General features: G+C 47.1%; 44 protein-coding genes, 1 rRNA gene, 1 pseudogene and 2 riboswitches. Of the genes and pseudogenes, 12 read left to right on the forward strand and 34 right to left on the reverse strand.

Annotated elements, in window-relative coordinates; genetic code table 11:
- The 11 genes from AC58PV_RS30295 to AC58PV_RS30345 form a co-directional block, all read right to left on the reverse strand.
- Window positions 1-70, reverse strand: a 16S ribosomal RNA gene (locus AC58PV_RS30295); the annotation flags it as partial.
- Between the two features lie 432 nt (window positions 71-502).
- Window positions 503-1,393, reverse strand: a complete 891-nt coding sequence (locus tag AC58PV_RS30300; RefSeq protein WP_497436590.1) for a family 43 glycosylhydrolase — start codon at window positions 1,391-1,393, stop codon at window positions 503-505.
- 76 nt (window positions 1,394-1,469) lie between these two features.
- Window positions 1,470-3,116, reverse strand: coding sequence for a type 2 periplasmic-binding domain-containing protein (locus AC58PV_RS30305; protein ID WP_497436592.1), 1,647 nt, complete (start codon window positions 3,114-3,116; stop codon window positions 1,470-1,472).
- A 24-nt stretch (window positions 3,117-3,140) separates the two neighbouring features.
- A complete protein-coding gene (locus AC58PV_RS30310) occupies window positions 3,141-4,016 on the reverse strand; it encodes a carbohydrate ABC transporter permease (protein WP_497436593.1) in 876 nt (291 codons plus the stop codon).
- 12 nt (window positions 4,017-4,028) lie between these two features.
- On the reverse strand, window positions 4,029-4,883 hold the full coding sequence (locus AC58PV_RS30315; RefSeq protein WP_497436704.1) for an ABC transporter permease: 855 nt from the start codon (window positions 4,881-4,883) through the stop codon (window positions 4,029-4,031).
- Window positions 4,884-5,159: 276 nt separating this feature from the next.
- Window positions 5,160-7,394: a helix-turn-helix domain-containing protein gene (locus AC58PV_RS30320; protein WP_497436595.1), complete on the reverse strand. Its 2,235-nt coding sequence runs from the start codon at window positions 7,392-7,394 to the stop codon at window positions 5,160-5,162.
- A 91-nt stretch (window positions 7,395-7,485) separates the two neighbouring features.
- Window positions 7,486-7,668, reverse strand: coding sequence for a hypothetical protein (locus AC58PV_RS30325; RefSeq protein ID WP_497436596.1), 183 nt, complete (start codon window positions 7,666-7,668; stop codon window positions 7,486-7,488).
- 699 nt (window positions 7,669-8,367) lie between these two features.
- Complete coding sequence (gene atzF / locus AC58PV_RS30330; RefSeq protein WP_497436597.1) at window positions 8,368-10,134, reverse strand: allophanate hydrolase; 1,767 nt, start codon at window positions 10,132-10,134, stop codon at window positions 8,368-8,370.
- Window positions 10,135-10,158: 24 nt separating this feature from the next.
- Window positions 10,159-13,782 (reverse strand): urea carboxylase, encoded by a 3,624-nt coding sequence (gene uca, locus AC58PV_RS30335; protein WP_497436598.1) that lies wholly within the window; start codon window positions 13,780-13,782, stop codon window positions 10,159-10,161.
- A gap of 29 nt (window positions 13,783-13,811) precedes the next feature.
- A complete protein-coding gene (locus AC58PV_RS30340; RefSeq protein ID WP_497436600.1) occupies window positions 13,812-14,462 on the reverse strand; it encodes an urea amidolyase associated protein UAAP2 in 651 nt (216 codons plus the stop codon).
- Window positions 14,463-14,493: 31 nt separating this feature from the next.
- Window positions 14,494-15,213, reverse strand: a complete 720-nt coding sequence (locus tag AC58PV_RS30345) for an urea amidolyase associated protein UAAP1 (RefSeq protein WP_497436601.1) — start codon at window positions 15,211-15,213, stop codon at window positions 14,494-14,496.
- A gap of 68 nt (window positions 15,214-15,281) precedes the next feature.
- A riboswitch (guanidine-I (ykkC/yxkD leader) is annotated at window positions 15,282-15,381 on the reverse strand.
- Window positions 15,382-15,571: 190 nt separating this feature from the next.
- Window positions 15,572-15,676: riboswitch (guanidine-I (ykkC/yxkD leader) on the forward strand.
- A gap of 90 nt (window positions 15,677-15,766) precedes the next feature.
- Here AC58PV_RS30345 and AC58PV_RS30350 point away from each other — a divergent pair.
- Window positions 15,767-17,110, forward strand: a complete 1,344-nt coding sequence (locus AC58PV_RS30350) for an APC family permease (RefSeq protein WP_497436602.1) — start codon at window positions 15,767-15,769, stop codon at window positions 17,108-17,110.
- 376 nt (window positions 17,111-17,486) lie between these two features.
- Here AC58PV_RS30350 and AC58PV_RS30355 read toward each other — a convergent pair whose 3' ends face one another.
- From AC58PV_RS30355 to AC58PV_RS30370, 4 genes are all read right to left on the reverse strand, one after another.
- A complete protein-coding gene (locus tag AC58PV_RS30355) occupies window positions 17,487-18,473 on the reverse strand; it encodes a Gfo/Idh/MocA family protein (protein ID WP_497436604.1) in 987 nt (328 codons plus the stop codon).
- A 104-nt stretch (window positions 18,474-18,577) separates the two neighbouring features.
- Window positions 18,578-19,687 carry a Ger(x)C family spore germination protein gene (locus tag AC58PV_RS30360; RefSeq protein ID WP_497436605.1) on the reverse strand — a complete coding sequence of 370 codons (1,110 nt, stop codon included), beginning with the start codon at window positions 19,685-19,687 and terminating at the stop codon, window positions 18,578-18,580.
- Window positions 19,680-20,759, reverse strand: coding sequence for a GerAB/ArcD/ProY family transporter (locus AC58PV_RS30365; protein ID WP_497436607.1), 1,080 nt, complete (start codon window positions 20,757-20,759; stop codon window positions 19,680-19,682). Before AC58PV_RS30365 ends, AC58PV_RS30360 begins: the two co-directional genes overlap by 8 nt.
- 13 nt (window positions 20,760-20,772) lie before the next feature.
- Entirely contained in the window at window positions 20,773-22,278 is a 1,506-nt protein-coding gene (locus AC58PV_RS30370) for a spore germination protein (protein WP_497436608.1), read from the reverse strand.
- A gap of 225 nt (window positions 22,279-22,503) precedes the next feature.
- Between AC58PV_RS30370 and AC58PV_RS30375 the strand changes: the two genes are divergently transcribed.
- From AC58PV_RS30375 to AC58PV_RS30405, 7 genes are all read left to right on the forward strand, one after another.
- Window positions 22,504-22,713, forward strand: a complete 210-nt coding sequence (locus tag AC58PV_RS30375) for a hypothetical protein (RefSeq protein ID WP_497436609.1) — start codon at window positions 22,504-22,506, stop codon at window positions 22,711-22,713.
- Between the two features lie 27 nt (window positions 22,714-22,740).
- Window positions 22,741-23,163, forward strand: a complete 423-nt coding sequence (locus AC58PV_RS30380; RefSeq protein WP_497436610.1) for an SRPBCC family protein — start codon at window positions 22,741-22,743, stop codon at window positions 23,161-23,163.
- Between the two features lies 1 nt (window position 23,164).
- Window positions 23,165-23,539, forward strand: coding sequence for an ArsR/SmtB family transcription factor (locus AC58PV_RS30385; protein ID WP_497436611.1), 375 nt, complete (start codon window positions 23,165-23,167; stop codon window positions 23,537-23,539).
- 961 nt (window positions 23,540-24,500) lie between these two features.
- Window positions 24,501-25,268: a DODA-type extradiol aromatic ring-opening family dioxygenase gene (locus tag AC58PV_RS30390; RefSeq protein ID WP_497436613.1), complete on the forward strand. Its 768-nt coding sequence runs from the start codon at window positions 24,501-24,503 to the stop codon at window positions 25,266-25,268.
- Between the two features lie 97 nt (window positions 25,269-25,365).
- On the forward strand, window positions 25,366-25,728 hold the full coding sequence (locus AC58PV_RS30395) for a DoxX family protein (RefSeq protein ID WP_497436705.1): 363 nt from the start codon (window positions 25,366-25,368) through the stop codon (window positions 25,726-25,728).
- A gap of 208 nt (window positions 25,729-25,936) precedes the next feature.
- Complete coding sequence (locus AC58PV_RS30400) at window positions 25,937-26,815, forward strand: phosphodiester glycosidase family protein (protein ID WP_497436614.1); 879 nt, start codon at window positions 25,937-25,939, stop codon at window positions 26,813-26,815.
- Between the two features lie 18 nt (window positions 26,816-26,833).
- Complete coding sequence (locus tag AC58PV_RS30405) at window positions 26,834-27,850, forward strand: glycosyltransferase (protein WP_497436615.1); 1,017 nt, start codon at window positions 26,834-26,836, stop codon at window positions 27,848-27,850.
- Between the two features lie 226 nt (window positions 27,851-28,076).
- On the opposite strand, the gene AC58PV_RS30410 is transcribed toward AC58PV_RS30405, so the two are convergent.
- The 7 genes and pseudogenes from AC58PV_RS30410 to AC58PV_RS30440 form a co-directional block, all read right to left on the reverse strand.
- On the reverse strand, window positions 28,077-28,991 hold the full coding sequence (locus tag AC58PV_RS30410; RefSeq protein ID WP_497436706.1) for a GyrI-like domain-containing protein: 915 nt from the start codon (window positions 28,989-28,991) through the stop codon (window positions 28,077-28,079).
- A 71-nt stretch (window positions 28,992-29,062) separates the two neighbouring features.
- Window positions 29,063-29,773: a metallophosphoesterase family protein gene (locus AC58PV_RS30415; protein ID WP_497436616.1), complete on the reverse strand. Its 711-nt coding sequence runs from the start codon at window positions 29,771-29,773 to the stop codon at window positions 29,063-29,065.
- 148 nt (window positions 29,774-29,921) lie between these two features.
- On the reverse strand, window positions 29,922-33,050 hold the full coding sequence (locus AC58PV_RS30420; RefSeq protein ID WP_497436708.1) for a right-handed parallel beta-helix repeat-containing protein: 3,129 nt from the start codon (window positions 33,048-33,050) through the stop codon (window positions 29,922-29,924).
- Between the two features lie 14 nt (window positions 33,051-33,064).
- Window positions 33,065-35,071: pseudogene (locus tag AC58PV_RS30425) on the reverse strand (bacterial Ig-like domain-containing protein); the annotation flags it as partial.
- 321 nt (window positions 35,072-35,392) lie between these two features.
- A complete protein-coding gene (locus tag AC58PV_RS30430; RefSeq protein WP_497436617.1) occupies window positions 35,393-36,268 on the reverse strand; it encodes a carbohydrate ABC transporter permease in 876 nt (291 codons plus the stop codon).
- 38 nt (window positions 36,269-36,306) lie between these two features.
- Window positions 36,307-37,257: an ABC transporter permease gene (locus tag AC58PV_RS30435; protein WP_497436619.1), complete on the reverse strand. Its 951-nt coding sequence runs from the start codon at window positions 37,255-37,257 to the stop codon at window positions 36,307-36,309.
- Window positions 37,258-37,344: 87 nt separating this feature from the next.
- Complete coding sequence (locus AC58PV_RS30440; protein ID WP_497436620.1) at window positions 37,345-38,886, reverse strand: extracellular solute-binding protein; 1,542 nt, start codon at window positions 38,884-38,886, stop codon at window positions 37,345-37,347.
- A 293-nt stretch (window positions 38,887-39,179) separates the two neighbouring features.
- On the opposite strand from AC58PV_RS30440, the gene AC58PV_RS30445 reads away from it, so the two are divergent.
- Complete coding sequence (locus AC58PV_RS30445; protein ID WP_081787580.1) at window positions 39,180-39,266, forward strand: putative holin-like toxin; 87 nt, start codon at window positions 39,180-39,182, stop codon at window positions 39,264-39,266.
- A gap of 413 nt (window positions 39,267-39,679) precedes the next feature.
- On the opposite strand, the gene AC58PV_RS30450 is transcribed toward AC58PV_RS30445, so the two are convergent.
- Window positions 39,680-41,200: an extracellular solute-binding protein gene (locus AC58PV_RS30450; RefSeq protein WP_497436621.1), complete on the reverse strand. Its 1,521-nt coding sequence runs from the start codon at window positions 41,198-41,200 to the stop codon at window positions 39,680-39,682.
- Between the two features lie 154 nt (window positions 41,201-41,354).
- Here AC58PV_RS30450 and AC58PV_RS30455 point away from each other — a divergent pair, with 154 nt between their 5' ends.
- The gene (locus tag AC58PV_RS30455) at window positions 41,355-43,676 is read left to right on the forward strand and encodes a helix-turn-helix domain-containing protein (RefSeq protein WP_497436623.1); all 2,322 of its coding nucleotides are present in this window, start codon (window positions 41,355-41,357) and stop codon (window positions 43,674-43,676) included.
- 206 nt (window positions 43,677-43,882) lie between these two features.
- Here the strand turns inward: AC58PV_RS30455 and AC58PV_RS30460 are convergent, their stop codons facing one another.
- The 5 genes from AC58PV_RS30460 to AC58PV_RS30480 all read right to left on the reverse strand — a co-directional run bounded on the left by AC58PV_RS30460 (window position 43,883) and on the right by AC58PV_RS30480 (window position 47,988).
- Window positions 43,883-44,179, reverse strand: a complete 297-nt coding sequence (locus AC58PV_RS30460) for a hypothetical protein (RefSeq protein ID WP_497436625.1) — start codon at window positions 44,177-44,179, stop codon at window positions 43,883-43,885.
- 365 nt (window positions 44,180-44,544) lie between these two features.
- Window positions 44,545-45,357, reverse strand: a complete 813-nt coding sequence (locus AC58PV_RS30465) for an NAD(P)H-binding protein (protein WP_497436626.1) — start codon at window positions 45,355-45,357, stop codon at window positions 44,545-44,547.
- 73 nt (window positions 45,358-45,430) lie between these two features.
- Window positions 45,431-45,871 carry a MarR family winged helix-turn-helix transcriptional regulator gene (locus AC58PV_RS30470; protein WP_497436628.1) on the reverse strand — a complete coding sequence of 147 codons (441 nt, stop codon included), beginning with the start codon at window positions 45,869-45,871 and terminating at the stop codon, window positions 45,431-45,433.
- A gap of 171 nt (window positions 45,872-46,042) precedes the next feature.
- Window positions 46,043-46,879 carry a sugar phosphate isomerase/epimerase family protein gene (locus AC58PV_RS30475; protein ID WP_497436629.1) on the reverse strand — a complete coding sequence of 279 codons (837 nt, stop codon included), beginning with the start codon at window positions 46,877-46,879 and terminating at the stop codon, window positions 46,043-46,045.
- 35 nt (window positions 46,880-46,914) lie between these two features.
- Window positions 46,915-47,988, reverse strand: coding sequence for a Gfo/Idh/MocA family protein (locus AC58PV_RS30480; protein WP_497436630.1), 1,074 nt, complete (start codon window positions 47,986-47,988; stop codon window positions 46,915-46,917).
- 121 nt (window positions 47,989-48,109) lie between these two features.
- Between AC58PV_RS30480 and AC58PV_RS30485 the strand changes: the two genes are divergently transcribed.
- Together AC58PV_RS30485 and AC58PV_RS30490 are read left to right on the forward strand one after the other, a co-directional pair.
- Window positions 48,110-49,000, forward strand: coding sequence for a helix-turn-helix domain-containing protein (locus AC58PV_RS30485; protein WP_497436631.1), 891 nt, complete (start codon window positions 48,110-48,112; stop codon window positions 48,998-49,000).
- Between the two features lie 151 nt (window positions 49,001-49,151).
- The gene (locus AC58PV_RS30490) at window positions 49,152-49,451 is read left to right on the forward strand and encodes a hypothetical protein (protein WP_497436632.1); all 300 of its coding nucleotides are present in this window, start codon (window positions 49,152-49,154) and stop codon (window positions 49,449-49,451) included.
- Window positions 49,452-49,614: 163 nt separating this feature from the next.
- Here AC58PV_RS30490 and AC58PV_RS30495 read toward each other — a convergent pair whose 3' ends face one another.
- From AC58PV_RS30495 to AC58PV_RS30520, 6 genes are all read right to left on the reverse strand, one after another.
- The gene (locus tag AC58PV_RS30495) at window positions 49,615-50,598 is read right to left on the reverse strand and encodes an aldo/keto reductase (protein WP_497436709.1); all 984 of its coding nucleotides are present in this window, start codon (window positions 50,596-50,598) and stop codon (window positions 49,615-49,617) included.
- A 207-nt stretch (window positions 50,599-50,805) separates the two neighbouring features.
- Window positions 50,806-52,134, reverse strand: coding sequence for an ABC transporter substrate-binding protein (locus AC58PV_RS30500; protein ID WP_497436634.1), 1,329 nt, complete (start codon window positions 52,132-52,134; stop codon window positions 50,806-50,808).
- Window positions 52,135-52,306: 172 nt separating this feature from the next.
- Window positions 52,307-53,914, reverse strand: coding sequence for a response regulator transcription factor (locus tag AC58PV_RS30505; protein WP_497436635.1), 1,608 nt, complete (start codon window positions 53,912-53,914; stop codon window positions 52,307-52,309).
- A complete protein-coding gene (locus AC58PV_RS30510; RefSeq protein WP_497436636.1) occupies window positions 53,892-55,661 on the reverse strand; it encodes a sensor histidine kinase in 1,770 nt (589 codons plus the stop codon). The genes AC58PV_RS30505 and AC58PV_RS30510 overlap by 23 nt, the downstream gene beginning before the upstream one ends.
- A gap of 81 nt (window positions 55,662-55,742) precedes the next feature.
- Window positions 55,743-56,588: a carbohydrate ABC transporter permease gene (locus AC58PV_RS30515; protein WP_497436637.1), complete on the reverse strand. Its 846-nt coding sequence runs from the start codon at window positions 56,586-56,588 to the stop codon at window positions 55,743-55,745.
- Complete coding sequence (locus AC58PV_RS30520) at window positions 56,585-57,553, reverse strand: carbohydrate ABC transporter permease (protein ID WP_497436639.1); 969 nt, start codon at window positions 57,551-57,553, stop codon at window positions 56,585-56,587. Before AC58PV_RS30520 ends, AC58PV_RS30515 begins: the two co-directional genes overlap by 4 nt.
- Window positions 57,554-57,671 lie beyond the last annotated feature (118 nt).

Consider the following 57,671-nt stretch of genomic DNA (forward strand, 5'->3'; position numbering starts at 1 on the left):
CCCGCTCGACTTGCATGTATTAGGCACGCCGCCAGCGTTCGTCCTGAGCCAGGATCAAACTCTCCATAATAGAAAATCTGAGTTGTGCTCATTTTGAAGCTAGCGAGATTAATAATCTCATTTATAGTCGATTGCTCGACTGTGCTTACTCACTCGTTGTTCAGTTTTCAAAGATCAATTTCTTTCGTCCGCTACCGTGTTACCGAAGCAGCGAGAAGTAATATACCACAGATCATTTCACCATTGCAAGTTCTTTTTTTCGAATGGCGTCGATGTCTGTCGAGACAACCATTTTCTTATCCTGTTATTACAAAGCAAGTTCACTGCTTATTCGCTTGTGTTTGCTTGCTTCAGAAGAACGAGGACTAATGTACCATGTCTAGAAATCAATTACAACCCCTTTGGAAAAGTTCCACTATTCCCATTGTTTTGAATTGTTTTACACGGAAGTTCCCTACATGCAAAGAACCTACAGCACTAGGCTGCAGGTTTAGCTTCATTCCTATTCCATAATAAAAGGCAGGCCATCCCGCCAACCGATCTCTACCTTGGAGAGGTACCACGTTTTGCCCATGTCATTATTCCCTTGATAAAATAAATAAGTCCGCTCATCCTGATCCACAAACAAGAAGGGATGTCCAGATTCACTGGAATTCCAACTGCCAGGTTCCCCATTAGGCAATAGCGGTTCCACAAATAATCGCTCCCACTGAACACCATCCGTACTAATCGCGCACCCGATTTGCTGAGGCGCATTGTTATAGGCTCCTGCATAGAACATGTACAGTTTGCCCTCACGTTTGCACATAGCGGCAGCTTCAATACAAGCGCCTTCCCACGCTAGTTCTGGCTTCAGAATGGTTTCTGTGCAAGCTTGCGTCCATGTGGACTGTCCATAATCCGAGTGAAGCGGCGCTGTTGCCACACCTTGCATTTGGATTTCACCCTTCGGATCCCGTGTCGCAAAGTAGAGGAATAGCTTCTCGTCGTGAACAACAACATCCGCGTCAATGGCTCTGCCATTGTTCCACGCACCTGTCGGCGCAAAGATCGGGTTCGTCTCATTTTTGGTGAAAGTCACCCCATCCTCCGATACAGCATGACAGATCGCATCCTTCGGAAAATTACCATACGTTTGATAAAATAAGTGCACGCGGCCTTCTAGCACGATAGCGCCAGGCGCACAGATGCCTTTGGCTTCACAAGGCTGCTCAAGCGGAACTTCCCCAATCTTCGTCCAATTGTCTAAATCTGTGCTCTCGGCTACACCGATCCCCCAACGGCCATCAATAAATGGTCCTCTTGAATAATATAAGAAGTACTTCCCTTTATAGAAAACAACTGCTGGATCCTTCGCATAAGGTACGCCCGCTGTCATATCGGCAAATTTCATGATGATCTCTCCCATTCTCTTGTAAAAAGCAAACCGCTTCTCACGCATGCATGAAAAGCGGCGCTGATCTCGTCAATTAGTTTTGCTTGAATTTCCACATATCCTTCGCCAAAAATGCGGTATCCTTGTTCTCGTTATACCATTTCAAGTAGAACTCCTCTAATTTGGCTCCGCCTGATTTCGTCCACAAATCCTTGGCGTCAGCAAATGCTTGATCCACCGTGTACGCAGAACCGGAGACAATCGCTTTGTTGTAGAAGTCCGTTATTTTGGTCACGTTCGTATTCACGATCTTGAGATCTTCCGGCAATGCTGGCATATGTTCACCAGCCGTAATTGGCGCATATTTCACATCATCGCTCAGGTTGGCGATATTATTTTGTTTAATGAGCTCGATGAATTCCTTCTGTAACGGCTGGCTAGCATCCATCTGACTTGTTACGCTTGCACATGGCTCAATCTCGATCTGCTGCAGCAGAAGCTGGAAGTCAAGATTCCAAGATACTTCTTTACTAAATTGCGCCAAATCCTTAGGCCCATAGCAGCCATTGGCTTTTTTGACAGAATCCACTTCTGGTGTTCCGTAACGAAGCACTTCAGCAGTCGCTTTATCCGACATGAAATCGATATATTTCATTGCCGCCTGCGGATCCTTCGTTTTCGAATTAATAACCGTTGTCATCTGAACCGGATTATTGACACCCACGGCAAAACGACCATAGGTAGAAGCAGGAAGCTTAATGGCGGAAACTTCGGCGGTCGGTACATTCTTCTTCAATGGCTCGTAATAAGTCGCATAGTTCGCAGGGTCAACCGTACGTCCGACAAAAATACCTGTCTTCCCGTTAATCCAATCTTGAACCGCTTTCTGGCCATTCTTATCTGTCAAGAAATCCTTATCTGTAAGGCCAGCGTCAAACAATTGCTTCTTGAAGGTAACAGCCGCCTTGGCTCTGTCCCAATCGTGTACAAGCTTCCCATCCTGGAGGACCCAGCTTACGTCTTGGAACATCGTGGAGATCGCACCGCCAGTTTCACCGCTAAGCGCGATACCATAGGTGTCCTTCTTACCATTCCCATCGGGATCGTCATTCGCAAACGCCTGAGCGACCTTGAATAGGTCTTCCACGGTTTCAGGCGCTTTCAAGCCTAGCTTCTTCAACCAATCTTCACGAATAAAGAGCGCTTGGAAACCAACAAGCTTCTGCACACGGCCAAATTCGTATTGCTTGCCATCTGATTTGGAGCCTGCCTTTTTCAGCTCAGGGTATTTCTGCAAGAGTGCCTTATACGTTGTGCTGTACTTCTGGATCAAATCATCAACGGGCATGATCTGTTTCTGTTGGTAAAGTTGATCTCTGAAATTGGTATCGAACTCATGAATAACGTCAGGTGCGCTGCCAGATGCGAATAAAATATTCAACTTCTGCACGGACTCTCCACGAGGAATAGGCACAAACTTGGCTTCGGTTGGTCCTGTTTCACTTACCCATTTGGTCCATCTGTTATTATCAATGGTACCCATGCCTTGTGGAATATTGCCGCGATCATAGAGCGTGGCGGTGATGTTACCCTTTTTGGCAGGCGCAGTGGTTCCTGTCGTTGTTCCCGTTGGTGCAGTAGTCGACTCCGAGCCACTATCTTTCGAGCAGGCAACCAATAAACATCCACAAGCCATTGTTAACGTTACGAGTGTTACCATTTTCCGATTCCAAGTTTTCATATTCCATAACCCCTCTTCTGAGTTTTATCCTTTAATAGCCCCAATCATGACACCCTTAACAAAATGCCTTTGCAATAGTGGATAAATGATCATAATCGGAAGCACCATGACAATAATGGCAGCCGAGTTGACTTCTTCTGGTGTTAATAAAATCTGATCTGCTGCATCCGAGCTATTCATTTGCGCTAGCATCGTTTGACTTTGAATCATTTGTTGAACCAAAACCGATAAGTTATATTTCGTTGTTTCATTGATGTAAATGAGCACATTGAAGAAGGCATTCCAGTAGCCCACACCATAAAATAGGGCAAGTGTCGTAAGAACAGGCAGGGATAACGGAAGTACAATTCGCGTCAAGTATTTCCAATCTCCACAACCGTCAATCCGAGCAGCATCATCCAGCTCACTAGGAATGTTCTCCATAAAAGATCGGAGCACGAGAAGATTGAAGGTACTGACTAGCCCCGGCAACCATAGCGCCCAGTAGGTATTCATGAGTCCATAGGCTTTGATAGTCAAGTAAGTCGGAATTAGTCCACCGCCGAATAACATCGTAAAGACGATTGCAAATAGGTACCATTTCCTGCCAAAAAAGTAAGACCGCGTTAATGGATATGCCGCTAGTATGGTGAAAGCCATACTTAAGACAACACCAACCCCTGTAATCTCTACACTATTGAAAAATGATTTGATAATTGGCGAGCCCGCCATCAGCTGTCTATAGGATTCGATCGAGAAGCCAACGGGGTAAAAGGTTACCCAACCTGAGGCCACCGCATGCGTATCACTAATCGACAACGATATGATGTGGAGCAAAGGGAATAAGCACGCCAATGCCGCTATTGTTAATAAGCCATAAAAAATGACGACTAACGTTCGTTCACCTGTTGATGTTTGCATGTCGTCCTCCCCCTACCACAAGCCATTGCCGAATTTACGAGCAATTCGATTCGTCATAAATACGAGGATCAAGCTTACCAAGGACTCGAATAGTCCGATTGCTGCTGTCAAACTAAATTGTGAACCCATTAAACCAATTTTGTACACATAGGTAGATATAACCTCAGATACATTGGATACGGTTGCGTTTTGCAACATAAAGATTTGATCAAACCCTACTTCCATCACACGTCCCATGGCCAAAATAAACATTAATACCACTGTGGAACTGATCCCAGGAAGCGTTACATGCCAGATCTGTTTCCATTTACTCGCGCCATCTAATCCAGCAGCCTCATATAGACTGCCATCAATACTGCCTAAAGCAGCCAAGTACACGATGGCACTAAATCCAGCTTCTTTCCAAATTCCTGAGCCTACAAAAATAGAAAGCCATGATCCTTCATGATACAAGAACGCGTAGGAGTGACCAAATACATACTGCCAAACGCTGTTCAGCATGCCGCTTTGCTGTGAGAAGATGGTAACGATGATCCCGCCTACAATGATCCACGAGAAGAAATGGGGTAGGAAGACCAACGTTTGTACGACACTTTTAAACCATTTGGAACGAACCTCATTTAACATAATCGCTAGTAATATCGGAAAAGGAAACCCGATAAAGATCGACATCATACTTAGCAGTAGTGTATTTCGGATAATCTGAATCGTAGCAGGTGTACTAAATAGAACCTTGAAATTCTCGAATCCAACCCAAGGACTGTGGAGAATGCCATCTCCGAAATTGTAATGTTTGAACGCCATGATACTCCCGAACATCGGAACATATTTAAATAAGATAAAGAAAAGGATAATCGGCGTAAACATGAGGTAGAGTGGAATGTTGCGTTTCCAAGTTGCGCTGCCGATATGGTTCACCCCCTTGATGCGTCTGTGTCAGAATCTCCTGCAGGTTCGATCTGAACACAACCTCACTATACTTGGAGGGGCGCCTCGCCACAATTTTCAATATTCGCTGGATAAACAATTATGTAAATTGACATGCAAAAGCCGCCCACAGTAGATATAAAGGGACGGCTTGTCTCGCGAGAAGGTGAATAAACAATTTCCGCAAGTTAACATTTTGGTAAATACGCTGGATTCTTAGGTAGAATGCTGCTTTCGGTACTCGCCTGGCGTGCTGCCTTCGGCTTTTTTGAAGGTACGAATAAAGGAAATGACCTGCAAATAACCGACTTGCTCACCGATCGACTGCACAGGTTCCGTTGTCTGAAGCAGCAACCGCTTAGCTTCTGTCATTCGGATAGCTATCAGATATTCAACGAAGCGTTCACCGGTTTCAGCTTTAAATAACTTGCTCAATACACGCGAAGGAAGGTCGAATTTCTCACTCAAGTAGTTGAGGGACAGGTCTGGATTACTGTAATTCTGAAGTAGATACAACTTCATCTCGTCAATGCGATTATGGTGCTCGTTGGCTAGCTGCCATTCTTGAATGGACTCGACCAATGCATGAAGCAAGGCTTGTAAGCCTATTTGAATATCTCCGATAAGATCTGTCGCTACAAGAGCTGTCCTCGCTTCATTGTTGAGCTGAACTACCCAATTGCTGGCGAGTTCTGGCGGCAGATCTTCCATTTCTTTTTCCAGAGCAAAAAATAAATAGTGGATGATATCCAGCACCTTCTCCCGAGGAAGAACCTCTGTTCTCATCTCTGCAAATAAATCATCAAAAATCCGCTGCCATTCCACGTCCGCTGCTCGCACAGCCTTGACTAACGAACGAACAGCTTGCAGTTGGCGATAGGTATCGATCTGAAGGTGCGATTTCGTTTCCGCCGCATAATAAACGTGGTTATAGCCGCGGAGCGTCCTAAATTGCCCCGCTTTCAGCGCATCTTGATAGGAATGGCTAATTTCCTCTGCATCATTGCCTTTGGTTCCCACATAAATGGATATCGTAAATTTCAAATTCGTGGAAACCCAATTCAGGATATGCTCCGCAAGGGGCTCAATCGACGAATAATCCTGATCCGGCTGCATGTAGAGAATAGCGCACAATTGATCCGCTTCCTTCCACTCGAACCAGACCGTCAGCTGTTGACTCTGGGCGATCTCTTGCAGCACTCCATGAATAACAAACTTGAAGAGGGATTGATCCCTACTCGAGTATTTCGCTTGGAATTCTTGGTAGTTATCGATTTCAATGATCATCACAATCGTGGAGTTAAAACTCGGAGGAAGCTCCAGTTGCGCTGCTTCGGTCTCCCACTCGCCTTGATTCAGAGAGAAGTTACCTTCTAATAGTTCATAAAACCAATACTTTTTGCGGATGGATAAATCTTCTTGATGCCGTAGTTCATATTGATTGGATTTCTCAACTAAATTATCCAGCGCCGAGGTAATAAACTGAAATTCGTCATGATCAGACTTCTTCCCCATGGACAGACTTCTTTTCAACGCATAACGATCCATTCGAATCATGATCTCTTCAATCGGTTTATAGTTCCGGTGGGTAATATACATTAAGAACATAATGCTAAGTAAGATCGCACCGAACATCGGCAATGTCCAAGCGCCAAAAAATACAGCAAGTAAACTCCCCTGCTCCAGCTTAGGCACCTTCACAGTGAGTTTCCAACCCGTATACGCAGAAGTAATGGTGCTGATCCCCCATGCATTCGGTTCAACATCTACCCCCAAGCCAAATTCTTTGAATGGTTGATCTTCGGCACTCATCATCTCAATGGAATCCGCTGCATTCGCTTTGATGGATTGCAACATGCCAATCAGCGACCCCAGCTTAATATTGATGACCACAACACCATTGGGAACTGCGGATGTAATCGGCACTCTTTTGACAAGCGAAAGCACCTTATCCGAACGACTCTCCCCAATGAATTGATTATACGAACGAGGAGCTGTCCACTGAACGCCCGCTTCCCCCCTGAAAGCCCCCTCCACAAAGGAAGCATCAGCGAATTGATCCAGTTTAAAAATGGAATTATCCGTAATGACTTCATTGCCAGTCTTCTTATAAATGTACACATCACCGGCAAATGGGAACAGCGTCTTGATATTGTTAAGCCTCTGCGAAATTTCATAAGCCGCATACGGCGGGACTGGCTCATTATTGCTAAAGTAACCTTTGATCAATTCGTCGGTTAGCATTTGTTGAATAACGAAATTCTCAATCGTCTGAAACGAGGAATCCACGACATTCATGACATGGGACGCGAATACTTCATTCGTATTCTGAATGCGTTCTCTCGTTTCTACATTCCATTTGTAATTGAACACCATCATTAACACCAACACGATAAAAAAGAAAAAAGGTACATATGAAAATAGTAATCGGTAAAACCATTTCTTCTGCATGGTCTCCCCCTAATCGTCATTGCGTAGTTTATTTTAGTTTACTACATTCGGGAGGACATTTGTACGAGGGGGGGGGCGCAGAAGGCGCTCGCTATTCAGTTAGCAGCGGCTCGCCCGCAATGCTCCCCCGCTCATCCAACTTAAGCTGACAACAAACGTTTCCCTTTCCATCGCCATCCCGCTCATCCGACTTAAGCAGATAACAAACGTTTCCCTTTCCATCGCCATCTCCGCTCACCCAACTTAAGCAGACAACAAACTTCTCCCTTTCCATTGCCCCCCCGCTCATCTGCTCCAAAATGAGTTGTGAGAATATAGAAGAGTATTAGAATAGTGGAGTAATGTGAAGTAGGAGTTGGGGGCTGGGGGCTGGGGGCTGGGGGCTGGAGGTGGCGCTGAAGTTGAAGTCGGAGATGGCGTTAGGAGTTGGACAGAGAATGAGAAGCAGTGTGATGGAGTAGGAATAGGAGGATGAGAATGGATGTAGTCTGATGGAGTAGATGCAGGTGGGGAGTGAGTAGCTAGGGGGTAAAGGTGACATTGAGTGATTGTTGGAGTAAGGTTGTTGATTCTCTGGAGAACTCTCAAATCTTCAGGTCCTCAAGTCCTAACCCTGTCAAAAATGCAAAAAAGCACTTTTTCGAATGACTTTCCCCTCCGTTGTTGGAAATTGATGCATAAAGGCATCAATTTGGAGCGATTTTAGGGAATTCTCCTAAAATACGTTAAAAAGGTTGCCTATTTGCACGTATTTATCAATTTTGACTATAAATTAGTGGAAAAGGTTGTATTTTTGCATTTTTGAGAGGGGGAGAAGGAAGTGATGGGTGAAGAAATGATTTAAACGCGTTCTCCAGCACCCAATAGTCCGAAATAAAATGGGACTAAAACGAATTCCCACGGAAATAGAGGTAAGCTCCGCTTACCCCATAACCCATCATATATATGAATGTGCAACAATGAGGGACGCCGCTTACAGCGGCGCCACGTTGCGCCAGCCGCGCAACGCCGTCACATCTTCCGCGCCCTCTGCCGCGTAAGCTTCACACACAAAGCCCGGGACTTCCGTACCGTCCCGGAGCTCCACCTTGCCGATCCCGAGCGGAGCCGGGATCGCCGCAGCAAAGCCGCCGAATGCCTCGAGCGGCATTTCCCAAATCTCCAGCAGGATGGCCGCGCCACCCTGCTGTTGTTTGATCATCCCCGGCTTCGCAGGGGATGTCGGCAGCTTCACAAGGCTGTACTTCGCCGCGGATTCATCCTCCCGGATGAACCGCGCTCCGCAGCCTTGCATCTGTTTCTCCAGCGGGTAGCCACGCATGTGGAGCCCGCAGACCGCCACCAGCGTTGTTTGCGCTGGAATAGATGGTGGTGTTGTGGGCATGAATTCGCCCGCCACTAACAACTCCGCCGCCCCACAAATCAACCCTTCCTCTTCCGCCAACGCGAAGAGGGTAATCCCAAAAGGCGTCTCCGGCGCCGCATCGCCCGCAGGCACAGCAACCGCGCACAAATCCAGCAGGTTGCAATGGTTCGTGTAACGACCCATGTCGCGATTCGTGCTGACGGGGTCCGCAAGAACTTGCTCGCGGGTCCAGGTGCCTCCGCAGGTAGGCATCACCAGCACCGCATCCTGCAACAGTTGCCTAGCTTCCAACTTATACTTCTGAAGCTTGTGCATCGCCACAAATACCGATGCTGCATCGTACTCGCTTGCTGCGCCCGAGCGCAATATCTTCTCCGTCACTGGATAAGCTACACCAGGATTTCCTTCAATGAAGCTACCTAACGCTGCCCAGCGTTCAGCCACCCAAGGACCTTCATATAAAATCGCCGCAGCTTGCGCGAAAAGTTCAACATCAACCTCAACAATCGAAATTCCCTCTCGATGAGCAGCTACACGTACCTGCTCTACAGCCCGCGACCACGCTGCACGATACTCCGCAGCGTAAGGTCCGTAGAAGCCTAGCTCGCCGCTAGGTAGGCATATCTGTAAAGGCAGTCCCGCCGGCTTTCGCACGACATGGCGGGACCAAGGATCTTCGGCGTGGACACCACGCGCCACGCTGTCTACAACAAGCGCATCCGCTAGGCTATGCGCGAAGACTGTGACGCAGTCGAGGCTCGCACAGGCCGGCACGACCCCAAGGGTCGGCCATGCGCCGAGACTCGGCTTATAGCCGACTAGGCGATTCAGCGCGGCCGGCACACGGCCGGAGCCTGCTGTATCCGTGCCAAGTGAGAAAGCCACTTGGCCACGGGCTACGCTGACGGCTGAGCCAGAGCTCGAGCCGCCGCTGATCAGTTCAGGACGCAGCGCGTTATGCGCGTCACCGTAAGGGCTGCGAGCGCCGACTAAGCCTGTCGCGAACTGATCAAGATTGGTTTTGCCTACTGGAATGGCACCTGCCGCAATTAATCTCTCCACGACACCTGCATGTTCACTCGGGATATAGGTATACTCGGCACAGGCCGCGGTCGTCGGAATGCCAGCGAGATCGATGTTGTCTTTGATTGCGAAAGGAATCCCCCACAACGGAGCTTCCGCCAAAGGAAGAGATGCAAGGCGATCCAAGTAAGGCTGAATCGCATCCATCGTTGGCGGCGTAATCCAAATGTTCATATCCGCATCCGTGTTGGAACGCTCTACAATAGCCAACATAACCTCTTGTGGAGATAATGTGCCCGATTCATACTTTTCACGCAAGTAAGGTATAGTCAGTTCTTTTGTCACCGTCATGCCCATAGCCCCTTCACCTCTCCCTTATGCAGATTGCGCAATGCCCAAAATTAATTGTCCAGCGTGTACTTGATCCCCTGGCTTCACACCAACCATCGACACATAACCATCACAAGGTGCGTGCTGTGGGAACTCCATTTTCATACTTTCAAGAATCGCGAGTTGATCGCCTTTCTTCACTTGCTCACCTGGAGACACGAGCACTTTCCACACGCTTCCTGGCATAATCCCGCGCACCGCCACAGTCCCTGCCGGCAACTCGTCTTCTGGCGCAGCGTCCCCTGTCTCCTGCTCGGAGACATATTCGGCAAGTCCTTTTGCCTTCCAACTCTCGCGTTCTTCTTTAAATGCTTCACGCTGCTGAGTACGGAACGTATCCGTTGTTTCTTCTATCGAACTTAGGAATTGGAGATACTCTCCTAAATCAAAGGTCGTCTCTTGAATGTCAGCCTCATATCGGCCACGAGGGAAGTCCTCGCGCAGCTGCAGCAGTTCTTCCGCACTCACTTCATAGAATTGGATTTGATCAAAAAATCTCAACAACCACGGTTTACCCGCCTGGAAACTCTCCGTTGAGCGCAGGCGATTCCACATTTGAATCGTACGTCCTACGAATTGATATCCGCCTGGACCTTCCATCCCATACACACACATGTAAGCTCCGCCGATACCGACGGCATTTTCTGGTGTCCACGTACGAGCAGGGTTATATTTCGTTGTGACTAGACGATGGCGTGGATCTACAGGCGTCGCCACAGGAGCCCCTAAATACACATCACCTAACCCTAGTACGAGATAGTTAGCTTCATAAACAATCTTCTTCACTTCATCGATTTCATCCAACCCGTTAATGCGTTTAATGAATTCAAGATTGCTCGGGCACCAAGGTGCATCCGGGCGCACACCTTGTTGATAACGTTCAATCGCCAACTGTGTAGCTGGATCATCCCAGGACAATGGCAAGCGCAGGATACGCGATGGCACACGGAACTGTTCTAATGGAGGGAGAGCAGCGTCGATCTCCACAACTAACTTGCACGCCTCTGTCACCGTAATTTGCGATGGATCAATATGAATTTGCAAAGAGCGAATGCCTGGCGTCAGATCCAAAACTGGAATTGAGCCGCTTTCTGTTATGGCCTGCATCAATGCCTGCACTTGAAAGCGAAGAAGCAAATCGAGCTCTAGCTCACCGTATTCGACGAGCAAGTTTTGGTCGCCGCAGCAGCGAATGGTGATTGGGAATCGGCGATTCTCCTCTGCATGATAAAGACGCGGATATTCCGGTGTAATCTCCTCATTCACAGGGGGCAACTGCACCTGTACTAATTGGTCAAAACTCCCCTCGCCAATCGCCCGCAGGTTGCTCTCTTGCAGATCACGCAATGCTTCCGCTTCCGGCAGCGTCAGTAAGTGGAAACGGATTGTATCTCCAGGGTGCAACTGACCTAACTTCCAGAACTCCGCCGAAGCTGTCGTCACCGGGCACACGAAGCCGCCAAGACTCGGTCCGTCCGGCCCAAGCAGTATCGGCATGTCGCCAGTCAAATCCAGCGTACCAATCGCGTAGGCATTATCGTGAATATTAGAAGGATGAAGTCCCGCTTCCCCACCATCCTCACGTGTCCATAGCGGAGCTGGCCCTTTCAATCGAACACCTGTTCTCGACGAGTTGAAATGTACTTCCCAACTTGTTTCTGTCAATTGATCCAGATACTCCGTACGCAAAAACTCACCTGTACAATGCGGTCCAGGAACGACCCCGATCGTCCACTCGCGAGTCATGCCAGGACGATGATCCCGGGCTAATTCGTAAACGTCCTGCACACGGTTTTCTCCGCCTTCATTCACACCAAGCACATCGCCCGTGCGCAGCGCACGTCCGCCATGTCCCCCGAATCCACCCAATGTAAACGTGGATGAGCTTCCTAAGAGCTTCGGCATATCCAGCCCGCCGCCGATCAGCAAGTACGTGCGCATGCCTTCTTTGGCTTCGCCAAAGCTCAGCACTTGCCCCTGGGACGCCAACACCGGACGGTAGGTAGCGACCGTCTCGCCATCAAGCTCCGCTTGCATATCCGCACCCGTTACGCAGAACCACATATCGCTGCGGAACTTATAGGAGCCGCCACGCAGCGTCATTTCAAGACCGGGAGCATCGTCTGCATTGCCCAGCAATTTATTCCCGATACGGAACGACAATGGATCCATCGGTCCGCAAGGCGGCACACCGACATCCCAATGACGAATGCGGCCTGGGAAGTCTTGCACGGTTGTTTGAATACCGCCATCGACGACTTCAAGCGCGCGTTCTGTTGGTTCAAATGTATTCAGCAATTGCGTGTAGACGTTGCCGCTCAAGCAAGCTTCCTCTTGCAGCAGCGCACGCACATACTGCAAGTTCGTCGTTAAGCCGTACATGCGTGTCTCCGCTAACGCTGCGACTAATTTATGGATCGCGTCTAAGCGGTCCTTGCCGTGCACAATGATTTTGGCCAGCATCGGGTCATAAAGTGTCGTTACAGTAAGCCCATCTCGCACCCACGTCTCATTACGAGCTTCGCTCGAGAAAACGGCACGATCCAATTGCCCCGCGCTCGGACGGAACTGCTGAAGGCAGTCCTCCGCATAAATCCGCGCTTGGATACTATGGCCTTGCGGCTTGCGAATCAGCGATTGCAGGTCATTCAACTCCAGTGCCGCTTCACGCACCATCCACTCCACGAGATCAACACCCAGCACTTCCTCCGTCACACCATGCTCGACTTGAAGGCGCGTGTTCACTTCCAAGAAGTAAAACTCACACGTTTCTGGATCGTAGAGATATTCAACCGTCCCTGCACTGCGATAGCCCACTTCTGCTGCCAATCGTTTCGCCGAAGCGAACATCGCCTCACGCACGTCATCCGACAGGTTCGGCGCTGGACTCTCTTCAATGACCTTTTGATTACGGCGTTGAATGGAGCAATCACGCTCACCAAGCGTCACAACTTCACCGAGCGAATTACCGAAAATTTGCACTTCCACGTGACGAGCACGGGTAATATATTTCTCGAGGAACATGCCCCCGTTTTTGAAATTCGTTTCAGCCAAATGGCGTACGCCATCGTAGGCCGCTCTTAGCGTAGCTTCATCTGCACATACGCGCATACCGATACCGCCGCCGCCTGCTGTACTTTTCAGAATAACCGGATAGCCAATACGCGCAGCTTCTATTAAAGCTTCATCTAGTTCCGTGATTAACGGCGTACCTGGCAGCATCGGCACACCAGCACGTTCGGCGATCTCCCGTGCGGAATGCTTGAGTCCGAACATCTCCATTTGCTCCGGAGTCGGTCCGATGAATACGATGCCGTGTTCGCGACAAGCGCGGGCGAAATCCGCATTCTCGCTCAAGAAGCCATAGCCGGGATGAATCGCTTGAGCGCCGGTTTCGAGCGCTGTTTGGAGGATCAGCTCCGTATTCAAGTAACTTGATTTCGCCGGCCCCTCACCGATAAGTACAGCCTCATCGGCTCCATCCACATGTAAGCTATCTTGATCTGCCGCCGTATACACAGCAACGGATTGGACTCCCAGTTTGCGTAATGTACGCTCAATACGTACGGCAATCGCGCCGCGATTGGCAATTAGCACTTTGGTAAACATCGTAACCACTCCTTCACGTTTATCTTCGTTTATTTATCCCAGATGAGCACCTGAATCGGTGTCGGGTTATAGGCATTACATGGATTATTAAGCTGCGGGCAATTGCTGATCAGTGCCATGGTGCTGCCAATCGACTGCATTTCGACATAGCAGCCAGGAGCTGATACGCCATCATCAAATTTCAAACCACCCTCCGGTGTCACGGGTACATTCATGAAAAAGTTGATGTTCGGCGCCAAATCACGCTTCGTATACACGCCATCTTGCCCAGCTAATTGAAGCATGAACGTATCGCGACAATTGTGCATCGACAGCTTATCGTGCGAGTAACGCACCGTGTTGCTTTGCGCTGAGCACGACCCACCGACCGTATCATGACGTCCGCAGGTGTCCGCTACGATTTTCAACAACTCCTTCCCTGACTCTGCTCGCAGGATGGAACCTGTGCTCAAGTAAATATTGCTTTGTCCTGTGATCGTCGCTACTGCACTGTAGTGATCCTCCGGATTCTCTGCGTCATAGAACAAGGTGTCTGCGGCTTGATTGCCTTCCAGATCCACGATTCGCATCACTTGCCCTGGCTTCAGGACACGCATCCAGCCATCTCCTGCTCCAATCACTTCACTATATATGGCATCCGCCACTTGACGTGGGCTTTCTACTCGATTAAATACAGCCATACTTCCCGCCTCCTCCGTTTTGTCGTTTCGATTAAGAACCTAGCAGTGCGTGATATTCCCATGTATTCTCAAAAGCTCGGCGATTCTCCGGGCGATAATTCAAGCAATAATCGTCTTCATGGACGGGTGATGCTGCGAGCACTTCGATTTTGACAGGCACAGATGGATAACTCGCCCTTGGATCAAGTGGGTTCGGTGTGTTGGACAGAACGACTAAAGTATCTAATTCCGTCCTTAGCGTGACCGTTGCCCCTGCTGGACAGTGATCTAAGCTGAGCCTCATATCCCCTTTGTCGTCCACGACAACTTTGGAAAATAGATTCACCACTGGCATCATATCCCGCATGCTTAGGCCATTACGTACAAGCTCTACCCCGAAATTTTCTTGACCGCTCCGCAGCCAACCATTACGCAGCTCCTGGTAGTTCGTCTTGCCGTACTTGGCATCCGTCGTCGCACGACTTGTGTATCCGCTAAGCGGATCATGCCAACCTAAGCTGTCTTCCACGATGCTCACCATCGCTCGGCCGTTATCGCTCATTAGTACATTCCCGCGAGTTAGATGAGCGGTATGCTGCGCTTTGAGCGTGTCGGGCATATTGTAGCGCTCCGTCAAATCCTTCGCATGGTACAACTGAACCGATACATTCGCGCCCGCTTCCAGCGCAGTAAAACGTATCAATTTTCCTTTGCCGATCGTCCCTGACCATTTATCTCCTGGCCCGATGTCCTTGCTCCATATGTTCCCCATGCTATCGCTCTCCTTCGCTTTTTGCTTAAACAAAAAGGGAGACATCACAAGACCATTGTCTTGGTGATATCTCCCAGGTTTTTATCCTTCCGTGGCACTCTCTCACAAGAGTGGTTTACTCTCGGACCAGCCCGGTACGTTACCGGCGGAACCCTAGTAAACAATCGTATTCGTTTGTGTTACTAAACATAACATCATTGATGATACGTGTCAATAACTTCTAGTCATTTTAGTTAATTTGCATAAAATACTTCTCACAAAACTAATATTGTGTTATATTAACTTACATAAATGAAAGATATCTAACATCGCAAATAAATTGGTTAACCACCTTAAATATAAGTTAGGTAACATCACATACAAAGTTTTCTAGGGTTCCGCGGGTTGCCCAATCCCCGGACTGGACCAAGAGAAGACGCACAGCTAAACACTGTGTTCACGGAGGGATAAAAGCCCGGGAGATATCTGTAACCTAGATATCGCCTTGGCTTTTTTGCATATAAAAACCACTTCTGTGTTCACAAACAATCAATGATGAGGGAGTGTTATCGCCATGACCAATGAAATCACACTACGTAAGTCCTTGAGCTTGTATCAAGTTGTATACATGGGACTCGCTTGGATGACACCTATGATTTACTTCTCCATCTATGGGATCGCTTATGAGAATGCACATGGCATGTTAACGCAAGCATATTTACTTGCTTTCATTGCTATTTTCTTCACCGCGTACAGCTATGGTGTGATGTCCAAGGTTTTTCCAACTTCAGGATCAGCCTATACCTACACCAAAAAAAGCATCCATCCCTATCTCGGATTTCTCGTCGGCTGGGTCTTGCTTCTGGATTATTTCTTCTCCCCTATCATCGCGTGTCTAACTTTCGGCATCTACCTGCATGCTCAGTTCCCGTCCATTCCAGCTTACCTGTGGATCATTGGACTTAACATCGTCCTCGGTTTCATCAATATCATTGGTATCAAATTCTCAGCAAATATCAGTAAATTGTTCGTCTGGATTCAGATTGTGTTTATTGCCGTGTTCTGTTTCTTTCTATTCCGCAACTTATCCGGTGTTGGTGAGACTAACCCGCTTCAGCCCTTCCTGCAAACGGATGTGCCCTTCTCTACGATTCTCGCTGGCGCTTCGATTATCTGTTTCTCTTTCTTAGGTTTTGATACGGTGACAACGATGGCCGAAGAGACGGTCAACTCGCAGAAAACCATTCCGCGCGCTATCATGATCATCATCATAACAGCTAGCGTTCTTTACTTAGTTCCCTCATTTCTAACACAGCTCGTGTATCCGCATTTAACTTTTGTTCATATGGATTCTGCAGGCTTTGAAATTGTCAAAATGGTCGGCGGCGCCGCACTGAGTTCCGTGTTCCTCGTTGTTTTGATTCTTGCGATCTTCACACAAGGATTATCGTCAGTTACCAGCGTCTCACGTCTCCTGTTCGTGCTAGGTCGAGATAACGTGTTGCCGAAGCGAGTGTTCGCATTCCTTCACCCGAAGTTCAATACACCGGTTATCAACATTGTGATCGTTAGCGTCGTCTCGTTGCTCGCGCTCGTAATCTCTCTGGATAATGCCGTGAAATTCGTCAATTTCGGCGCCCTTTCCGCCTTCTTCTTCGTCAACCTATCTGTCATCGCACAAAAGTATATGAAAGAACGTAGGCGCTCGCCGAAGCAAACGATCTTGTATCTTGCGCTTCCGTTGTTAGGCGCCGGATTCATCGGTTATCTTCTGTCATTGCTGGATAAGGACGCGATATGGATGGGCGTAACGTGGCTGCTGATTGGGGTTATCTACCACCTCATCCAAAAACGTACCGCTCAAGCCAAAAATGCCGCAGTCCCCATCAGAGCCGCACGGTCAACTCCGCTAAACTAGCTAGCAATTCGAAGAACCTGAGGATTTCCTCAGGTTCTTTCGCTACCTTATTACCTCTATTGCTCCATTCCTGCCTACGCCAACGCGCCACCCCTATCTCCAACTAGCTAATCACTGCCTCTCCCTAACGCAAAAAAATAGCTGGAAAACCTCCAGCTATTTCCTTACTAATTCGGCTATTCTGAACCTTAACTGGAAAAACGCCAGTTAATTCTCGCTTCTCCACACGATATGGATCAAATATGCGATATTAACTACATATTTTCCATCTGTTTCAGATTTTCACTCGAAAACGGTGAAAATAGATGTAGGTTTTCCAGTTAAACACTGCCGCAGCGGCAAAAAAGTGTGAAGAGGTCAGGTAAGGTACATTTCCTTACTTCCGATCCGCCGGGTACACAAGCCCAATCTGTCTCCGCGCTTCATCCATAATCGCCATCGCTGCGCTGGAATTCGCATGCGAGTTCGTCGGGGATTCCAGCTCACCCGTCTTAATCAGCCGGCTGAATTCCTCCGCCTCGTAGCGCATCGTTCTCGCACTTTGCTCACGCGTCAAATCCTCTACAGAACCATCGCGGTAGCGAATTTGGACTTTCTCCGGTTGGTTAATCTTATCGATGACCATCGTCGCTAACTCACCTTGAATTTCAGCTGGCAGGTAGGAGCTGGCTATTTTGGAATGCTGAATGACAGCATCCATTTCTCGGTAGCTTAGCAATAAGCTGCCCTCGCCATCTACGCCTGATTCCAGCATGACCGCACTCGCTTGCACCCGTTCAGGCGCACCGAACAATACGACCAAAGGATAAATACAATACACACCTAGATCCATCATCGATCCATTTGAAAATACCGGATTAAACGCATTCAATACAGTCCCCTGCTTATAGGCGTCATATCTGGATGAATATTGGCAATAGCTTGCAAAATAACGTCTAATGGGTCCAAGCTTATGTATATTCTCTTGTACGACTTTAAAATTAGGCATCAGCGTGGATTTCAACGCTTCCATGAAAACAACCCGATGGCTGCGCGCCGTTTCAATCATAGCAGCTAACTCCGCACTATTCGAAGCCGCAGGCTTTTCACAAATCACATGCTTGCCATGCTTCATACAATGAACCGCATACTCCGCATGCAGCGAGTTCGGACTCGCAATATAGACAGCATCGAATGTATCACTCTGCGCGAATGCTGTTAAGTCTGTGAATTGATGGGCCACATCAAATTTCCCGGCGAATTCCGCAGCCTTCTCCTCCGTACGGGAGTACACGGCTGTCAATTCGAAGTCTCCTGTTTCGAGCGCCGCATGAATGAATTCCTCTGTGATCCAGTTTGTACCAATAACTGCAAATCGTATCATTTTCCCCATGACTCCTTTATCTTGCTTGTTCTGTGTTAGACTTACCCTATCAAATTCAACCTCCGAATTCAATTATCATGACCATTTAACACAAATCCGCACACTCACTGGAACTTCCCGTAATGCTTAATCTTCACTTTCACTTGACAATGAATCTCAACTTCGGGGTACACCTCACGCCAGTTCATCGCTTTCCATTCCTTATAAGCAATCGAATTCTTCACAGCGTTACCTATACCAAGACTATCCACATTATGTTTTTGCATTTCTTTTATCATCACGTCCATGTGCTCGGTAATTTTCTCAGCAATCTTACTTTCAAGCTTATGCCGATCATCTTCCTTACTGATCTTCAAATCTCCCCTGTACTCCAGAATAGATCCGCTTACTGAGATCTGATAATTCAATGTAAACGAGCCCTGCCCCCCATGTGCTACACGAACTTTTCTTTTACTAATTAGCGAATCAAATAATACAATCTCTTTCGTTTCATTTTCTTCACTTAGTGTCATCGGCAAAGAACCTAACTTGAAATCTTTGCTCAGCATAGCGAAAAAAATCGCGTCTTGCGCAGCTACCTTCATCAGATACCGATCATCTCGAAACAAGGCAATCCCATCAATTTTCACATGTTCGCCAATATCCTTAATAATCGGAGCCACAGGATCAATACCATCATCATAATAATCTCTCGTAAAATCATATAAACTAATCTTCGGAATGTTTTGGAATTTCGATTCCGATTCCATCATTCGGTCAATATACTGCGCCGTTCGCAGGTAATTGCTGTAGGTTTTAACTAATAAGTCATTCGCATTGCCATCCACAACAGTTACTTTAACCCGTGGTGAAATGGAAGGATCTCTCACAAGAGTATCGATGTCATCCCAAAATCCTCGACGTGCGAGCGACGAACCGAATAAGATATTCCGCATCTGGCCGCTGACGAGAATCAACTGACTTTGCCTAGCAAGGTCTACCTTAGCTCCTTTACTGCTATCCGTAATGGTCGTCAACACTTCTCTTGGCTTCAAACCTTCCCCTACAGCTAGAGGAATGCTATTAGTTACTCTAAGCATACCTCCAGGTGCTAAATCGAAACTTGTCGTATGGGTTAATCCAATTTTCTCTAAAACTCGCTGGTCACTCCCACAGCCCGTGATCATCAGCAACAGCGCACAAGCCATTAGCCATTGAAACCGATTATTAAACAAGCTGTTTTCGCCACCTTTGAATAGAAAGAATGCCAATTAAGCCGAGCGGCAGAACAAAGGTATACGCAATATTGAAATAACTTGCAATATACAACCATTTACTAACCTCATCCAACACACTTGGAATCCATGAAATCAGATACATACTACCCATCATATAAAGTGTGATTCGTTCAATCTTTCTATTTTTAAATACCTGCTGTAAGCATAAACTTGCTGACCAATGATACATCACAATGGTAATGAGAACCCTAAGAAGCAGAAAGCTGAAGAGGAGATTCTCCGCTCTCTCGATAAAGGGAAATTTAATATAAGCGAGCAAATCAATGGTTGGAAACATAATTAACTTCAACTGCTGTAAGCTATAGAAGCCGAAGCAAATCAAAGTTACACCCAAATAAATTAGAAAACTAAAACCATTAGCTAGTTGGACACTTGTGAAAAATCGCGTTTTGGGCTGAACATAAGGAAATAACAGCAGGCACAGCTCAAACCCTAAGAAAGAACCAAATAGATTAAAGGCACCCAGCCAGTATTCTTTCCCCTCTTTAAAAAAATAGTGCGTATAACGCGAAAGTTCCAAATCATTAAAAAACGTACCTTCCAAAGGCATCATCCACATCACTAAAAAGAAGAATACGGTACTTGCCTTCGCAATCGCGTAAATGCCTTTGACACTCAATAAATACGCAAGCAGTGTAATAAAGAACATGAAAATCATGGGATTGGCTGTGGGAAACGCAGTCACTTGAAAAATGAGAACATACAGTTTTGCAACTAAACTAGCTGTAAATGACCAAGTAAGCGCCAATATGACATATATCGGATAAGCGACCCAGCCCGGCAGGCAACTTTCAAAAATAGCGAAAATACTTGCTCCCTTTCCCATTTTCCATACGATCCAAATCAAATAAATATTAAATGCAACGATTGCCGCAATAACAACCAACATAAGCCAACCGTTATAACCAAAATACTCAGCTGCAACACGTGGTAAAGAAAAAATACCCACACCGACTTGAATCATATGGATTAAAATGAAGATTTGGAAACCGTTCAGCTTCTCATTCACGCCAGGATCATCCTTATTTTCTCATTTTATTCTTATTCGGATTGGCTGTTTTCACTTGATCTGGCCGTGACGTCAGTATAGAGAAAGGACCACGAATGAAAACATCCTTCCAATCTGCCCATTTCGTAGGCGCAAAAGGGGATAGATAGGACGTTCCTAAACTTGTCAACCCACATAAATGGATCACAATGAAGGCAATCCCCAACATCAGACCGAAATTCCCCCATACACCGGCTAGCAAAATTAGACCAAAACGGATAAGGCGAATCGATGCACTCATGACATAACTCGGAATGACAAAAGAGGAGATCGCAGATGAAGCTACTGCAATGATCAGAATGTTACTCGTCAGCCCAGCTTGAACGGCCGCTTGACCGATAACAATACCGCCAACGATACCGATGGTTTGACCGATTTTGGTTGGCAAACGTGCGCCAGCTTCCCGTAGCAGCTCTATCGTTACTTCCATCAACATCGCTTCAATTACCGGTGGAAACGGCACCTTGCTTCGTGATTCCCTCAACGTTAGAATCAACGCTTCAGGAATCATTTCATAATGATACGTCGTCACCGATACATAAACCGCTGTAAACGTAATCGTTATCACGAAAGCGATAAACCGAAGCAACCTTGTGGCAGTCCCGATCGACCATCTCTGATAGTAATCATCCGCGGAAGAAAAGAAGTCGAAGAAAGCCGTCGGAGCACTCACCACTGCCGGACTACCATCCACGATTGCCAGAATCCTCCCTCCCACCAATTTGGAAACCGCCGTATCCGGACGCTCTGTAATAAGGAATTGCGGGAATAACGAATACGGATAATCATCGATATACTGAGAGAACATGTTGCCATCATAAACCGCATCAATTTCAATCCCACGAATACGCCCAACAAATTCATCAACCAGCTCCATATTTACAATGCCTTTGATATAAAGGACAAAAACGACGGTTTTGGTAACTTCGCCGACTTCAAGCTTAACCACCTTCAAATGTGAGCTTCTCACCCGTCTGCGTACCAAAGAGAGATTCGTACCCGCTGTTTCTGTAAACGCATCATGTGGGCCCGTAATAACAGTCTCCGTCTCAGACTGTTGCACACTCCTGGATTCAGGGCCATAGGCAAAGAATAGATAGACCTTCTCGCGATGAAAGATAGCTGCTTGCCCCGATAATATGGCAATGACAATTGTTTTGGGATCATTCGCTACTTCAAACTGAGTCTGCTCCAAAATGAGACTTAAATCATCCGTTTGTGCATTCGATATTGGATCCATGACTTCCCGAGACAATAAATTGTGATCAATCATATGAGGAATATAGACGATATCCACTTGAACGCTAGGTATATTGCGATGAAATACATCGATACAATCTTCAAATTGATTCATAATATGAGCTAGTGATAACGGATCATTCGTAACTGTGGGCTCGGCTAGAACGGGTACATCAAAACGTTTAGACCCACTATCTGCTTGCCGCGAGAAGGAAAACAATAAACGATCCCATATGGCCATGTACGATCCCTCCCACTCTAAGCATTCTTTTATTCTGAGCAGTTCGGCTTAAAATATTCCATTTGGCCCAAAAGTTGCGCCCTGGTGTTTGCCTTGACACGAAACCAAATGGTTTCGTATAATAAATTACGTAACCAAACGGTTTCGCGTTAGCGAGTTCGGTGGAAAAATGATTTTACGGGAATTCTAAGTGGATGCGTGTGAAAATCCCTGCTGACAAGGAGGTTGTCTGAGGATTCCCCTTTTGAACGAGGATGCCTTGTTCTGGATTACATACCCGAGCAAAGCTCCAAAATCCCAACAGATATTAACCGTGACCGTTTATTCACATTAGTCGGTGATTCGACAGACTATCGAGCGGTCAGCAACGTCGCGGTAGATGACACCTGGTCAGCGCTGCGTTTTCGTCATAAGTGTAAGGTGAAAAGTAAATAACTATACGACATTTGGAGGCCTTTTACCATGGAAAATCACAAGCAATCCTTGACTGACATTACACAAACGCTCGTTTTTAATGCACCTATTCAAAAAGTATGGAATGCCGTAGCCACTTCGGAAGGTATCGCGGTTTGGTTCATGCCGAACAATTTCAAGCCAGAAATCGGCTATGAGTTTCATTTGGAAGCTGGCCCCTTCGGCAAGTCCCCTTGTAAAGTCACAGAATTAGATCCCCCGAATCGACTCCGTTTCTCTTGGGGCAAGGATTGGTTCTTATCTTTTGAATTAACCGCGTTAGATGACCAAACACAGTTCACCCTCACCCATGGCGGCTGGGATATCGACAAAGTGACCGAATTCGGTCAACCGCACGATACGGTTCGCGACACGATGTCACAAGGCTGGGCAGGCATCGTCCAAAGGCTTTCTGCTTACATCGAGGGTTAAGATGGCCAGTCCCGCGCAAAAGCATGACGTCTTCCAAGCCATAGCCGATCCCACGCGACGACATCTGCTGCAACTGTTAGGTGATCAGGAAATGCCTGTCACTGTCATCTCAGGCCATTTCCCCATGAGCCGTACAGCGGTTTCGAAGCATCTTCGTATTCTTGCCGAGGCCGGCTTAGTGAAAGAACGCAAAGTCGGCCGCGAGACGCGGTACCGCCTAGAGGCCGAGCCGCTGTTGGAGCTCAAACGATGGCTCACCTTCTACGAGCGCTACTGGGAAAACAAACTCAATGTGCTCAAACGTTTCGTTGAACAGGATGATGACACAACTGAACTTATCTTCGACCCACTCAAAGTGGTCGATCCAGAGAAGTAGAGGAACCGTATGAAGAGCCTCCCGATTGGGGAGGCTCTTTTGTGTTGCGGGAGTGGCTGGGCGTGACTTAGCGTGGGGGCGATTGGCTGGGAGATACAGTGATGGGAGCGATGGGGGCGGATACAGTGGGAGAGAAGGACGACTGGGTGGTTAAACTAGTGTGACGAGGCGCGATAGAGCAGGGACGGGGCGATTAGGCCGATGCGACGAGCCGAATACTAAACGGCGCGAGGACAGCCGGGCGATTCGACTGGCGTGACAGAGGCGCGATAGAGCTGAGACAGGGCATGACGGGCTGCGACGAGGTGTCAAATGAAATAGATGGAAAAACTCCAGTTATTCCTGAGATATTCATACGAAATTACCAAATAGATGGAATTTATGTAGTTAATTCAGGGGAATTTAGTGTTTAGGCCAATAATCAGCGAGATTAGCTGTAGGAATTCCAGTTATTTGTTGAGGAGGGCATTTTCGTGGCAAATTAACGGGAGAAAATCCAGTTATTTGCTATGAATTCAACCTCTGCATACGCACCATCCACCGCAACATACGTTAAATAGCCGATAGAGTTGCCACACTACACTTACTTCAACACACGCTAACCCACTTCATTACACGCACGTTACCTCACTTTCACCTCTCTTTTATCTCACTTTTCCTCACTCTATCTCACTTAATCACACTTAATCACACTTCAATTCACTTTATCCTACCTCATCTCATCTCATCACATTCACCCCAACTCATCTCACTTAATCACACTTTATCTTGCTCACTTCCTCCTGCTCACTCAATTGCTAATCCTTCCCCACCTACTCCTACTCCCCCCACGCCACCAACATGTAACTTACAAAAAGTAACTCGCTTACTTGACGGAGCAAAAACAAAGGCGTATCATTAGTTACATAAAGTAATTAAATATACTTAAGTACATTAATGATATATAAGGAGATGTTTAGCCATGATTTCACCTATTTTTGTAGGACACGGTTCACCGATGATGGCGCTTCAGGATACTGCATGTACGCAATTTCTACTCGATTACGGTTCAAAGCTAGCACCCAAAGCCATCGTCATTTTCACCGCGCATTGGGAAACCGAATTGCTTACCATTTCATCCACCAATGATGTGTATGAAACTATCTATGATTTCGGCGGCTTTCCCGACGAGCTGTTTCAATTAAAATACCCCGCCAAAGGCGACGTTGCACTGGCACAGTCGATTGCTGAGAGATTTCAAGCGAAGGGAATCCCTGTTCAGCTCGATAGCACCCGCGGCTTAGACCATGGCTCATGGGTCCCTCTGCTGCGCATGTTCCCTACACCTGAAGTTCCGGTCATTCAAATTTCGGTGAATCCCTATTTGCCGCCTGCCGAGCAGTACCGAATCGGCGAAGCCCTACGTGGATTGGATCAGGAAGATATCCTGATCATTGGCAGCGGCGCCACCGTGCACAACCTGCGCGCATTGAATTGGCATGCGACCGAGCCGGATGCTTGGGCGGTGGCCTTCGACGATTGGCTTGCCGCCAATATGCAAGCCAAAAACCTAAAGGCGTTGTTCAACTACGCCGCAGAAGCCCCAAATGCGAGAATGGCCGTACCGCGGCCTGAGCATTTCATCCCGCTCTATATCGCGATGGGCAGCGGCGACCCTGAGCGGCCAGTCGAGATCATCCACCGCAGCTACGAAGTCGGATCGCTGAGTTATCTGTCCGTTTCTTTCTAATACGGCGCGATGCCTTGCGTTCCGTATGAAATTAGTTAGGTTGCACATGCTAACATAACCAATTTCAGCAAACAGAGGTGCTCAATCATTGACATGGATGACTCGCATCATTCAAATCTTATTGGCAGCAGCGTATGTCATGTTCGGGATTTTGAAGCTGTCCACCCATGAGCTGCAGATGGAAGTCTTCACATCGACCTACGGATACAGTGTAGGTTTCATGTACATCATCGGGGCCGTCGAACTCATTGCCGGTGTCGGTCTCATCATCGGATTCTGGCACCCGCGGATTGCACTGCTCTCCGCAGGCGTCATCGCGATGATTATGGCGAGCGCGATGCTGACCCATATTCGCTCCTACGAGGGAATGCGAACTTCGGTGTTACCGCTTCTCTTCCTGCTCATGGCCATGTTCGTCGTTGCGAGGAACTCGCGTCGACGAGAACGGGAATGGCACTAATATTGTTTATAAAAAGCGTGCAAGCCACTAGGCTTGCACGCTTTTTATATAGTGCCGTGAACAATTAAGATTCATTAAAGGTTCTAGCTCTAAGATAGATGTATGACCACAATAGTCCTACCATAAACACCTACAACAAGGAGTGATCACTATTTCTCACCATCGAAAACGAAAAAAGACCAAAATCATAGCTTGCATAACTATTCCCTTGCTGGTCATCGCCATCATTCTATATGGGCTCGCAAATCGTTATTTGTTCGAACACGTCGAGGTCGTCGTCACCCCGCAGAGTGTTACTACCCCAGCTGAGCCCGCGAAACAATCAACGGTGCAAAAGGATGACTGGAACTATGAAGATGACAACGAAACCATTCATATCAAAAAGGTAACCACTGGCTTAGGGTCAGATATGATTACCTACTACGTGGCCGATGTGACTTTTAATACGACTACCAACCTGCTTACCGCTTTCGCCAAAAATGCCTTCGGTACGAACATCATCGAAAATACGTCAACCATCGCAGCTAACAACAACGCAGTGTTCGCGATCAATGGCGATTATTACGGCTTTCGCAATGACGGTGTCATCGTTCGCAACGGGTCGCTTTACCGCGACGAACCGGTGCGTGACGGCTTAGCACTGCTCAGCAACGGTACCTTGAAAAGCTATAACGAAGAAAAGATTTCCTCGAGCACTTTGCTCGCCGAAGGAACAACGAACACTTTCTCCTTTGGCCCGACTCTCGTTACGAATGGCGAAGTGGCCGGAGACTTCAGCAGCGTGACTATTGATAAAAACTTCGGCAACCGATCGATTCAAAACGCCAATCCGCGAACCGGCATTGGGATGATTTCACCGAATCACTTTCTGTTTATCGTGGTCGATGGGCGAGCAACCAATTATAGCCGGGGCATGACGCTCACTGAATTTGCAAACCTATTTCACGAGCTAGGCGCAACAGAAGCTTATAATCTGGATGGCGGCGGTTCGTCCACGATGTATTTCATGGGCAGAGTCGTTAACAATCCACTGGGCAAAAGCAATGAACGCGGTGTAAGCGACATTATTTATATTCCAAATTCTTAAGCGAGGAGGACTGCTAGAATGACTATACTTATCCCTTCCTACGAGCCGGACGAACGATTGATTACTCTTATACACAAATTAAAGGAAGCTGGCGACGATGCCATTCTTGTCGTTGATGATGGCAGCGGTGCAGACTACCGCAGTATATTTGACGAGGTGGAGCAAGCGGGCTGTACCGTGTTGACTCACAGGTTTAACCAAGGCAAAGGAAGCGCCCTGAAAACGGGCTTCGACTATGTAAGACAGCAAGCCCAAAGCGATGGCGTCGTCTGTGCGGACAGCGATGGCCAACATCTGCCGGGGGACATTCTGAGATTATCGGAAGCTGTTCGTGAACATCGGAATCATATTGTGCTAGGCAGCAGACAATTCACTGGCAAGGTCCCCTTGCGCAGCCGTATCGGGAATTCAGCTACGCGAATGATTTATACTTTGGCAACGGGCAGGCCCATTCAAGATACGCAAACCGGCCTTCGGGGCTATTCTTCCGACATGTTAGATTGGTTATGCCAAGTCCCTGGTGATCGCTTCGAATACGAAATGAACATGCTTCTTGAGGCACCGCGAGTAGGATATCCGTTAGTTGAAGTACCGATCGACACCGTCTACTTAGACGATAATAAATCTTCGCACTTTCGCCCGTTGGCCGATTCCGCCAGAGTCTATTTTCCTTTTCTCAAATTCTCCACCTCTTCGGGATTCGCAGCAATCTTGGATTTCATTCTACTGCTTATATTGCAATGGTTGACCTCGAATCTACTTATATCCGTTATTGGAGCTCGAATCTGCAGTTCCATTTTCAATTATTCGGTGAACCGTAAGTATGTATTTGCCAAAGGAAAAGGACAAGGATCCTCCATCCGCAAATCGCTCCCTCGGTACTTCTCGCTCGCACTCATCATCGTTTTGTTAAATTACGGAATGCTGCACCTTTTTCATGAGAGCCTTGGCATTTCACTTATTGCTGCTAAGCTTGTAACGGAAGCTTCCTTATTTATGCTAAGTTATTGGGCTCAGCGAACCTTCATATATTGAAAGAAACCTCCCTGTCGGATTGTGCCAGGGAGGTTTCTGCAACGAGTGGTCAAGACCCACACAAAAAAAGAGACCCACAGCAACGGGCCGCAGGTCTAAAGGTATATATATATTTAAAAGGGGGTCGAATTTCATTATAGGGTCCGAACCTTAAAAGGAGATGAAATTCAGATGTCATTTCCGTGACAAATGATTCCTCTTACGTTACAGCTTGCACACTGTTTCTTTACTCAGCCAACTTAGGCTTGATCGGAATATAGATATCCATCTCCACAAGCTCATGCAGGTTCGCATGACAGCGCTCATCATACCATTCAAACTCGGCGCTCCCCGCATGCTCGTACCCGGAATGAGGAAACCATTCCGAGAAAATCGCCTGCCAAGTCGTCTGAATCGAGGCAACGAAGTGATCTTGCTTCACCTTCGGTGTCGTGAATACGGCGTAATTCGCCTCTGGAAACTCGCGGCATACCATATTCGCCGGAACATCCTCGAAGCTTGTGGCTTCCATCCCGATGATGTAGGTTAAATCCCCGCTTTCCAAATCGAAATCCGCACAGATCCCAAGCTCAACAGGCAATCCCTTGTGAACACGATTCGGTATATGTTGCCCAAGCCCTTCTTGCATATACTTCTGCCAGAACAATGGGATATCTCGGTGATTCTGCCCATCCTTGCAGGATGTCTTCAATTCATATCCAATCAATTTAAAGCCAGGTTTCGTTTTCAACGCGTAGTCCATACGTATTCCTCCTAAATAGGGGTTAAATTTCCGATCCAGCACATTCACTTGGGGATAGTTTGGCGGTCGTATGCCTTGCTTGCGGTAGTCCAGCGGCGTACGTTCAAACACCTTTTTGAATGCCCGTGAGAAGTTTTCTGGGGACCCAAAGCCATTGTCGAAGGCAATATCAATCAATTTGTGCTCTGTATAGGCGATTTGATAAGCGGCTCTCGCTAATCTCCTCTTGCGCACATACTCCATCACCGCGTCGCCTACCATCGTTTGAAAAACCCGATGAAAATGAAAGGCTGAGAAGCAAGCGACCTCGGCTAAGCATTCAACAGACAATGGACCCGACAGATGCTTTTCAATATGATCCAGCGTCTTCTGAATCCGCGTCTCATAACTGATATCCATCATCTGCTCCCTTCAACTTCGTAACCTTAGTTTACGCGATCCGGAACTACGCTTCTTGATATTTCTTGCTCTTACTTCCAACTTCCTTTGGAAGCAACGGAATACGTCTTGTATTGATTCTTCCCCTTAATTTCAAGAAGATTTAACTGCAAACCGTAGGCGCAACCGCCATCGATTCCAATTTTGTCCGAATCAAACCACACTTCCGCTTTCCCATGAATATCTTTGGTCGTGGTATGTCCAAACACAACAATCTTCTTCACAACGGTTTTCTGCTGGACAAATGGTGCACGAATCCAAAGAAAGTCCCGCTCCGGCTGTGTTTTCCAATCCACATAAGCAGGATTCAGCCCCGCATGGACAAAAATATGGGTGTCATTCTCGTAATAAAGCGGCAGCTCACGCAAGAATGCTAGATGCTCGCTGCAATTCGCCCGAATGCGCTCTTTGGCTGTTTTCAAATCAAAATCCCTAACCCCGCTAAAGCTTTGAAACGTCTGTATGCCTCCATGCTCAAAAAACTTCATTTCCGTCAGATCATCCGTGCCGTTCATTACTTCCAAAAAACGCTGATCATGATTCCCCTTGAGTGCAATCGCACCCTTCTCACGTACTAGGCGCATCACCTGCTCTACTGTCTCCCTACTCGCCGGTCCACGATCTACATAATCCCCTAGCAAAATAAGCTGATCTTCTTCCGGGTTAAACTTGGCTTTATCTAGTAATTCCTTAAATTCATCCGCACAGCCGTGGATATCGCTAACTGCTAGCAATCGTTTCATAGACGTTTCCCCCTGATGTTCTCTAGTCTATACTCCCATGTATATAGCTTATTCTAGCATATTTCATGGTGTACGAGCCCCCTTAATTATGGAAATCCGTGTGAAAGCAGGAAAAAGGACGCCCTGAGCGGACGCCCTTCCACAACAATTAATTGATAAACTGAACCCCTTGCAAGAATCTCTTCAGCATGACTGCAGCTTCTGCTCTCGTTGCTGGAGCCGCTGGGATGAATTCCGTTTCGGTGACGCCATTGACAATACCAGCATGTACCGCCCCTGCTACGGCCTCTTTCGACCATGCGCTCAAGGCCTCGCTATCGGTAAATTTGTCTAATTGCTTGAGGTCAGCTACAGCTGATTTACCGGCAAATGCCATAGCCCGCGTAATCATGACCGCCATCTGCTCTCTCGTGATGCGTTCATTCGGTCTGAACGAACCATCTTCAAAGCCCTCGATCAAGCCAGCTTTAGCCGATGCACCTACAGCTCCCGCAAACCAACTATTCACAGGTATATCCGTGAAACGCGCTGCTCCCTCCTCTTTTACACCAAGCGACCTGACTAGAAGAGCTGCAAATTCAGCACGAGTGATGGGATTGCTAGGTCCATAAGCAGTATCCGAAGTTCCCTGAATCACCAATTTGGAAGCAAGCAATTCGATCTCATTCTTGGCCCAATGTCCTTGAACGTCTTCGAACGTTTTGGAAGATTGAACAACGGCATAGATACTGTTGCCTTGACGTTTGATCGTGACTTCTGCCTTGCCATTGACGGTTGTTACAACAGCAGGTACGAAAGACATCTCCCCGGTCTCCGGGTCGAACATTACCGCAGTAAGTTGATCGGAATCTACCGTTTTAGCTAAGGTAATCGTTCTGGATACATACGTTTTCCCAAAATCAGTCACCGTTACCGTCTTCCCATTCGCTTGCGCGGTAATCGTGAAATCAACGGCATCGAAAAGCAGCGTAAGTCCAGCCTCTTTGGCTTTCGTGTTTATCAGCTCCGCTGAAGGACCTGTAACTTTTTCGATAGAGATATGCAATGTTAGTTGACTTACATCGGTACCAAGCTCTTCCGCTATCTCTGCAAGATCCAATGATTTAACAGGAAGATCGTAAGTAAACGCATTGTTTTTCATCGATAACAGCGCATCTGGCGCGATTTTCAGACCTGCCGATAAGGCGTTAGCATCGATCTGAACTGTAGCAGCCCCATCACTGCCCTTTACATCAACCGTAATCTTGGGTTTGTTGATCGCATTCGATTGGAGTGCATCAAAGGCTTTACCCAAAGTACTGCCATCCACTGTAACGACAGCAACGGTTTTCCCGTTCAACGTTCGATTCACAGGATTGATTGATATGTGCACCCCATCATCGTCGCTAGTTACAGACGCGGTAGGTGCTGCCGAACCTCCTGACCCATTGTTCATTGCTTCTTGATGTGCAATAAATTGAAGGAAGCTCCCTCTAATTATGTTCCCTGCCCCATCTCTTTGATATGGCAATGCAGGCGTCAAGCTTACAAAGTTAGCATTCGAAAGCGCTAGACCTGATTTATTGGCGGAGACAGTACCATTAAACAGAAAGTTAGTATCAGATTTCAATTCTGCTGGGTAACTGTCTTTGGATACATAATCCTTTTGATAGGACACAAATCCGTTTAAGCTGAAGTAAGAAGGTTTATCCGCATACGGTTGGAAGTATAAGTTTCCTCTCGCATTGTTAAAAGCAATATTATTTTCCGCTATGACACCTGGATTGCTATTATTCGTAAATCCATAGGCGCCGTTGCCAAATGCCAAGCTATTCCGGATGATATGGTTGACACGAATGCCTTCCCCTCCAAGTTTGAAGCCATTTTTATCGCCATCACCTACACGATTATTCGTTAAAGTACCATTGTTATACGCGATGCTGTCCTCAATGAGAACCGCGCCAATAGCCCCCGTACCTGCCTTCGTGTATAAATCCCAGCCATCATCAATATTGTTATGGGCAATATCACCTCGGAAAATGTTCCCTGTGCCCGATGTTAATTTGGCAGCAAACCCATCCGCGTTGTTATTCGAGGGATCCACATTATCAAATGATTCACAATTCAGAATGAGGTTGTTGGAAGGCCACAACGATTTATTGGTTTCCGTTACGTCTGTCCGGCTGATTTGAAGACCTGTATCTCCATTGTCATAAAATCTGCTGCTTTCTACGATGTTGTTGCTGCCGCCAACCGTAAAGCCTTTGGTATTCGCTGCCGAACGAGTGAAGTCAATACCTTGCACATGCCAGTAATTGCCGCTTAGCACAACACCTTCTGATCGTTTGTCAAAATCGATAATCGGCTTAGCGCCTGGGGCTGCCATGATATACTTCATCGCATCGGCCCTGCCGTCGTTGCCCTTCTTGATATCTAATTTGGCGGTGCGTACATATCGACCATCCTGCAGGATAATCTTTTGACCAGCCCGTACATAATCGATCGCGGTATCCAAATCAAGCGGGCTATCCGCGGTGCCATTCCCGTTACTAGTCGCTGTTGACGATACATAGATGTCACCGTTATCTACGTAAGTTTTCATATCAACCGTATGATTTTTGACGATTTTATGATACGTAGTCAAATACTGCGTATCATCAGGCACGAATGTTGCTGTAAAGTTCGTATACGTATTAGCCGTAACCGTACTATTCAACGAGACAAGCTGCCCCGCTTCCATAACGGCATCTTGTTCAATGACATTGGTTCCTTGTTTAATCGTAACTTTACCGTTCACATTGGACATCAGTCCTAACGTATACGCGGTTACAGAAGTTCGTGTTAGACCTACAAAGTTAACATCAGGTACCACTGGCTGTGGAGCAGGCACTTGCATCGGCGTATCCGTATCCGCAGAAGTAACTTTCAGTTCCATATTGCTTACTACAATTGTTGCTAGTCTAGCGGTGTAGAAGCCGACATACATGTTATCGCCATCTTGAACGGTCATGATATCCGGCACATACATGTCGACACTAGTCCCGTTATTTAATCGACCCGTGAATCCGTTGTTCGTTTTGCTTAGCGTGAGCTTATAATTGGTTGCCGTATTGCTTGCAGCAGGTCTGACCGAGCTGAGCATACTGCTTTGAATCCCTTTACTGCCCGCGCCATCTGGTGTGGTAACACCTGTTCTAACGAACAATTGTGTACCATTCGGTAAAGTTGTTCCCCCGCTGTAACCACCGATCGCCGCAATGTTGGAGGCAAATACCGTGGAATCTCCTTGCGTACCGATGGATCACGAGCCATAATTCCGAACGATTCTTGGCCGTCCTGCGGCTCCTTGGCATAAGCTTCAACTCTGATATCTGCCGATAACTCAAAGTTATCCTTCCTTGCATCTAACTCCGTATAGTAGAACGTGATACCATCATGGTCGCCGGTAACTTTACCGCCACCCTCCAACGCTTCAAGCTTGACCGACCCATCATCGTTAACTGTTACTTTATTGTTCGCATTTGACGTGGATTGTCCAAAACGAATCGATTTCCACTCGTATGTTTTATTCGCAACTACCGCCACTTTCAGAAGCGTCTGCGGGATTGCAGCGTTACTCGGAATGATTGCGATATCATATACACCTGGCTTCGTTTTATCAAAAGCGTTCGTATCGACCGTATACTGGGTATCTGCCAGTTCTTCTAACTTACTGCTGTACACCACCGATACAACCATACCTGTTTGATCAAAATCTTCATCTATCGCATAGGTCGTTCTCGGATATTTCGTGACCCGGCTGCCCACAATTTCTTGTGGCATAACCGTAATTGGAAATGAAGCTGTCGCAGTTCCTTTACCTGTAGAAACCTGTAATGTCTTCGTACCTGCTGAACTCATGTCTGCAAGTGCGATAGCATATTCGCTTTTCAAAAGCTTAACTTCCGTATGATCATCGTACTTCGCGTATACAGCTATGCCGTCTTGGACGAATTTATCCCCGACAAAATAGTTCGTTTTAAGCGGCAGCTCTCTGACTTCTAAGCTTGTCATATGTGCATCTCTTACCGTAACATCAAGCTTCGTATAGGTAGACGAAGTAACAGTGGAACTCACAGTTACTCTTTTGACCCCTGCTGTTGCCGTTGGCTTGAATGTATACGTCGCATTCGTTACGGTCACATCCGCTTCCGGAATAATAGAGAAGGCATATTGGTTGCTTGCCAATTCGACCCAACTACTACCGTAATTATATTGTCCTAAAACGGTTAGACCTTGCGGGTCGAAGACTTCTCCAGGATAATAATCCGTCTTCGCAGGAGGATATTGAATGTCGATCCCGGTTACGACCAAAGGCTGGAAGGTTAACGGAATGGATGCCGTTTTCCCGTTAAAATTCACCGTAATGGAACTGGGTCCTGCTTGCGTATTATTAAATCCAGTGACAATATAATCGCTAGTTGATAACTCTTTCTCAACGTTCCCGTCATAGACAGCTGTAACCCTTAATCCTGTTAAATCAAGGCTGTCGCTGACGTAATAATCTTTTTTCATCGAGGTAGCATCCACCTTCAGACTAAGAGGGGCTCTCGTGTCCTTAGTGAAGGTTACCTCAGTGAAGGTAACCGCCGTATATCTAGCAACATATAAACCTACATAAGCCATATTTCCTGTTATTTTATCGATCACATGAGTCTGATCACCGACTTTGACGCTGAAAACATTCCCTGTTTTCTTGATACTCAGCGCGTAGCTAACCCCTGCATCAGGGACAGCTGCTTGGCTAAATTCATATCCTGTTTTTACTTGTGTTAGGGTAGGACTGCCACTTTTGTAGAACCCCTGCATTTTCTGATCAAGGGCACCTACGGCAATATATTCGCCCGTGAAGGCATTCGGTGATCCTTGGCTTACGTTCTCAAGCACATTGCTTCTCAGCATAATACCGAACGAGGACTGCTTTTTGTTCCCTGCGCTATCACCCGGGAGTGTAAACGTATCCACTCTGACAGTCGCGGATAGCTCATAATTATCATTGGCATTCACTTGCTGATAATAGTAAGCCAAACCTTCACTACTACTCGAGATTTTCCCCTTAGCGCTGCCAGCAACCGTATTCGGACCTTTCGCGCTCGTTAATGTGACTGATTTATCCGCATTCTCCGTAACGCCAAAGTTGGCTGTCGACGGACTGCCGCCGATATCGCCGAAGACGCTTCCCTTCCATGCACTCGTGCTCGGAATATTAATCAGCCCCGCTGGCGGTTCTGCCGCTAGAGCTGCCCTCGGCAGCATCACTGCCACTAAGCATACAGCCATTATTAAAGCGGTCCATCGATTCTTTTTCCTCAAGTCACATGTCTCCTTTAATTGGATTAAGCATAGATAAATGGAAAAACTCCAGCTAATTTTCTCACTTTAGGCGTGTTTGAAGAACTAACTGTATTTCCTACAGTTAGTTCTTCTCCTTTTAGCGAGTAACGGTTGAATTGGCCGAATTAGCTGGAGTTTTTCCATCTAGTTGTTGAGATCAGGCTATTTCGTGAAAAATAGCTGTATGTTTTCCATCTAACCCGCGATTGCGGGGCGGGAAGTGCCGATTTTCGATTTTCCGGGTTGCCAGGTTGCCAATAGGTTTACCTATCCCTTAATCGAACCAATCATCGCACCCTTAGCAAAATGCTTCTGCAAGAACGGATACACCAATAGAATCGGCAGCGTTGCTACAACGATAACGGCCATTTTGATCGACTGCGCTGGTGGCGGTGCTACGCTATCCAAATCGGAACTCACGTCCATGCCGCTGGCCAGAACAACGATTTGACGAAGCAAAACCTGAATCGGCCACTTAGCGCTTTCATTGATATAGAGAATCGCGCTCATATACGTGTTCCAATAGGTTACCGCGTAGAACAACGAGATTGTTGCAATGGCTGGCATCGACAGCGGCAATACAATACGGAACAAGATACCGAAGTCGCTGCATCCATCAATTTTCGCCGACTCCTCCAGCCCTTCCGGGATGTTCTGGAAGAAATTTTTCAGAATAATCAAGTTAAACGCACTTATCGCTGTAGGCAGAATCAACGCCGCATAGGTGTCGATCATGCCAAGCTCCTTGACGACGAGGAACGTCGGGATCAACCCGCCGTGGAACAACATCGTGAATACAACGAGGAACATAATCACTTTGCGCCCATCCACATCCCTGCGTGCCAAGCCGTAAGCCATCAACGCGGTGATGAACATACTGATTACGGTGCCGATAGCCGTCGTACCAATCGAAACAGCCATTGCTTTAAATATCGTATTCGTCGAGAATATAAATCGATAAGCTTCGATGCTCCAATCCGTCGGAATGAGGACGAACTTCTTCGCCGCCATTTCCGCGCTCGTCGTGAAGGAACCTGCCACCACGTGCACGAACGGAATAATCGTAACCAATCCGATGATGGTTAATAACACATAGTTGATAATACCGAACATTCTGCCGGCCATTGTTCTATCTTCTACCACAACATTCAACCTCCTAGCTGCTTACGCTCAACACATGCCTAGTAAACGCCTTCTTCGCCCATTTTCTTCGCAATTCGGTTCACAATCATCACCAGAACAAGTCCAATAAAAGATTTGAACAAACCAATCGCTGCGCTGTAACTGAATTGCCCTTGTTTCAAACCAGCTGTATATACATAAGTATCAATGATCTCAGCAACTTCTCGGTTCATGGAGTTAAGGAGCAAATACACATGTTCAAAACCGAGCTCGAGAACCGCACCAATTTTCAAAATTAATAGAACAATAATGACACTTCGGATCGCCGGCAGCGTAATGTGCCACACTTGTCTCAGACGTCCTGCGCCATCTATACGAGCAGCTTCATACAACCCAGGGTCAATGGAGGCAATCGCCGCCAAATAAATAATCGTCCCCCAACCTGCTTCACGCCAAATGACCTGCAAAATATAAATCGGTCTGAACCATTCTGGAGCCAGTAAGAAATTCACCTTTTCAAAGCCGAAATACGTAATTAACTCATTGATAACGCCGCCATCCATAGTCAGCATAACGAAGGAGATGGAGACGATAATGACCCAAGACATAAAGTGCGGCAGGTACACAATCGTTTGAAACACTTTCTTGAAGAGATCTCCTCGAACTTCATTCAGCATAAGCGCCAAGATGATAGGAATCGGGAAATAAAACAGAAGATTCATAACGAACAAGATTAATGTATTGCTCAAAATATTCAAGAAATCAGGCTCTGTAAACAAGCGTTGGAAATGCTCGAAACCGACCCATTCACTCCCGCTAATCCCTTTGAAGGGCTTGTAGTTCTGGAAGGAAATGATTAATCCATACATGGGGATATATTTGAACACGATAAAGTAAAGAATACCCGGCAACAACATGACATAGATCCATTTATTTTTCCAAAGACGCCTGCTCAGTTCACTGCTCGACTTCTTTGCGACAACACGTTGCGCAACATTCACTTCTTGCATAGGACTTCTTCCTTTCCTTAAAAGGAGAAGACTGCCGCGATGCAAGCAGCCCTCTCGCCTTGACTAGTCAGACACAGTGTTGCTGAATTACTTCTTAAGTGCGTTGTATTCTTCGATGATTTTGCTGCCGCCACGACTTTTCCAATCTTCAACCGCTTTATCAAAGCCAGCTTTATCCAGCGTTCCGTAAATGTATTTGTTCGTTGCATCTACGATAACCGCTTGCAATTGAACACCTTTTTCAAGATTCGTTTTGGAATCTAGCGCAGCAACTGGATCTTGCACGGCGAACTTCAGGTTCGCGATTTTCAATTCGTCTGCTTTACCTTGTGCTGGGATCGTAGGGATACCCAAGAATCTGCCAGACGTATCTTCATCACCAATTGCTGCATCTGTGAACGGTTTCACTTCGCGTGTCCATTTCTCTTCATCCAGCTTCTTAGCTTTGTTATCGGTTACGCTGTAGTTCACATCTTTAATGCCCCAGTTCGCCATGTTAGCTACTTCTGGTGTCATCATTTTGTCGAAGTATGCGAGTACCTTACGAAGGTCTGCTTCTGTTTTGTTCGCAGATTTTGGGAATAGCACAACGTTGGCATAACCAGGCAGTGCCCATGCGGCGAATTTGCCGTCAGGTCCAGCTACCATGCTGTGTACATCGACTACGGCTGTCGGTACATTCTTAACCAAGTCTTTGTTCAACGTGGAAACGTCTGTCATCGCACCGATATACATACCTGCTGTTCCGCTTGTGAACAGTTTTTGTTGATCTGTTTTACTTGTTGCAGCGAAATCTTTGTTGATGTAGCCGCCGTCACGCATTTTTTTGAAATAATCCATCGTTGCTACATATTGTGGGAACATGAATTCCGGAGCTAGCTTGCCATCCTTCGTGCCCCAGTTATTCGGTGTTCCCTGCCAAGCAGCAACTGTTTTGAATGCACCATAGATCAAATCGTTACGATCGGTAAGTCCGATGGTATCTTTTTTACCATTTCCGTCTGGGTCGTTCTCTGTAAACGCTTTCGCCATGGCGAACAATTCATCTAGATTAGCAGGAGGTTTCAGACCCAACTTGTCTGCCCAGTCTTTACGGTAGATGAGACCTTGACGAGCAATGTCTACGCCGCGGTACAAGGAGTACAACTTGCCATCGACTTTCGTATTGTCATTCGTTGTAGACTTCAACTTGCTCAAGTTCGGGAAGTCTTTCAACAGAGGCCCGATCTCCCAGAACTGTCCGTCACGAATCGCTGATTTCATTTGAATGAATGTCGCTTGGTTTTTCAAGTACGTTGCTTGTGGCAGTGCGCCCGTTGCAAACGTCGTATTCAATTTCTCTTCATAAGTGTCTGCCGGGAAGAATTGATACGTCAGCTTCGTGTTCGTCAGCTTCTCAAGTTCTTTAATAATGGTATCAGGAGGGGTTTGCGCTGTATTGAGTGGTGCCATGATCGTAATCGCTGTAGGTGTATTGTCTGTCGGCTTCGGTGCTGCTGTTGTCGTTGCTGCCACTGATGACGATGCTGCAGTTGTTGATGCAGGCGTTTCTTTATCTCCGCATGCGGCTAGAGCAAAGCTGGAAACGAGCAGTACGCTTAGTGGAATCGTAACTATATTTCTCTTCATATCGGTTTGACCTCCGTGAAAATGTGGTGTGCTACAACTCACACATTACACGGTTCGCAAGGGGTACCGAAACAATCATTTGCTCATATAACCCGCGTCTGGCGCGGGATGTGAGATGATGATTATCGGGCGGGGAGATGATTATTGGGGGGAGGCTTGCCACCATGATCATGATGATTTTCCATATTAGAACAAAAAAGAAAAAGTCTACCAGTTGGTAGACTTCATATGATATATTTAGTTGGTACAATCTCAACTTGTGTGCGGCTCCCTCTGGAAAGGAGGTTGATGCCATGGAAACTTTCCAAACGATAATCGTTATGCTTGCGTTCGGTACGTTCATACTGGCGCTTCTGACTTATATCGAGAAACGAAAGTAACCCACCCAGGTTGACTGCCTACTAGTGGGTTACACCTTACAACTAACTTGGAGGTTGCCCACCAAATGATTGTGCAGGAGACGTGTTGGTAGCACGTCTCTTTTGTTATTTATAATCTTAACACGCCTGTTTTATACGTGCAACTTACTTGTTGCCATATGAGGCTTACCTCAACGAGATACCAGTGATTAACTGGAAAACCTCCATCTATTTTCACCGAAATGCGTCAATTTTCCAATATAGATGGATTTCCTCCATCTAATCTAAGCTAAAATGCTCATTTCGACGATAGTAGCTCAAATTAACTACCTATTTTCCATCTAAACTCATTTCCCAACGAAATCTGACAAAATTAGCTGTAGGAAATCCAGTTATTCGCACGATGTCCCAGAGTTTGCAGGTGCGGGACCCGACTACCCCTTCTTCCCATACGCCTCATTATACTCCGCTATCATCTGATTCCCGCCGCCGCGCTTCCAACGTTCGATTTCTTGCTGGAAAGCTGCTTTATCCAACTTGCCCAGGATATAATTGTACGTCGCATCGGAGATGATTTTGTACAGCTCGACGCCTCGCTCGTCGTAGGTTTTCGACTCAATGCCGAGTGTCGGGTCCTTGACGACGTATTTCTCATTATCCAAGCTAAGCGTATCAGCCAGTTGGGACAACGATTCACTTTCCACAACAGGAATGACATTCGGGTTGTTCAGATCTGCGATCATCAGCGCATACAAGGCGTTGACTTCGTTGACACGAATCTTCGACGTCTCTTCGGAGAGCTGGATTTGCCCATTTTTAACCGTATAATGCCGGCCCTCTAGACCGTACTTCATGAGATTGGCGACATCCTTATCCATCGTCCGATCAAAAAACTGCAGCATCTGCTTAAGCTCCGCCTCCGTACGTATCGCCTTTTTCGAGAACAAATATAATGCACTATAATTAGGAATGGACCATATATGGAACCCCTGCGGCCCTTCAATATGATTCACCAACGTCAGTCTTGCCTCCGGATTCACCAACTGCGCTTCGTCCGAAAGTCGCTGCACATCTTGCATACTGCCAATATACACGCCGGCTGTGCCGCGAATCAGCTTATCCCGCTGGACTTCCTTGCTCGTCACGGCAAAATCCGAATTAATCAACTTCTCCTCATACAGCTTTTTCATGAAATTCATAGCTTCGATATACGGCTGCGTTTCAAACTCCGGCACAAGCTTCCCACCCGATATGCCCCAATTATTCGGTGCCCCGAAATAGGAGGCCAGCGTCTTAAAAGAACCGAATACCAAATCATTGCGGTCTGTCAGCCCAATCGTATCATCCTTGCCATCACCATCGGGATCACCGTAAGTGAACGCTTTAAGCACCTCATATAACTCATTCAAATTCGTTGGCTTTTTCAACTTCAACTTGTTCAGCCAATCCTCGCGAATAATAATCCCTTGCCGAGAGGATGGACGCTCGGTGTATAAGCTATAGATTTTGCCATCGACTGCCGCCTGGCCCAAAATCTCTTTATTCAACTTATTCAAGTTCGGATAAGCAGCCAAATAAGGTCCAATATCCCAGAATGCGCCGGAACGGATCGAATTTTTCATCAACATATAATCTGTATATTTGACGTAGGTCGCTTTTTTCAACGAGTTCGTGGTAAGGGCTGTATTCATTTTATCCGTATAAATGCCATCAGGAACCCAGTTCAACTCCAGCTTCGTTTGCGTCCGATTCTCAATCGCTTGAACCAGCTCGGGTATCGGTGGATGTGGAAAATGAAGCGGTGCCATAATCGAAATAACAGGCCTAGCGCTTTGGTCATTCTCCGCCTTGGGCGTGTTGCCGTTCTGACAGGCACTGAATAACAACATCATAATTAGAGCAATACTCATTCGTCCTGTCCACTTGAACCGCTGATCAATTCTCCTACTTCTCATGCTAACTCCTCCTTGCAACAGCTGTGTTTTGGCGGAAAATATGAGATAATGATTATCCCATCGGCAGATGATTATTGATTCGAACCGCACTCTTGACTACAATACATAGATAGTCTGACGAATGATTCTTTGAATAGATAAGGTGTTGGATGCGATGCGCTCTTTAAGTTTTCTTAGCAAAATGACGATATTCAGCTTCCTGCTTAGTACGCTGCCTGTGATTTTTATCGGCGCTTTCGCCTTCGTGACGTCCTCAAGCGAGATACAAAAAAATGTAAACGAAGGAAAAATGCAGTTAATCACGCAAATTAACTCCAATGTAGAGCAGAAATTAACCACTGTCAACCATACACTGAATCAGGTCATCAATTCCACTGTGCTCAAAAAGGCCATGGACATGCCGCTCACTGTAACCGATTTCATGATGTACGATGATCTGCGAAGCGAGATTCGGTATATGCAATCTTTTGACACGAGGCTAGAAGATGTACTCTTGATTAATGCCAAACAGAACTGGATGATCAAAAATTCAGGGCTGTACCGATTCGATACCTATCCGTTTGCCGATAAATTAATTGCTTTGATGAATGCCCAAGATAACAGTACGTGGACTCTGAATCCTTCCGAATGGTTCTATACCGAAGAGAATGCGCGAAGCGTGACTTGCGACTATAGTATTTCCCTGGTTAAAAAGCTGCCTACCACTGGCCTCGATAAATTCGGCATGGCGTTAGCCAATATTCCTGCTTGCTCGCTGCAAGATATGATTCAAAGCGACAGCGAACATCCCGATGACATTGTTATCATGGATGAACATCAGCGAATTGTAATGAATCGCGATCCCAGCTTAATTGGCAAATCAATTACTGCTGCTGGTCTATCCGAACTCACGCGGCTAGAGGAAGATTCAAGCGGACAGTTCCGCGCTAGCATACATGATAAACCGTATTCGGTTACTTTTTTGCGTTCGAACCTGAACAACTGGACGTATCTTTCCTTAACTTCAATCGAAAGCTTGACCAAGGAATCCAGCAAAATCGGGACCTACACGATCTACATTTGTGTCCTGATGCTGCTTCTGGCCTTGCTTCTCGCATGGCTCGTTTCGCGTAAAATGTACTCCCCCATCCAGCTGCTGCTGAATCAAATCGGCGGCTTGGTGAGCGGGAATCAGAAACGCAAAGCGGATGAATTTCAGATGATCAGCGAGCATGTGCACACGTTATTTCAATCGAAATCGCAGCTCGAAAAAGAAGTCCATCAACATATCGGCCAGGTGCGCACCTTCTTCCTGATTAAAGCGTTTCAGGGTCATATTAAATCGGGGGAGTTGCTCGAAAAACTCGCGCAATTCGGCTACACCGACCATATCGCTGCCTGGAAAACGATGTCCGTCATCACCATCCAAATCGACGCCATCGATCACACACGCTATGAGAAAAAGGATATGGAACTGCTGCTCTTCGCCGTGCACAACATGATGGAGGAGCTCATCCCTTCGGAGCAGCGCTTAGCGCCGATCTTGATTGATCAGACGATTGTAACTATGATCGGCAGCTCAGACAGTGTTGATAGCGATTTCCGTACGATGGTGTATGGCCTGACTGAGCAGGTGCAACAGCATATTTATAACTTCCTGAAGCTGCATATCTCTATCGGAATCTCCTTGCCGATTCATGCATTCACCCAGATGTCGCTGGCCTATAAAGAAGGGCTCGAGGCTTTGAAGCACCGTATCAAGCTCGGTGAGGGCATCATTATCCAGTATGAGAATATTAACTCAGGGAAGCATTACTTGAATTTGAACTATCCGAAGCCACTGGAGAATGAATTGATCGATAGCATTAAGCTAGCCGAAAAGGATAAATCCCGAGAGCTGTTGAAACAGTTGCTGCATGCGGTCTTTGCGGCACAACTTACTCCGCAGGAGTATCAGATTCCGCTCGCGCGACTGCTCAACAACCTGCTGATGATGATGCAGGAATCCGGCATCGCCTTGAATCAGATTCATCCGAACAAAGGCTCCCTGTTCGAGGAAGTGCTCGGCTTGCACACGACCGCCGAGATCGAGGATTGGTTCTGGACGGAGGTCATCCATCCGCTGATCCGCATTTACCGCGACCGGCAGGATGCCCAGTACCATAACATCTCGGAGAAAATTATCGATCTCGTGCAGCACTATTACGACACGGATCTCACACTCGAAGAATGCGCTTCTCGATTGCATTACAATGCCAATTATTTGAGCAGCATTTTCCGCAAAGAGACGAATTGCTCCTTCAGTGACTACTTGTCGAACTACCGTTTCAACATGGCCAAAAAATGGCTCTCCGAGACCGATATGCCGATCAAGGATATCTCCTCGAAACTGCGCTACAATAACTCGCAGAATTTCATCCGCTCCTTCCGGAAGCAGGAAGGGCTTACGCCCGGTCAGTACCGGGATAAGCAGAAGGAGGGCTTGCCGCCTACTTAGGGTGTGGGAGCCTGCTGGCTAGGCGGGGAGTGCAGGACGCGATCGCCGGGCGAAGTGCGGCGAGGCTACGGGACGCGCTCCGGCGAATACCAAACAGCCTGCGATGCCACCCAATAATTGTTGGTGGTTCGCAGGCTATTGTTCGCCTTGTCGGATGTTGGACAGCCTCAAGGAGGCTTGTCCACATCTGTTTCGTTTCTACGCGATTAAGCGGAAACGACTTGGCTGGATTCAACCGCTGTTTTCAGCGCGGCACGGTTGTCCCAAAGGAAGGAAAGCAGCTGATTACGTTCATCAAAGAACAGCTCATCGGCGTCCTCGTAATCTCTCCCCACCCCATGCACACTGAAGCGCTCATCTTCATAACACATTAAGGTCCATTGACCTCCACGTTTTTTATCAGCAAAAATAAAGTAAAGCTTCTTCCCTGCTGCGTCCCACTCTGCGAAGTTTGAAAAGTTGTCCAAAATCAAGCCGATATCCTGTTTATTCTTAATTTGCATGATCTTATCTCCTTTTCGCTTTTTTAAAATCGTACCCGAGTTTCCATGAGAAGTTTGTCACACTTTAGGGAAGAAATGTAGGAATTTTTGTCGAAGGGGATGCATCGTGCGGGTGAATCAAAGCGGAAGTGACCTGTGACTGGCCGTGGCGCCATTTAACTGGAAAAACTACAGCTAATACCGGCGAATTTAAAGAAAATCTGAGATTAGATGGATTTTCTACAGCTAATTCCCGGCTTTTTGGCATGGAGGAGGAAAAGGGAGCAAAATAACTGTAGGAAATCCAGTTAAACGTCCCTAGACGTGGATTTCCCACGAATTAGCGGGAGGAAATCCAGTTATTTTTCAAGAAGGGGGCCTAGCTGTTAGGTAGCGATAAATTGTTTAATGCTTTCTTTTAGCGAAGTGACGGGGCCTCCAATTAATTTCTCCAAATCTGATGAAGTAGAAGATGTATCAATCTTGCCCAAGAACCCATATATCCAGTTTTGAATCTGAGGATTCTGGCGAAGGGAAACTGGCTTACTTGAAAGATCAGACAGAGCTACTGCTAGTTCATTGAAAGTCCATGAATGAGGAGCAGTAAGTTCGTACGCCTTATTCTCATGACCCGATTCAGTAAGAACTGCTGCTATTCCTAAAGCGAGATCATGGCGAGTCACAGTATTAAATTTCCAATCTCCAGGGTAAACGCTCAGTTCACCTCCAGCTATTGCAGCATCCAAACCAAGCACTCCGACAAAATCAGTATATAAGGCATTCCGCAGAAACGTATATGGAATTCCGGTTGTAAGAATGGCATGCTCCGTAGCCAAATACAGATGAATTGGTGAAATCGAGCCCTTTCCAGGAAAAGCAAAGCTCGTAAATAGTAGATGCTCCACTTTCGCTTTTTTCGCCGCTTCTATGACATGGGCATGTTGTCGTACGCGAATCGTATCATCGGTATTAGAGCTTGAAATGAATAATAGTTTGGAGGCTCCAGCAAATGATTGATCAAGTGATTCAGGTTTATCGTAATCACAGAATCGCACTTCAATGCCTTGCTTCAGATATTCTTCTGCTTTTTCAGGTTGGCGAACACAAGCAATGATTTGATCGGCTGAAACTTTCTTAAGGAGTTGCTTCATGATTAAGCTTCCTAATTTACCATTAGCTCCTGTAATGACAATCGACATTGGATTTTCCCCTTCTTCCTAAAGTTGTGATTTTAGTTAAGTGCTTAACTAAATAAACAAAACTAGGTTATTATCACCGTAGTTTATTTAATAAAACAAGGAGTTGTTTCATTTCTTGCTCTTCGAACACTTTCATTTTTTCGGCAATTCTTTGACGATTTTCAGGTAAATATGTTAACAGTAGGCTCTGACCTTCACTTGTGATTGAAATCACTGTTTTTCTACCATCCTTGGGATGACTTGCCCGACGAATTAATTCTTCATTCTCTAATGGAATAAGTAAAAGGCTAATATTCGGTTTCGTAACGCCAATTTTCTTGGCGAGCATCGAGGGTAGCATAGTTCCTCCTTCCTTCATAAGTTCAACCAAGATTCGAATTCTTGCACCATTCAAACCTTTGGATTGCCAATATTTTTCGGAGACATCAACTAAATTTGCCGTTGCTTCCACCAGTGAGAAAAAAACGCGTGTATGCATCGGTAAATCATGAACGTATTCTTGCAGCTCTTTCATATGTCACCACCACCATTTAGTTAAGCACTTAACTTATTTGATATAAAATTACTACAGATACTAGGAATCTGTCAAATTCAAATCCCCAAGGATTCGCGTTGGAGGCAGCAGAGCCCCAAAGAAACCAAAGAGCGAATCCCAAAGGATTCGCTCTCCACACTACCACACAACCTACAGCCCCGCCGCCGCATACACCTTGTCGAAGCCGGCTTTGGACCGCTCCGCCAGGCTCTCCGGAGAATCTGTCGGCGCTTCGGCCGTCAGAATCTCCTGCGACACGGCGCCGGTGTAGCCAATACGCTGCAGGCCTTGCAGGAAGCCTGCCAAATCAATAACACCCTCGCCCGGATACACGCGTCCGTTGTCGAGCACGTCCTCAACCGGCACATCCGGCGCATCGTTGATGTGCACATGGACGATTTGATCGACGCGGAGCTTCTCGATATCCGCGACAGTCCCGCCATTCGTGTACCAGTGGTACGAATCGAACAACAATCCTACGTTGCGCTCCCCGATCGCATCGATCCAATCCAACGTTTCATCGATTGTCCAGATGAACGGGTTCTGCCACCGTGTCCGCAGGTGATGCGGACCGACGAACTCCAACCCTAGGCGGATGCCGTAGGCGCCTAGGATCTGGGCGCACGTACGCAGTCTGCGCGTCGCGAGCGCCATGAAGTGCGCTGCCCCGAGGTCTGTCGAGGGCAGCACATACGTGCAGCAGCTCGTGCAGCCGAGCGCTGCTGCCGCTTCCGCGGCTTCGGCCAGCTTCGGCAGCCCCTCGCGGAACACCTCTTCCGTGGAACGCCATTCCACGGGCAAACCGATGGACCCGACGACGAGTCCATTCTTCTCTAATAACTCACGAGCACCAGCTACGGTGTGAGTTTCTACAAGGCTCAAAGCGTCGATATCGACCGCTTGGAAGCCATATTTTGCCGCTAACTCGATGAACTGCTCATTGCTCTCGATCTTGCCAAGCCCTGCTCTCGTTAATCCTCTAAGCATCGAATAATCCCTCCAAATGATTGTTTAGTTCCCGACTAATCCCAGTTCAACTTCACTTCATTACCCGTGCGCGAAGACTCATAGATCGCATCGAGAATCAAATTGTTCGTATAACCAGAAAGCGCCGATGTGATCGGCTGTTTGCCTTCACGAATACAATCTAGGAAATGCAGGCTAAGACGCACGCGCTCGCCTTCATCATCCTCAGGCTTTTTCAAATCCGTCTCGATGGGGCGGTTGAACTTCTCCATTAACAATTTACCTGTAGCACCTTTGTAACTAGCTCCGCCGTCCGTGCCCATGAGGTGTACGAAAGGCGTATTGTCCGTATCCATGTGCACTGCCCAGCTCACTTCAAGCGTCAGCGTGCTGCCATCCTCCATGCGAATCAGCGCAGTCGCTAAATCCTCTACATCATACGTGCCGCTCCAATTCGGCTTGCCCCATGTGCCAATCCCTTTGCGACGCGGTCCGAATTCGGCGTACGTTGCACCAACAACGGAGACTGGTTTCGGATTCCCCATCAAATAGAGGGCAAGATCCAGCATATGAACGCCGATATCGATCAACGGACCGCCACCGGACTCATCCATTTTGGTAAACCATGTTCCCCATCCTGGTATGCCTTTGCGGCGGAACCAGCCTGTTTTGGCTGTATAAATTTTACCAAGCTCGCCCGCATCAACCTGCTCCTTGATCTGTAAAGGAACGGATTCCCAACGCATTTGGTGACCGATCATAACGATCGTATTCGCCTTCTTGCTTGCTTCATATATTTGTTTAGCCGCTGCGGCGTTAATGCCCATTGGCTTCTCGATAAGAACATGTTTACCAGCTTCAATCGCTTGTACAGCAAGGGAAGCATGATATTGATTCGGCACCCCAATAATGACAGCGTCGACGTTCGTGCTTTGAATCAGTTCTTCCGGTGTGGCAGCCACATGTGCAATGCCATGTTCTTGCGCTCTCGCTGTTGCTAAAGGCAAGTACGTATCTGTAATCGCCGTAATTTCACAGAGCTCCGCCAGCTTTGAAAACTCACGAATATGAACCCCGCCAATATTGCCTGCACCAATAATACCAATTCTAATTTTGTTAACGCTTTCCACGGTTCGTTCCTCCTCATATGTGGGTGTTGCCCCAGTGCTTTTATGATAAAATAAGATCACGAAGAAGTCGTACCGTATATTCGGAAAACGTCCCATTTTTTCGAAGGAGCCCTGACTGAACATGACGTATTTTCCAGATTATCTGAAAACGTATCCCAATATGCACTCCCCCTTCCCATTTCACCTTAGTAGAAATACACTGGAACATGGTTTTCGCGCACACCGCCATGATTACCTTGAGTTCTCGTATGTCGTGGAGGGACACGGGGCAGAATCGATAAATGATGTGAAACACCCGATGGCACCTGGCACTTTTACCTTTGTGCTGCCGTATCAGGTGCATGAGATTTTTACAGATCCGGGTCAAAAGTTAGTTCTCTTCAACGGCATGTTCAGTATGGATCTGCTTATGGAGCCAGGAAACGATCAAGGTCTCTCGGACCTGCTCAATGATTCGAATGGATTGCCTGCCTATGTACAGTTCGAAGGCGCCGAGAAGGAAATGATGTCCGCTCTTATCGAAGAGATCGTGAAGGAATATCACGGTGACGAGCGCTACAGACAGACGCTTCTGAAGGCCAAATTGAAGGAAATTCTGATTCGCTTTGATCGACATCGCTTTCAGCATGCAGGCCAAGAGGAGGAAGCCGCAACGTTATCCAAATCCTCTTCAAGATCTAGTCACGCCGTGTGGCCAATCATTCATTATATCCATCGGAATTATCAAGAAGATCTGGCACTGTCTGATCTGGCAGCTCGTTTCACGATGAGCGTATCACGCATCAGCGAAGTGATTAAGCAAACGACAGGCCAAACGTATGTCCACTTCCTGCACGATCTGCGCTTGCGCCATGCATGCAGCCTGCTGGTCTCCACCGATATGAGCGTCACGGAAATTGCGTTGGAAGTCGGCTATGGCTCGTACAAAACCTTTTCGCGAATATTCCGAGAGAGCAAAGGCATTGTGCCGAAGGAGTACAGGCGGGTTGAGCATGGGCGTGCGGTGACTTAAAAGGACTAGTACTTAGAAAGCTGCCGCAAGGCAGCTTTTTTGCCGTTCCGCTGAACTGCGCTCCCCCTACTACACTGGTACTATGAAATGTTAGTACTTATCCTACTGGGCTTACTTAACTAAAATGTAAGTATCGAAGGGGAGGTGTGTTATGGAAAGAATAAGCATGTATACGAAAGTTATTGATTTCATCGGTTTAATTATTCTGGGTCTTCTCGTAGGGTTTCTATATTCGATCTTATCCATCGTCATTCTCGTACTATGTTCACCTTATTTGGAAGCGAAGTTTGAGATGTTTAGTCAAATCTATATGTACTATCTTCCGATAGCTGTTTTACTAACTTCCATCATATTCAAACAATTCAACGCATTTATTACTATACTCGCTGCCATCCTGACTGGGGACTACCTATATTATATATGGGATAATATGAAATTCGGATTATTCTAAATCTGTGCATTCACAAAAAAATAACCCACAGCAACGGGCCGCAGGTCTCAAGTTATCTATATTTAAAAGGGGGTTGAATTTAGTATAGGCTCGCTTCCTTAAATCTACCTGAAATTAAGATTTCAATCTCATTACAATTACAAAACAGCATGTTGCCATCTGCTTATTTACCCAAAACACGGTTGGACACAGCGCTGATCTGCTTCAATTCCTCTGCGGTTAGTGTGAATTGCATCGCTTTCACATTCTCCTCCGCGTGATGGGTTTTGGATGCACCTGGAATGGCGAACACTGTCTCCCCATGCGCATGAATCAACCAATTCAGCGCGATCTGCGTCGGTGACGCATCATAGATCTGGGCGAGCTCGTCTAACTTGTCGATGAGTGGCCTTGATTGCTGCAGCCCCGAAGCACGGAAAGCAGATGTCCATTTACGTGGACCGATGATAGCTTTCACTAAATCTGGGTTTTTGTGAAACTTGCCGCTTAGGATCCCTTGTTCCAGCGGGGAATACGCGATAATCGCGATACCAAGCTCCTTGGCAGCGTCCATGATGCCGTTGTGCTCAATCCTGCGATCCAGCAAGCTATATTTCACTTGGTTAGATAGGAGTCGGAGTCCGTGCTCTCGCAGGACGCGGTCGGCTTCACGCATTTTGTCCGCAGAAAAATTACTGACGCCAACGTTCTTGATTTTACCCGACTTCACGAGCTCAGCCATCGCGTTCATTTCTTCTCGAACAGATGAGAACGAATAGGGCTGATGCACTTGATACAGCTCGATTGGCCGATTCTCCAGCAGCCGTATGCGCTCATCAATTGTACTCGTGATGCTGCTTGCCGTGCGAAGGACAGGCCACCATTTCGTCGCTATGTGCACCCCGTCTGCCAAAGGCCCCGCTTCACGCAGTGCTTCCGCCAATATGCGCTCAGACTGACCTTTTCCGTAAACCTCCGCTGTATCAAACCAATTGATCCCGCCCTTGAGACTGGTCTGAACGATGCTCCGCACATCCTCTTTCTTCAGGACCGGCCAGAACTTGCCCACCATTCCTTGACCATTGCTGAATTGCCAACAGCCTAGTCCAAGTGGCGATAAGGCTAAGGACGAACTGCCCATCTGCCGGATTACTGCTTTCCCCACCATACGTTTCACCTATTCCTCGCTAGCTATGATGTGATTCCTGCCATGATTATACACGATATCCGTTGGAATCACCCAATTCACGTGAGGGGGGAAGTTGAGCTTCATAGAACGTGAAAAAACTCAAGCTATCGAGAACATCTCGACGACTTGAGTCTTTATGCATGGCTGAAGGATAACAGCTGTCTGGCTTCAAATTACGCCAATCATTTATTGGTAATCTTTCGCTTTCTTCACCAATTCATCATACGCCGCTTCTGGCGTAATCTTGCCGAACATGATTTTCTCACCAATATCCTTGAAATCCTTCGCTGTGTAGTTGCTCCAGCCTTTAGCGCCAGGGTTGAATGGCTGCGCATCCGGAGCTACGCTCTTGATCAGCTCGATTTGCTGTTTATCTGCAGGCGTAAGCTTCGGAGTCAAATACTCGAGCACTTTTTTGGAAACGGGCACACCGCGCGTTGTCGTCAAAATATCCGCGGCTTCATTATCGTTTACAAACCAATCAATAAACGCCTTGGAAGCTTCAACGCTCTTGGAATCCGCACTAATCGACCAGAACATGGACGGTTTCAAAAAACCGCTAGCCTGCGCACCCTTAGGCTGCGTAACAAATTTATAGGTTCCCGGCTTCACGCCTTCATAACCAGGCAACAGCGCCGCAAAACTCCGTTTGATTAAAACCGTATCGTTATTCATCAAATCCATCTTGGCATCCGATTCTTTATCTGTCGTTGCAATATCTGGCGGAGGAACAACCCCTTCTTTGCGAAGCTCAGCATATTTCTTCGTATACGCGAGATACGTATCTTTATCCAAATTGAATTTACCATCACTAGTCACCGGGTAGCCTTTGCCTTGGCTAGTCTGGTAAGAAGCATAAACGGTGTAATCACTCGTCGCATCCATTAATGCATATTTATCTTTCTCCAGCTTCGCTTTCGCATCCCTGCCAAATTGGAAGTATTGATCCCATGTCCAACCATTGGCCGGAGGTGTAATGCCAAGCTTGTCCACGGCATTCTTGTTAAATAGCATGCCCGTAGCGTTATTTCCTAGCGGAATTGCATACAGTTTGTCTTTATATTTACCGGAGTCGACTAACGATTTATCGATATCCGCCGTATTGATGCCTTTGGACAGGTCCACGAGCTGATTTCTGCCGCTATATTCGGCTAACCATGCCGGATCCATCTGGATGATGTCAGGCGCGTTCTTCGCCGCTGCTTGTGTAGCCAGCTTATCTGCGTAGCCATCAAATCCGGAAAACTCCGGTTCGAAGGTGACGTTCGGGTGTTTCTTCGTGTACGCATCAAGTGCCTTCAAAGTAGCGTCGTGTCTAGCTTGTGAGCCCCACCATACGATGCGCAGCTTCACAGGTTTATTATCGACCGCTGCGGTTGCTGCTGCCCCACCTGTACTTGGTTTGGCTGTTTCGGTTGTTGGAGTCGTCGTATTGCTGCCGCAAGCGGTCAAGCTTACGGCTGTTAATGCTGTAACTGTCAGTAAACCCCATCTTTTTATCTGCTTATTCATCATTCTGTTAACCCCTTCCCGTATTCAGGTCCATGTGTCAAAGCTTTCCGATAAAAGGAACGAAGGTACTGTGGCAACTCCATTCATCAGCAACGCTTATAACCTCATTATATAAACCGCAGGACACATTCAAAATAAGGGTAATGAACACATCTCTACCACAATCGAGCACAACTTATTTCTTGCCTAGCTCGCTGGGGTTCATACCGTAGTGTTTTTTGAAAATGGAGCTAAAGTACGCTACGTTTTTGTAGCCTACCTTTTCGGCGATCTCGTAGATCATGTGTTTGCCTTCTGTCAGCAGCACCTTGGCCTTCTCCAGTCTTACACGGATCAAATAGTTCGTAAACGTTTCTCCCGTTGCTTTCTTGAACATCCGGTTCAAATAATTGCGGGTTAGATACAGCTGTTTCGATAAATCCTCCAACGCAATGTCCTCGGCATATCGCTCATGCGCGTATTGAATCATGAAATCGATGGCTTCCTTATGTTTGGAATGTTCACTCCATCCACGTTGTGAGGAAATGCCAGAGATTTTGTTCTTGAGCCATTCCCGGAGCTCATCGATTGTCTGAATCTTGGTAATTTCCTGGCTTGCCGGCAAGCCGGGAAACAGGTCGTCAAGCACGACGCCAGTGTTATATAGCGAATAAGCTAGAATCGTCCATAGCTCCGAACATAAGTATTGCAGATACGCTGGTGTTACGGAAGGCATCTGACGAAGCAGCGCCAAGTAGTCGTCAACAATCGCAAGCGTCTCCTCTTCCTTCGCATAAACGATAGCCTCAGCCAGCTCTTGATAAAACTTGATAGGGCGAATGGTGAAATCGGCCTCTGCTGCATCAGTATGGGACAAGCGAGTTCGATCTTCGCTCAGTGTTTGCTGCAAGAGATCTAGGAAAGCCTCCTCTGTCGAGTCGGAGAGCTGCCGCCAGTCCTCCTGCATACTGCCAATTCCGATACGGATACTCAGCTTCAAGTAGGTCTGGGTGCACGCTATGATGTACTCGCCAATACGCCTAATGATTTCCCTAGCCTCTGCTTCCTCTTGCTCGAGAGGGATATGAAAAACGATGGCAGCATGATGACTATGCAGCTCAATAAATTCCGACTGCGGCCAATCCCGCTCCAGCACCTCACAAATGATATTTGCCAGGGCGAACCGGAACAAACTCCAGTCCATTAAGGTGAGATTCAAGATACGGTTCGTTCCCATCAGCTCTATACCCATGATGAGATGCTTCTTCCCTAACCACGCTTTCTCGTCGATCGGCTCCATACTTTCCTCTGCCATAGCTCGGCCCAGCGTACCCGTGACGACCGACTTCAGCCATTCCTTCTGCACGAAAGGCTCATACATCGTTAACCTGCGCCGCGTCTCCTCCTGCTCTAGCTTTGCCAGTTCCTTGGTCTCCAGTTCATGAATAGCCCGCTCTAACACACCACTAAGCTCATCCATCGTAACCGGCTTCGATAAGTAATCACTTACCTGCAGTCGCAGCGCCTGACGCGCATATTGAAAGTCGGAATAGCCACTGAGAATAATAATCTCTCCCGCAAATCCTACTTGCTTCAGCTGCTCGATCATCTCGAGACCATTCATCACTGGCATATAGATGTCGGTAATAATAATGTCAGGACTCGTTTCCTTAACCTTCTGGATCCCTTCCTGTCCATCCATCGCTTCGCCTACCCATTCCGCCTCTAACCGCTCCCAAGGAATAGATTTCTTCATCCCTTCCAGCACCTGGAAATCATCATCAATAATAAGTACTCTCCACATGAAAGGCCTCCTCCACTTCGGCTTTATTCGGCAGAATAGGAAGACGCAGAATCACTTCCGTCCCGCCTTCCGCTCTACCTTGCATCGTGACTCCGTAAGGCTCCCCGAAATAGGCAGCAATGCGATCCATCACATTCCTAACGCCATAACCTCCTGTTTTGCGAGGCTTCGGCACATCCCATTCCGGTTTCAGCCCTACGCCATTATCGGAAATAATAATTTCCAATTCGTTCTCCTTGCGCTTAAGGGTGATACCAATCTCCCCAGCCCTTCTGCCATGAAAACCATGAATAAACGCATTCTCGACAAACGGCTGTATCGTTAAACGCGAAATATACAGATCTTTCAGTTCCTCTTCCGCTTCAATGCTGTATGCGAGACGTTCTCCCCAGCGAATCTTCTGAATTTGCAGGTAGCACTCTACATGCGTCAGCTCATCCCGAATTGGAATGACCGTCTCTCCATTGGAAAGGCCAATACGAAACATTTTGCCCATTAACGATACGATCGTACTGATCTTCTCTTGTCCAGAATCAATAGCAATCCAGTTCAACTGATCCAACGTGTTGTATAAAAAATGGGGATTAATCATCGCCTGCAGCGCCAGTATCTCCGCTTCTCGCTTACGCTTATGCTGGGATTGCAGCGACTGCAGCAACTCTTCAATTCGCTCCATTTGCCGGCGATAACCGTTGAACAAGCTCCCGAACTCGTTCTCGTAATCGGTAGGCAGATCCAGATCCATGCCAGACCCTGTCGCTGGCACACGTCCCATTCGCGCTAGCAGTAATCGAATCGGCTTCGTGAATTGCCTAGATAGGAACAGCGTGAAGAAGGCCGTGATACAGATCGCTGTCAGACCGACAGTGACTAGAATATAAGCCAGGCGGATACTACCGTGTACAATGTCTTTCCATGGCGTGATTTCAATTAACATCCAATCTGATCGCACTTTGCTCCATACGAGCAGAGCTCCTTCGCCTCGTTCGTCGGGAAGATGTATGTAATTCGATGCGATGTCCTTGCTGCTGATCAGCCCAAGTTCCTCTTCGCTCAAAGTCGGCTTTCCAATCGTAGCGATCGTCCTGCCGCTGGCATCCAACAGCAACCGATTCTTCTCTCTCCCCTCGGACTCCCCGCGAACCATGCTTTCGATTGCGGAAGCCTTCACGTTGAGCATGAGCATCCCATAGTATTTGTCCGAATTGTTATATAGTTTGCGGGCGAAGCTGATAAATTGTTGTGGCCCCTTGTTCGTAGGGAGCGTCCGTTCCCCGATCCAGGCGAAGTCTGAATTCTGGATTTCCGGATACCATGGTTCCTCGCGAACATGCTTCATATCCAAAATTTGCACAGGAGCCTGAGGATCTGTCTGAGATGGATTGTCTAAATATAAATAAATAGACTGCACCATCGTCGTACTATAGGTGATCCTAGACAACAAGAGCAGCATATCTTCCCTTCGAATATGTTTCTGTAGCAAATCCTTTTCAAAGGGATCATAGCCAATCGTATTCATATTCCTTGAAGCTGCCAATGACATTTGCTCGATCGATTTAAGCTGGATGTCAATCTGTTTGTTCAATTCATTGAGCATATCCCGCTGGTAGTACGATGACGTATCCGCCAGTTCCCTGGAGGTCATACTGTAACTGATCCACGTAAAGACGAGCAGCAAGAGCGATAAGAAAGAAGCGAAGCTCCTAAAGAACAAGCGGTCAATCCGCACGCGTTTGAATAAGTTCATCCAGACTCTCCTCTCAAGCGGCGATCCTAAAAGCCAAAAAAGCTGCACAATATCGCAGCTTTTCAAGCAACTCTCCAAATTCTACCCCTTCACTGCACCTGACGCAATGCCGTCTACAAAATGGCGCTGAGCCATAAAGAAGATAATTAATGAAGGAACGATGGATAGGAGTGACATCGCCAGCAATTGCCCCCAAGGCAAGGCTGATTGACTATCTACAAACAATTTGAGCGCTAGGCCTACCGTATATTTATCCACCGAGTTGATATACAACAAATGACCGAAGAAATCGTCCCAATTCCATAGGAAACAGTAGATGGCTACTGTGACTAATGCAGGCTTGGTCAGTGGCAGGATGATACGCCAGTAAATGCCGAACCAACTGCAGCCATCGATTTTGGCCGATTCATCCAGATCCTTCGGAAGCCCGCGAATGAACTGAATAAGCAGGAAAATAAAGAAGGGTCCACCGATACCGCCCGCTAAAGCATGTGGAACGTAGAACGGCAGATACGTATTAATCCAGCCGAATGTATTGAACATAATATACTGCGGAACTAACGTCACCTGACTCGGCAGCATCAACGTAACCATCAGGATAGAGAACCAGAAATTTTTGAGCGGGAAGTCAAGTCGGGCAAATCCGAATGCGACGAGACTGCAAGAAAGCACGGATGTAACTAGCACACCTGCGATGAGCTCGAAGGAGTTAATATAGAAGTGCGTGAACGTAAATTTCGGAAGCGCAACCCAGCCGTCGGTAAAGTTGCTCCACAACCATACCTTCGGGAACAAACTAGGCGAGCTCATCTCATCATTCGATTTGAATGCCGCGCCAACCCACCACAAGATGGGGTAAACCATCACGATACTGAACAGGGCCAAGAAGATATGGGAGCCGAGAGTCCGGCGTTGTGTGAGTGTCATTTCTTACGGCCTCCTTCTGTCTCATAGAATACCCAGTAACGGGATGATGCGAAGATTAGGGCAGTCGCGATGCCGATAATAACAAGCAGTATCCAGGCTAGTGCGGAAGCGTAGCCCATATCGTAGCGGGCGAAAGCTCTTTCGTACAAATACAGTGCATACATATACGTAGAGTTGATTGGACCGCCTTTGGTAATAATGAATGCCTGCGTGAACATTTGGAAAGAACCAATCGTCTGCAGCACCAGATTAAACAACAGAACCGGGGAAAGCATCGGCAGCGTGATGTTGAAAAATTGTCTGAGCTTGGACGCCCCATCTACAGAAGAGGCTTCATAAAGCTCCGAGGGAATTTGTTTTAACCCTGCAAGGAAAATGACCATCGAAGAGCCGAACTGCCATGCCACCAGAATAATTAACGTGCCAAGCGCTGTACCAGGGCTGCTGATCCAACTGATCCCTTCTACTCCGAAAACACCTAAAAACTTATTGATAAAACCGTCGATCCCAAAAATGTTTTTCCAAAGAACCGCAACGGCAATGCTGCTTCCGATTAGGGATGGCAAATAAATAAATGTACGGTAAATCGATATACCCTTGATGTTCTTGTTGAGCAGCATAGCAACCAACAGGGCGGTCACCAGTTTGAGCGGCACAGAGATAACAACGAACAACAGCGTGACCGTGAGAGACTGTCTGAACGTTTCATCGTCGGCGAAGATGCGTTCATAGTTTCTCAAGCCGATCCAATCGGGAGCATCCAGCAGAGTAAACTTCGTAAAGGAATAATAAACCGATCGAATCATCGGCCATAAGGTTAAGAGCAAGAAGCCAAGCAGCCATGGGGAGATGAACAAATACCCTGCTACAGGCGATTCCCAGCGGCCCTTCCAGCCCTTCCAATTGAAGGCGGAGAATCGCTTAGGAGCCTGCTTACTGGCATTTGTCGTAGGTTGTGTACGCATATGGGGCTCACCCTTTTCTAATAGTAATTTCATCTATCATCAGTATAGAAGAGCACTCTCCCCAAGAAAATGAGAGGATTGAACACAACTTCATCCCTATCGAACACAACCCCGACGA

The organism is Paenibacillus sp. J22FR83 (assembly GCF_059691955.1).

Bases quoted from the DNA above. Each gene is read 5' to 3' on its own strand.
- AC58PV_RS30300 (WP_497436590.1), bottom strand. From the start codon at position 1,393: ATGAAATTTGCCGATATGACAGCGGGCGTACCTTATGCGAAGGATCCA.
- AC58PV_RS30305 (WP_497436592.1), bottom strand. From the start codon at position 3,116: ATGAAAACTTGGAATCGGAAAATGGTAACACTCGTAACGTTAACAATG.
- AC58PV_RS30310 (WP_497436593.1), bottom strand. From the start codon at position 4,016: ATGCAAACATCAACAGGTGAACGAACGTTAGTCGTCATTTTTTATGGC.
- AC58PV_RS30315 (WP_497436704.1), bottom strand. From the start codon at position 4,883: ATGTTTACGCCGATTATCCTTTTCTTTATCTTATTTAAATATGTTCCG.
- AC58PV_RS30320 (WP_497436595.1), bottom strand. From the start codon at position 7,394: ATGCAGAAGAAATGGTTTTACCGATTACTATTTTCATATGTACCTTTT.
- AC58PV_RS30325 (WP_497436596.1), bottom strand. From the start codon at position 7,668: ATGGAAAGGGAGAAGTTTGTTGTCTGCTTAAGTTGGGTGAGCGGAGAT.
- atzF (WP_497436597.1), bottom strand. From the start codon at position 10,134: ATGACGGTGACAAAAGAACTGACTATACCTTACTTGCGTGAAAAGTAT.
- uca (WP_497436598.1), bottom strand. From the start codon at position 13,782: ATGTTTACCAAAGTGCTAATTGCCAATCGCGGCGCGATTGCCGTACGT.
- AC58PV_RS30340 (WP_497436600.1), bottom strand. From the start codon at position 14,462: ATGGCTGTATTTAATCGAGTAGAAAGCCCACGTCAAGTGGCGGATGCC.
- AC58PV_RS30345 (WP_497436601.1), bottom strand. From the start codon at position 15,213: ATGGGGAACATATGGAGCAAGGACATCGGGCCAGGAGATAAATGGTCA.
- AC58PV_RS30350 (WP_497436602.1), top strand. From the start codon at position 15,767: ATGACCAATGAAATCACACTACGTAAGTCCTTGAGCTTGTATCAAGTT.
- AC58PV_RS30355 (WP_497436604.1), bottom strand. From the start codon at position 18,473: ATGATACGATTTGCAGTTATTGGTACAAACTGGATCACAGAGGAATTC.
- AC58PV_RS30370 (WP_497436608.1), bottom strand. From the start codon at position 22,278: ATGGCCATATGGGATCGTTTATTGTTTTCCTTCTCGCGGCAAGCAGAT.
- AC58PV_RS30380 (WP_497436610.1), top strand. From the start codon at position 22,741: ATGGAAAATCACAAGCAATCCTTGACTGACATTACACAAACGCTCGTT.
- AC58PV_RS30385 (WP_497436611.1), top strand. From the start codon at position 23,165: ATGGCCAGTCCCGCGCAAAAGCATGACGTCTTCCAAGCCATAGCCGAT.
- AC58PV_RS30390 (WP_497436613.1), top strand. From the start codon at position 24,501: ATGATTTCACCTATTTTTGTAGGACACGGTTCACCGATGATGGCGCTT.
- AC58PV_RS30395 (WP_497436705.1), top strand. From the start codon at position 25,366: ATGACTCGCATCATTCAAATCTTATTGGCAGCAGCGTATGTCATGTTC.
- AC58PV_RS30405 (WP_497436615.1), top strand. From the start codon at position 26,834: ATGACTATACTTATCCCTTCCTACGAGCCGGACGAACGATTGATTACT.
- AC58PV_RS30410 (WP_497436706.1), bottom strand. From the start codon at position 28,991: ATGGATATCAGTTATGAGACGCGGATTCAGAAGACGCTGGATCATATT.
- AC58PV_RS30415 (WP_497436616.1), bottom strand. From the start codon at position 29,773: ATGAAACGATTGCTAGCAGTTAGCGATATCCACGGCTGTGCGGATGAA.
- AC58PV_RS30435 (WP_497436619.1), bottom strand. From the start codon at position 37,257: ATGCAAGAAGTGAATGTTGCGCAACGTGTTGTCGCAAAGAAGTCGAGC.
- AC58PV_RS30440 (WP_497436620.1), bottom strand. From the start codon at position 38,886: ATGAAGAGAAATATAGTTACGATTCCACTAAGCGTACTGCTCGTTTCC.
- AC58PV_RS30445 (WP_081787580.1), top strand. From the start codon at position 39,180: ATGGAAACTTTCCAAACGATAATCGTTATGCTTGCGTTCGGTACGTTC.
- AC58PV_RS30450 (WP_497436621.1), bottom strand. From the start codon at position 41,200: ATGAGAAGTAGGAGAATTGATCAGCGGTTCAAGTGGACAGGACGAATG.
- AC58PV_RS30455 (WP_497436623.1), top strand. From the start codon at position 41,355: ATGCGCTCTTTAAGTTTTCTTAGCAAAATGACGATATTCAGCTTCCTG.
- AC58PV_RS30460 (WP_497436625.1), bottom strand. From the start codon at position 44,179: ATGCAAATTAAGAATAAACAGGATATCGGCTTGATTTTGGACAACTTT.
- AC58PV_RS30465 (WP_497436626.1), bottom strand. From the start codon at position 45,357: ATGTCGATTGTCATTACAGGAGCTAATGGTAAATTAGGAAGCTTAATC.
- AC58PV_RS30470 (WP_497436628.1), bottom strand. From the start codon at position 45,871: ATGAAAGAGCTGCAAGAATACGTTCATGATTTACCGATGCATACACGC.
- AC58PV_RS30475 (WP_497436629.1), bottom strand. From the start codon at position 46,879: ATGCTTAGAGGATTAACGAGAGCAGGGCTTGGCAAGATCGAGAGCAAT.
- AC58PV_RS30485 (WP_497436631.1), top strand. From the start codon at position 48,110: ATGACGTATTTTCCAGATTATCTGAAAACGTATCCCAATATGCACTCC.
- AC58PV_RS30490 (WP_497436632.1), top strand. From the start codon at position 49,152: ATGGAAAGAATAAGCATGTATACGAAAGTTATTGATTTCATCGGTTTA.
- AC58PV_RS30495 (WP_497436709.1), bottom strand. From the start codon at position 50,598: ATGGTGGGGAAAGCAGTAATCCGGCAGATGGGCAGTTCGTCCTTAGCC.
- AC58PV_RS30500 (WP_497436634.1), bottom strand. From the start codon at position 52,134: ATGATGAATAAGCAGATAAAAAGATGGGGTTTACTGACAGTTACAGCA.
- AC58PV_RS30505 (WP_497436635.1), bottom strand. From the start codon at position 53,914: ATGTGGAGAGTACTTATTATTGATGATGATTTCCAGGTGCTGGAAGGG.
- AC58PV_RS30510 (WP_497436636.1), bottom strand. From the start codon at position 55,661: ATGAACTTATTCAAACGCGTGCGGATTGACCGCTTGTTCTTTAGGAGC.
- AC58PV_RS30515 (WP_497436637.1), bottom strand. From the start codon at position 56,588: ATGACACTCACACAACGCCGGACTCTCGGCTCCCATATCTTCTTGGCC.
- AC58PV_RS30520 (WP_497436639.1), bottom strand. From the start codon at position 57,553: ATGCGTACACAACCTACGACAAATGCCAGTAAGCAGGCTCCTAAGCGA.